The sequence below is a fragment of the Nocardia sp. NPDC005978 genome (genome assembly GCF_040614455.1).
GTDB lineage: Bacteria > Actinomycetota > Actinomycetes > Mycobacteriales > Mycobacteriaceae > Nocardia.
This window is the reverse complement of record NZ_JBEXUS010000006.1, coordinates 57672-115342: the sequence shown is the minus strand read 5'-3', so window position 1 is coordinate 115342 and position 57671 is coordinate 57672. Positions and strand designations below refer to the sequence as shown.

Annotated in this window: 50 protein-coding genes (2 of these 50 cut by a window edge); 33 read left to right on the top strand and 17 right to left on the bottom strand. The window is 66.7% G+C overall.

The window, feature by feature from the left end:
- From ABZ319_RS04460 to ABZ319_RS04420, 9 genes are all read right to left on the bottom strand, one after another.
- Positions 1 to 792: the 5' portion of an MCE family protein gene (locus ABZ319_RS04460; RefSeq protein WP_354984900.1), read on the bottom strand. It extends 348 nt beyond the left edge of the window; only the first 792 of its 1140 coding nucleotides appear in the window; the start codon lies at positions 790 to 792; the stop codon falls past the left edge of the window.
- Positions 789 to 1895 (bottom strand): MCE family protein, encoded by a 1107-nt coding sequence (locus ABZ319_RS04455; RefSeq protein ID WP_354984899.1) that lies wholly within the window; start codon positions 1893 to 1895, stop codon positions 789 to 791. The genes ABZ319_RS04460 and ABZ319_RS04455 overlap by 4 nt, the downstream gene beginning before the upstream one ends.
- Positions 1895 to 2920, bottom strand: a complete 1026-nt coding sequence (locus tag ABZ319_RS04450; protein WP_354984898.1) for an MCE family protein — start codon at positions 2918 to 2920, stop codon at positions 1895 to 1897. The genes ABZ319_RS04455 and ABZ319_RS04450 overlap by 1 nt, the downstream gene beginning before the upstream one ends.
- Entirely contained in the window at positions 2911 to 3933 is a 1023-nt protein-coding gene (locus tag ABZ319_RS04445; RefSeq protein ID WP_354984897.1) for an MlaD family protein, read from the bottom strand. The genes ABZ319_RS04450 and ABZ319_RS04445 overlap by 10 nt, the downstream gene beginning before the upstream one ends.
- 3 nt (positions 3934 to 3936) lie before the next feature.
- Complete coding sequence (locus ABZ319_RS04440; RefSeq protein ID WP_354984896.1) at positions 3937 to 5355, bottom strand: MCE family protein; 1419 nt, start codon at positions 5353 to 5355, stop codon at positions 3937 to 3939.
- Between the two features lie 7 nt (positions 5356 to 5362).
- Complete coding sequence (locus tag ABZ319_RS04435; protein ID WP_354984895.1) at positions 5363 to 6226, bottom strand: ABC transporter permease; 864 nt, start codon at positions 6224 to 6226, stop codon at positions 5363 to 5365.
- A 1-nt stretch (position 6227) separates the two neighbouring features.
- Positions 6228 to 7046, bottom strand: coding sequence for an ABC transporter permease (locus ABZ319_RS04430; protein ID WP_354984928.1), 819 nt, complete (start codon positions 7044 to 7046; stop codon positions 6228 to 6230).
- Between the two features lie 369 nt (positions 7047 to 7415).
- On the bottom strand, positions 7416 to 7604 hold the full coding sequence (locus tag ABZ319_RS04425; RefSeq protein ID WP_354984894.1) for a hypothetical protein: 189 nt from the start codon (positions 7602 to 7604) through the stop codon (positions 7416 to 7418).
- Positions 7605 to 7829 (bottom strand): hypothetical protein, encoded by a 225-nt coding sequence (locus ABZ319_RS04420; RefSeq protein ID WP_354984893.1) that lies wholly within the window; start codon positions 7827 to 7829, stop codon positions 7605 to 7607. It abuts the gene before it with no gap.
- 275 nt (positions 7830 to 8104) lie between these two features.
- On the opposite strand from ABZ319_RS04420, the gene ABZ319_RS04415 reads away from it, so the two are divergent.
- From ABZ319_RS04415 to ABZ319_RS04400, 4 genes are all read left to right on the top strand, one after another.
- Entirely contained in the window at positions 8105 to 8863 is a 759-nt protein-coding gene (locus ABZ319_RS04415) for an oxygenase MpaB family protein (RefSeq protein WP_354984892.1), read from the top strand.
- A gap of 104 nt (positions 8864 to 8967) precedes the next feature.
- Positions 8968 to 9324, top strand: coding sequence for a hypothetical protein (locus tag ABZ319_RS04410; protein ID WP_354984891.1), 357 nt, complete (start codon positions 8968 to 8970; stop codon positions 9322 to 9324).
- 99 nt (positions 9325 to 9423) lie between these two features.
- Positions 9424 to 9867, top strand: coding sequence for an SRPBCC domain-containing protein (locus ABZ319_RS04405; RefSeq protein WP_354984890.1), 444 nt, complete (start codon positions 9424 to 9426; stop codon positions 9865 to 9867).
- Positions 9868 to 10011: 144 nt separating this feature from the next.
- Positions 10012 to 10719, top strand: a complete 708-nt coding sequence (locus ABZ319_RS04400) for a VOC family protein (protein WP_354984889.1) — start codon at positions 10012 to 10014, stop codon at positions 10717 to 10719.
- A gap of 39 nt (positions 10720 to 10758) precedes the next feature.
- On the opposite strand, the gene ABZ319_RS04395 is transcribed toward ABZ319_RS04400, so the two are convergent.
- Positions 10759 to 11805: a TIGR03857 family LLM class F420-dependent oxidoreductase gene (locus ABZ319_RS04395; protein ID WP_354984888.1), complete on the bottom strand. Its 1047-nt coding sequence runs from the start codon at positions 11803 to 11805 to the stop codon at positions 10759 to 10761.
- A 288-nt stretch (positions 11806 to 12093) separates the two neighbouring features.
- Between ABZ319_RS04395 and ABZ319_RS04390 the strand changes: the two genes are divergently transcribed.
- Genes ABZ319_RS04390 through ABZ319_RS04380 form a run of 3 tightly spaced genes read left to right on the top strand, consistent with a single transcriptional unit; the run spans position 12094 to position 14655 of the window.
- Positions 12094 to 12672 carry a hypothetical protein gene (locus ABZ319_RS04390; RefSeq protein ID WP_354984887.1) on the top strand — a complete coding sequence of 193 codons (579 nt, stop codon included), beginning with the start codon at positions 12094 to 12096 and terminating at the stop codon, positions 12670 to 12672.
- Positions 12673 to 12686: 14 nt separating this feature from the next.
- Complete coding sequence (locus ABZ319_RS04385; RefSeq protein WP_354984886.1) at positions 12687 to 13766, top strand: aminoglycoside phosphotransferase family protein; 1080 nt, start codon at positions 12687 to 12689, stop codon at positions 13764 to 13766.
- 28 nt (positions 13767 to 13794) lie between these two features.
- The gene (locus ABZ319_RS04380; RefSeq protein WP_354984885.1) at positions 13795 to 14655 is read left to right on the top strand and encodes a TIGR03619 family F420-dependent LLM class oxidoreductase; all 861 of its coding nucleotides are present in this window, start codon (positions 13795 to 13797) and stop codon (positions 14653 to 14655) included.
- 17 nt (positions 14656 to 14672) lie between these two features.
- On the opposite strand, the gene ABZ319_RS04375 is transcribed toward ABZ319_RS04380, so the two are convergent.
- Positions 14673 to 14915 carry a hypothetical protein gene (locus ABZ319_RS04375; protein WP_354984884.1) on the bottom strand — a complete coding sequence of 81 codons (243 nt, stop codon included), beginning with the start codon at positions 14913 to 14915 and terminating at the stop codon, positions 14673 to 14675.
- A gap of 310 nt (positions 14916 to 15225) precedes the next feature.
- Here ABZ319_RS04375 and ABZ319_RS04370 point away from each other — a divergent pair, with 310 nt between their 5' ends.
- The 16 genes from ABZ319_RS04370 to ABZ319_RS04295 all read left to right on the top strand — a co-directional run bounded on the left by ABZ319_RS04370 (position 15226) and on the right by ABZ319_RS04295 (position 38270).
- Entirely contained in the window at positions 15226 to 15759 is a 534-nt protein-coding gene (locus tag ABZ319_RS04370; protein ID WP_354984883.1) for a MarR family winged helix-turn-helix transcriptional regulator, read from the top strand.
- 195 nt (positions 15760 to 15954) lie between these two features.
- Complete coding sequence (locus ABZ319_RS04365; RefSeq protein WP_354984882.1) at positions 15955 to 17277, top strand: lipase family protein; 1323 nt, start codon at positions 15955 to 15957, stop codon at positions 17275 to 17277.
- 201 nt (positions 17278 to 17478) lie between these two features.
- Positions 17479 to 17766 carry a hypothetical protein gene (locus tag ABZ319_RS04360; protein WP_354984881.1) on the top strand — a complete coding sequence of 96 codons (288 nt, stop codon included), beginning with the start codon at positions 17479 to 17481 and terminating at the stop codon, positions 17764 to 17766.
- Between the two features lie 105 nt (positions 17767 to 17871).
- Entirely contained in the window at positions 17872 to 18264 is a 393-nt protein-coding gene (locus ABZ319_RS04355) for a PPOX class F420-dependent oxidoreductase (RefSeq protein ID WP_354984880.1), read from the top strand.
- 468 nt (positions 18265 to 18732) lie between these two features.
- Entirely contained in the window at positions 18733 to 19170 is a 438-nt protein-coding gene (locus ABZ319_RS04350) for a nuclear transport factor 2 family protein (protein WP_354984879.1), read from the top strand.
- A gap of 99 nt (positions 19171 to 19269) precedes the next feature.
- Positions 19270 to 20562 carry a hypothetical protein gene (locus ABZ319_RS04345; RefSeq protein WP_354984878.1) on the top strand — a complete coding sequence of 431 codons (1293 nt, stop codon included), beginning with the start codon at positions 19270 to 19272 and terminating at the stop codon, positions 20560 to 20562.
- 84 nt (positions 20563 to 20646) lie between these two features.
- Entirely contained in the window at positions 20647 to 21930 is a 1284-nt protein-coding gene (locus ABZ319_RS04340; protein WP_354984877.1) for a hypothetical protein, read from the top strand.
- A complete protein-coding gene (locus ABZ319_RS04335) occupies positions 21930 to 23141 on the top strand; it encodes an MFS transporter (RefSeq protein ID WP_354984876.1) in 1212 nt (403 codons plus the stop codon). The genes ABZ319_RS04340 and ABZ319_RS04335 overlap by 1 nt, the downstream gene beginning before the upstream one ends.
- A 638-nt stretch (positions 23142 to 23779) precedes the next feature.
- The gene (locus ABZ319_RS04330; protein ID WP_354984875.1) at positions 23780 to 29908 is read left to right on the top strand and encodes an amino acid adenylation domain-containing protein; all 6129 of its coding nucleotides are present in this window, start codon (positions 23780 to 23782) and stop codon (positions 29906 to 29908) included.
- 494 nt (positions 29909 to 30402) lie between these two features.
- Positions 30403 to 32001 (top strand): NACHT domain-containing protein, encoded by a 1599-nt coding sequence (locus ABZ319_RS04325; RefSeq protein ID WP_354984874.1) that lies wholly within the window; start codon positions 30403 to 30405, stop codon positions 31999 to 32001.
- 181 nt (positions 32002 to 32182) lie between these two features.
- Positions 32183 to 33433, top strand: a complete 1251-nt coding sequence (locus tag ABZ319_RS04320) for a hypothetical protein (RefSeq protein WP_354984873.1) — start codon at positions 32183 to 32185, stop codon at positions 33431 to 33433.
- A 189-nt stretch (positions 33434 to 33622) separates the two neighbouring features.
- Positions 33623 to 34054, top strand: a complete 432-nt coding sequence (locus ABZ319_RS04315; protein WP_354984872.1) for a hypothetical protein — start codon at positions 33623 to 33625, stop codon at positions 34052 to 34054.
- Positions 34029 to 34424, top strand: coding sequence for a roadblock/LC7 domain-containing protein (locus tag ABZ319_RS04310; protein WP_354984871.1), 396 nt, complete (start codon positions 34029 to 34031; stop codon positions 34422 to 34424). Before ABZ319_RS04315 ends, ABZ319_RS04310 begins: the two co-directional genes overlap by 26 nt.
- A gap of 32 nt (positions 34425 to 34456) precedes the next feature.
- Positions 34457 to 34828 (top strand): hypothetical protein, encoded by a 372-nt coding sequence (locus ABZ319_RS04305; protein ID WP_354984870.1) that lies wholly within the window; start codon positions 34457 to 34459, stop codon positions 34826 to 34828.
- Positions 34829 to 34931: 103 nt separating this feature from the next.
- Positions 34932 to 36833: an alkyl sulfatase dimerization domain-containing protein gene (locus tag ABZ319_RS04300; protein ID WP_354984869.1), complete on the top strand. Its 1902-nt coding sequence runs from the start codon at positions 34932 to 34934 to the stop codon at positions 36831 to 36833.
- 66 nt (positions 36834 to 36899) lie between these two features.
- Positions 36900 to 38270, top strand: a complete 1371-nt coding sequence (locus tag ABZ319_RS04295) for a hypothetical protein (protein WP_354984868.1) — start codon at positions 36900 to 36902, stop codon at positions 38268 to 38270.
- Here ABZ319_RS04295 and ABZ319_RS04290 read toward each other — a convergent pair.
- Positions 38228 to 39061, bottom strand: a complete 834-nt coding sequence (locus tag ABZ319_RS04290; protein ID WP_354984867.1) for a hypothetical protein — start codon at positions 39059 to 39061, stop codon at positions 38228 to 38230. The genes ABZ319_RS04295 and ABZ319_RS04290 overlap by 43 nt on opposite strands.
- 218 nt (positions 39062 to 39279) lie before the next feature.
- Between ABZ319_RS04290 and ABZ319_RS04285 the strand changes: the two genes are divergently transcribed.
- The 3 genes from ABZ319_RS04285 to ABZ319_RS04275 are packed head-to-tail and all read left to right on the top strand — an operon-like array spanning position 39280 to position 42332.
- Positions 39280 to 39939 (top strand): GAP family protein, encoded by a 660-nt coding sequence (locus ABZ319_RS04285; RefSeq protein ID WP_354984866.1) that lies wholly within the window; start codon positions 39280 to 39282, stop codon positions 39937 to 39939.
- A 25-nt stretch (positions 39940 to 39964) separates the two neighbouring features.
- Positions 39965 to 41683, top strand: a complete 1719-nt coding sequence (locus tag ABZ319_RS04280) for a SulP family inorganic anion transporter (RefSeq protein WP_354984865.1) — start codon at positions 39965 to 39967, stop codon at positions 41681 to 41683.
- Positions 41676 to 42332 carry a GAP family protein gene (locus tag ABZ319_RS04275; RefSeq protein WP_354984864.1) on the top strand — a complete coding sequence of 219 codons (657 nt, stop codon included), beginning with the start codon at positions 41676 to 41678 and terminating at the stop codon, positions 42330 to 42332. Before ABZ319_RS04280 ends, ABZ319_RS04275 begins: the two co-directional genes overlap by 8 nt.
- Here the strand turns inward: ABZ319_RS04275 and ABZ319_RS04270 are convergent.
- A complete protein-coding gene (locus ABZ319_RS04270) occupies positions 42267 to 43433 on the bottom strand; it encodes an AI-2E family transporter (RefSeq protein WP_354984863.1) in 1167 nt (388 codons plus the stop codon). The two genes, ABZ319_RS04275 and ABZ319_RS04270, sit on opposite strands and share 66 nt — an antisense overlap.
- A gap of 246 nt (positions 43434 to 43679) precedes the next feature.
- On the opposite strand from ABZ319_RS04270, the gene ABZ319_RS04265 reads away from it, so the two are divergent.
- The 5 genes from ABZ319_RS04265 (at position 43680) to ABZ319_RS04245 (ending at position 48955) form a co-directional block, all read left to right on the top strand.
- Positions 43680 to 46310, top strand: a complete 2631-nt coding sequence (locus tag ABZ319_RS04265; RefSeq protein WP_354984862.1) for a LuxR C-terminal-related transcriptional regulator — start codon at positions 43680 to 43682, stop codon at positions 46308 to 46310.
- Positions 46311 to 46426: 116 nt separating this feature from the next.
- Positions 46427 to 46633 carry a hypothetical protein gene (locus ABZ319_RS04260; RefSeq protein WP_354984927.1) on the top strand — a complete coding sequence of 69 codons (207 nt, stop codon included), beginning with the start codon at positions 46427 to 46429 and terminating at the stop codon, positions 46631 to 46633.
- Between the two features lie 27 nt (positions 46634 to 46660).
- Positions 46661 to 46888, top strand: coding sequence for a hypothetical protein (locus ABZ319_RS04255; protein WP_354984861.1), 228 nt, complete (start codon positions 46661 to 46663; stop codon positions 46886 to 46888).
- 87 nt (positions 46889 to 46975) lie between these two features.
- Positions 46976 to 47440, top strand: a complete 465-nt coding sequence (locus tag ABZ319_RS04250; RefSeq protein ID WP_354984860.1) for a hypothetical protein — start codon at positions 46976 to 46978, stop codon at positions 47438 to 47440.
- Positions 47441 to 48034: 594 nt separating this feature from the next.
- Positions 48035 to 48955 (top strand): replication protein RepA, encoded by a 921-nt coding sequence (locus tag ABZ319_RS04245; protein WP_354984859.1) that lies wholly within the window; start codon positions 48035 to 48037, stop codon positions 48953 to 48955.
- Positions 48956 to 49043: 88 nt separating this feature from the next.
- Here ABZ319_RS04245 and ABZ319_RS04240 read toward each other — a convergent pair whose 3' ends face one another.
- Positions 49044 to 49895: an aminodeoxychorismate lyase gene (locus tag ABZ319_RS04240; protein ID WP_354984858.1), complete on the bottom strand. Its 852-nt coding sequence runs from the start codon at positions 49893 to 49895 to the stop codon at positions 49044 to 49046.
- Positions 49896 to 50202: 307 nt separating this feature from the next.
- Here ABZ319_RS04240 and ABZ319_RS04235 point away from each other — a divergent pair, with 307 nt between their 5' ends.
- A complete protein-coding gene (locus ABZ319_RS04235; protein ID WP_354984857.1) occupies positions 50203 to 52524 on the top strand; it encodes an amino acid adenylation domain-containing protein in 2322 nt (773 codons plus the stop codon).
- Positions 52525 to 52553: 29 nt separating this feature from the next.
- Here the strand turns inward: ABZ319_RS04235 and ABZ319_RS04230 are convergent, their stop codons facing one another.
- Positions 52554 to 54248, bottom strand: coding sequence for an amino acid adenylation domain-containing protein (locus ABZ319_RS04230; RefSeq protein WP_354984856.1), 1695 nt, complete (start codon positions 54246 to 54248; stop codon positions 52554 to 52556).
- A 158-nt stretch (positions 54249 to 54406) separates the two neighbouring features.
- Between ABZ319_RS04230 and ABZ319_RS04225 the strand changes: the two genes are divergently transcribed.
- Positions 54407 to 55843: a condensation domain-containing protein gene (locus ABZ319_RS04225; protein ID WP_354984855.1), complete on the top strand. Its 1437-nt coding sequence runs from the start codon at positions 54407 to 54409 to the stop codon at positions 55841 to 55843.
- 1 nt (position 55844) lies between these two features.
- Here ABZ319_RS04225 and ABZ319_RS04220 read toward each other — a convergent pair whose 3' ends face one another.
- Together ABZ319_RS04220 and ABZ319_RS04215 are read right to left on the bottom strand one after the other, a co-directional pair.
- On the bottom strand, positions 55845 to 57083 hold the full coding sequence (locus ABZ319_RS04220; protein WP_354984854.1) for an MFS transporter: 1239 nt from the start codon (positions 57081 to 57083) through the stop codon (positions 55845 to 55847).
- Between the two features lie 9 nt (positions 57084 to 57092).
- On the bottom strand, positions 57093 to 57671 hold the 3' portion of the coding sequence (locus ABZ319_RS04215) for a MupA/Atu3671 family FMN-dependent luciferase-like monooxygenase (RefSeq protein ID WP_354984853.1). The gene runs 3498 nt beyond the window's last position; the window shows 579 of its 4077 coding nt (coding positions 3499–4077); the start codon falls outside the window, past its right edge — the gene reads right to left on this strand; the stop codon is at positions 57093 to 57095.

The window sequence follows — 57671 nt, the reverse complement described above, 5'->3', positions numbered from 1 at the left end:
GCTGGTGTCGCTGAAGTCCTTCAGGGCCGCCATCGTGGTGGACACCTTGGTCAGCAGATCCACGATCCGCTGATTGTTCTCGGTGAACAGTCCGATCAGTTCCGGGAAGGTATCGGCTGCCTGCCCCAATTCGGCCTTGCGCGAAGCCAATTCGCCGGTCAGCACGTTGAGTCCGCCCAGCACGTTGTCCAGATCTCCGGTGCGCTGATTGAGGGCGGTGATGACGCTGGTCATCTCGGTGAGCAGATGCGCCAGCTGCGGGCCGCGCCCGGCGAACATGGAGTTCATCTCCGAGGTGATGCGCGCGGCCTGGTTGATGCCACCGCCGTTGATCAGCATCGAGATCGACATCATCAGCTGCTCCACCGACGCGCCCGCGGCCGTGCGGTCCGTGCCGATGGTGTCGCCCTCGCGCAGCAGCTCACCCGAGTCCTGCTTCGAGGGCAGGGCCAGTGCGACGAACATGTCGCCCAGCGGCGTGGCCTGCCGCAGTTCGACGGTCGTACCCCGCGGCAGCGGGATGTCCTCGCGGATGAGCATTTCCACGTCGGCGATGAAGTTCGTCGAGGTGATGTTGGTGACGACGCCGACGTCGGTGCCTCCGATCTTCACGTGCGCGCGATCGGGCAGGTTCAGGGCATCGCGAAAGCTCGCGTGAATGGTGTACCCGGGTGCGCCGATGCCCGGCTTGGGCATCGGCATGCTGCTCAGGGTCACCGCGCAGCCACTGGTGCCGATCATGGTCGCGGCCGTGATGCCCAGGGCCGCAGCGGTTCTGGCGAGTCTGATCATTTCTTCTCCGTGATACCGAGCAGGGCCGCGGTCAGACCGAAATCGGGGCCCATGTCGGCGACCTTGCCGGTGCGGCAGCCGTCCAGGCGCAACTGGATCCGTTCGCAGAACGTCGACAGGATCTCGCCGTCGACCACGGACTTGTCCAGCAGGCCGTGCAGGCGCAGCGCCCGGTGCTCGACGCTGGTTGCGTTGGCCAGGTTCTGGAACATCAGCGGCCCCACGTCCACGATCTCGGTGAGTCCGCGGGCATTGGCGCGCATCTGCTCGGTGATGCCCACGAATCGGGTCATCGCCCCCGCCAGCTGATCCCGGTTGTTCCCGACCAGGGCGGAGGTGTTGTTGACGAAATCGTTGAGCTGGGTCAGCACCGCCTGCAGGCCGGGGGACTGCTCGCCCAGCAGCGCCACCAGCTGGGTCAGCGTGCCGCTGAAATCGCGCACGGTCTGGTCGTTCTGGGCGATGATCTGGGTGATGTCGTTCAGCTTGACGATCGTGTTGGCGATCTGGTCCTTGTTGGCGATGGTCACCTCGAAGGCCGAGGACAACGCGTCCAGCGTCTCGTGCAACCGGTCACCGTTGCCGTTCAGCAGCGGGAACAGCACCCGGCTGGCCATCGGCCCGGTCTCGTTGTCACCCTTGAGCGCCGCGCCGAGCTGATCGAAATTCTCCAGAATGCGGTCGAGTTCGACGGGAGTTCTGGTGCGCTGCAACGGAATATGCGAGCCCGACGCGAGGGTCTCGCCGGTGCCGTTGTAGGCGGGGGCGAGCTCGACGTGCCGGTTGGTGATCAGCTGGGGGTTCACCAGGGCGGCGATCGCGTCGGCGGGAATCTTCACATCGGATTCGATGCTCATCACCACCTCGACGTAGCTGCCGCGCGGGGTCACCGATTGGACGGTGCCGACCGGCACGCCGAGCACCGCGACCTCGTTGCCGGCGTAGAGCCCGGCGACGTTCTCGAAGTCCGCGCTGATCCGCATCTGCGAACCCAGGTACTGCTTCGGAACCCCGGTGATGGTGTCCGGCAGCATGGAACAGCCCGTGGCCAGCAGCGCCGCGCAGCACAGCGTCGCCAGCTTGGCGGTAAGACGGCCTCTCATCAGTTGCACCCCTGAATCGCCTGTGCGAAGCACAGCCAGTTGTCCGGAAACAGCCACGGCGCGTACACGTTTCCGTACCGCCCGTCGCCCAGCACGTTGTTGAACTGCCGCAGGGTCACCGGCATGATCTCGTAGAGCCGGTCCAGGTTGTCGCGGTTCTTCTCGAGGCCCTCGGACATGGTGTTCAGGTCCGTGATCAGCGGGCTGATCTTGTCGTTGTTCTCGACGCCCATCTCCTGCAGCAGCTGCGAGAGGGAGGCGACATTGTCCAGCAGCCGGCGCAGCAGGTCCTGCCGCTTCTGCACCGCGCTGCCGATCGCCTGGCCCTGGGTCAGCAGCAACAGCACGCTGTTCTGGTTGTCCGAGGCCAGCTGCGAGACCGTGTCCATGCTCTTGAGCAGCGTGTCCACCGCGTCGCGCCGATCGTTGACGACCTTGGCCAGCGATCCGATGCTGTCCAGCGCCTGCACCGCAAGTTCGGGTGACTCGCCCATCTGCGCGCTCACCGCGTCCAGCGCCGCACGCAGCTTCTGCGGGTCGATGCCCTCGATGCGCTCGAAGGAGTTCGAGTATTTCGGATCCTGAACCACCTTGCTCAGGTTGTACGGGACGGTGGTGTTCTCGATGCGAATGCGATTGCCCGGCAGCCCTTTTCCATCGCCCGGGGTCAGCTCGATGTGCAACCGCCCGAGGATGGTCGACATCTTCACCGCGGCCCGGGCATCGGGTCCGAGCTTCAGGTCGTGCCGCACTCGCAGGTCGACCACGACCTTGTCGCCCTCGAGGCGCACCGCGCCGACCTGACCGACCTCGATCCCGGAGATGTCGACGGTCGCGCCCGGCCGCAGGCCGGCGGCCTGCGCGAACTCGGCCTCGACCGTGATGTCGCCCAGGCGCGCCTGCTTGATCAGGATCGAGCCGAGCAGCAGCGCGACGACCAGACCGGATGCCAGCAGTCCCGCGCGCAGGTGCCGATTGGTCAGCACACTGGAAATCAACTCGCCCACACGCGTAATCACCGGCATACCTCCGATTGCGAATCGCCGCCGACCTGGGAGAACAATCCCGGCGGTAGCAGGACGCCCCACAGCGACACGTCCAGGCGGCACAGGTAGGCGTTGCCGTAGGCGCCGTAGCTGGAGAAGCGCGCGATGGAGTTGAGCATCTCGGGCAACTGCACCGCCGCCTCGTCCAGCGCCGCGCCGTTGAGCAGCAGCAGCGTCACACCGTCGGTGGCGTCGTTCTGCGCCCGTGCCATGCCGGGTTTGACCATCGTCACGATCCGCACCAGTGAGTCGGTGGCCGTGGCGATCTGATCCACCGACCCCTTGAGCGCCTCGCCCTGGGAGTAGAGCCCCTCCATGAGCGAACGCGTCTGGGTGATCAGGGTTTCCAGCTCACCGCTGCGATTGGCCAGACCCGCCATCACGCTGCTGAGGTTCGTCAGCACGTCGCCCAGGATCTGGTCGCGCTGGCCGAAGGTGCCGGCGAGTTCGGCGGCCTGGGTGATCAGCGCGCTCAAGGACACGTTGTTGCCCTGCAACGCCTGGACCAGGGTCTCGGACAACGAGTTCACCTGATCGGGCTGGAGCACGGTGAACAGCGGCTCGAACCCCGACAGCAGCGCGGAGACGTCGAAGGACGGCTCGGTCTGCTCGATCGGGATCTGGTCGCCGGGCCGCATCGGCGATCCCGCGTCCGTACCGGGCATCAGCGCGACATAGCGCTGGCCGATCAGATTCTGATAGCGGACAAGGGCTTTGGTGGTGGTGGTCGGGTGCTGATCGGCTTCGATACGGAAGTCCACGCGGGCGCGGTACCCGTCGGTGAAGTCAATCTTGTCCACCCGGCCGACCCGGACACCGGCCATGCGGATGTCGTCACCGACGCGCAACCCCAGCACGTCGGAGAACACGGCCGAATAGCTGTGGGTGTCACCGGGAACCGAGCGGTGCAGGGTCGACCACATCGTGTAGGTCAGCACGGATGCCAGCACCGCGAACAGGCTGAATCCGATCAGTGCTCTTTTCGTTTTCATAACTCACGCACCGCCTTCCGGCGCATCGGAGATCTCGACGTACCCACCGCGCAGCACGGAACCGAGCAGCAGGGTCTGTGCCATGTTCGGCGTGCCGCCCACGATCGCCGCCACCGCGGCATCTCCGCGCAGCTCGCCCGGGTTGCCCGCGGGGACGCGCTGGGACGCCGGCGCGGTGATGCCCGGGATGGCGGGCAGCCCCGGAATCGAAGGCAGCAACTGGGTTCCGGCCGGGGCGCTGGGCAGGCTCGGCAGACCGGGCACCGTCGGCAGGGTCGCCACCGGGGCGGGACCCGCGGCCGACAGGTGCTGCGGCAGCATCTGCTGCGGGTACTCCTGCACCGGCGCGGCGTCCGGCACGGTCGACCCGCCGCAGCGCGGCCCGGCCTGATCGCCGTAGCGCGGGCAGTCCGCGGCGGTGTACTGCTGGAACGGCGTCAGCGAGACGTCCATCTTCCACACCATCTGCTTCTTCGGCCCGAAGGTGAACACCGTCTGCAATTGCGCCAGTGCGGCATTGAGATTGCTCACCGCGTACGGAATGGCCTGCGGATCCTTGGCCAGACTGCTGAACAGCTCGTTCAAGCCGGAGACCAGGAACTTGCCGGAGTCGGGGTTCGCGGCGAACAGGCCGTTCACCGTGTCGATGGCGCTGCCGCCGTTGGTCAGCAGGGCGACCATCGCCGCGCGCTGTTCGGTCAGGGTCTTGGCCGTGGTCACCGACTCCGACAGCACGCCGACCAGTTCGGGGGCGGACTGGCTCAGCGCGGTGGCGGCGCGGCCGAGATCGCCGAGCATCCCGCCGATTCCGGGCACGGCGTGCACCTCGGTCAGCCAGTTGTCGAGCCGCTCGATCGTCGAGCCCGGTACCCGGGAGCCCGGGTCCAGCGCCGCGGACAGCGTCGCAAGCACCCGGCCGAGCTTCTCGGGCTGGATGTTGTTCAGCACGTCGCGCAGCACATTGAGTGTGGTCTGCAACTGGATCGTCGCCTCGCTGGTGTCCTCGGCGATGGTCGAACCCGAACGCAGCTTGTCGGTGCCGGCGGGCGTGTTGTCCACCAGCTCGATCGCGGTCACGCCGAACAGGTTGTTCGGGATGACCCGCGCGGTGACGTTGGCCGGAATCGTCCCCGCCAGAGCGGGTTTCAGCCAGATCGAGGCCTGCTGGCGCGCGCCCTTGGCCGCGATCTCGACGTCGACCACCCGGCCGACGATGATGCCGCGGAACTTCACGTCGGCGTTGGCGGGCAGGCCGTCGCCGGTGCTGGTGAGCTCAGCGGTGACCGGGACCTTGTCCTCGAAACGCCCGTTGTACCGCATGACCAGCAGTAGCAGCGCCAGGACGAGGGCGAGCAGCATGGCCAGGCCCGCCAGGGTCAGGTCGCGGGCGCTGGGCCCGCGACCGCTGGGATCGAGAATCATGGTGCCGCTACCCCGAAATCCGGAAGCCGGGGTCGATTCCCCAGATCGCAAGTGTCAGAAAGAGATCGATGAACACCGTGACGACGATGACCATCTTGATCGCGCGTCCCGCCGCCACGCCCACGCCTTCGGGGCCGCCGGTGGCGACGAAGCCGTAGTAGCACTGGATGAACGTCGCGGTCATGACGAAGACGACGACCTTCAGCAGTGACCAGAACACGTCCGGGGCGAGCAGGAATTGGTAGAAGTAGTGGTCGTAGGTGCCGGTGGTGGTGCCGCCCAGAACCAGCACGGTGAGCTTGGTGATCAGGTAGGCCACGGCCAGCCCGACGCTGTACAGCGGGATGATGGTCAGCGTGGCCGCGATCATGCGGGTGCTGATCAGGTAGGGCAGCGGCCGGATGGCGATGGATTCGAGCGCGTCGATCTCGTCGGAGATGCGCATGGCCCCCAGCTGCGCGGTGAACCGGCATCCGGCCTGGATGGCGAAGGCCAGCGCGGCGATGATGGGCGCGAGTTCACGGGTGGTGGCGAAACCGGAGATCGCGCCGGTGAGCGGGCTCATGGTGAGCAGGTTCAGGGCGCTGTAGGACTCCATGCCGACGGTGATGCCGGCGAACGCGCACAGCGCGATCACGATGCCGATCGTGCCGCCGCCCACCACCAGTGACCCGTTGCCCCAGCCGACGTCGGCGGTCAGGCGCGCCACTTCCTTGCGATAGTGCTTGAGCACGAAGGGAATCGCGCCCATGGCCTGGAAGAAGGTCAAGACCTGGTGTCCCAGGCGCTGATTGGCCTGCACCGGAACCGCGACCGCACCGGCGATCACTTTCACCGGCCGCAGGGCCGGCGGGGTGTAGCTGCTGCTCACCTCAGATCACCTTCGTCGGCAGGATGGTGTTGTAGAGCTGGGTGATGATGATGTTCGTCGCGAAGAGCATGAGCGCCGAAGTCACCACGGCCGCGTTCACCGCGTTCGCGACGCCGCCGGGACCGCCGTGCGCGTGTAATCCGATGTCGCAGGCGATGATCGCGGTCAGCGCGCCGAATATCGCCGCTTTCACCAGCGCCACCACCAGATCGTTCGACACCGCGAAGGACGCGAACGAGGAAATGAACGAGCCCGGCGTGCCGGACTGGGCGTAGATATTGAAAATGTAGGCGGTCGCGAAACCGACGAAGACGATGAAGCCGCACAGCAGCATGCTCACCAGCACCGCGGCCAGCAATCGGGGTGCGACGAGCCTGCGCACCGGATCGACGCCCATCACCATCATGGCGTCGATTTCCTCGCGAATGGTCCGTGATCCCAGGTCGGCGCAGATCGCCGAACCCACGGCGCCGGCGATCATCAGCGAAGTCACCAGCGGCGCGCCCTGGCGGATGACGCCGAGTCCGGCCACCGAACCGATGAATGTGGTGGCGCCGACCTGATTGACCAGTGCGCCGATCTGAATCGAAACCACCACGGCGACCGGAATCGCCACCAGCACAGTCGGTATCGCCGAGACGCTGGTCATGAACGCGCACTGCTTGATGAATTCCTGATAGGGAAATCGCCTGCGCACCAATGAAACGATCAATTGCACGAACGCGTCTCGAGCCAAACTGACTTGGCGGCCCAGGGTTTCGAGTGAGCGCTGTGGATGATTGCGCCACAGCGTGGTCACGGTGGATGAAAGCTTTTCCAGCTCACCGGGTTCCGGAGGGATTGGTTCGGCGGTCGACTTCTTGTCCAAGGTGGCAGTCACGTGTCGACGATCCTTTCTTGCCGCTCATCGCCGCCACGGACCGTGAACGGCTCACCCGATGGCTCGAAGCGTGTGAAGTGTTACACACCGCGTGTCGGGTGCACAAGTAATAAGTAACTGATCATTCTTGTGTGCGAACGCTCGGTGTGGTTGCTCGGCGGACTCGATGAGACGAGAGTATCCGCAGATCAAGCGGTTATTTGCTGCACAATTGAGAGCTTGCGGTGCCCGCATCCGTGGCTTACGGGGGATGCGGGACCGGTCAAGTAACTATCTATTCTTCGCTGTAGGAAGGCAGGTTGTGCTCGTTCAGCTCTGCTCGGAGTAGTGGTGCTCCAGCAGTACGAGCAGGAACCCGACCGCGGCGAGGCCGGCGGCCAGTGCGCTCAGCACCGCCAGCCACAGGCCGTAGCGGAGTACCGGATTTACTTTCGTTCGCCCACCGAGGATCTTCACGCCGATCACGAGGATGTCGATGAGCCAGACCAGGATCATCATCTACGTCATGCACACATTCGAGAAGGTGAGGATGGGCCAGCACACGATCGAACCCAGGAACGAGACGACCAGGTCTACGCCGTGCATCTGCTTCAGGTGTGAGGTGTGGGTGAGCGTCCACACGACGCCGATGAGCCCGTAGGGGATTCCCACGATGATGAGCGTGCCGAGGAACTCCGACACCTTCATTTCATAGCTGAGTAGTCGATCCAGCCGCTTGAGCATCTGGCACAGTCCTTTCGCGTACTTGCCCGGCCTCGAGGGCACGCGCGCGATCGCCGGCTCGGCGTGGTCGCGTCGTTGCTCCTGTTGTCACCTGCCCCTCGCGCTCCCCGCGAGGCGGCATAGCAGCGTATGTTACTCACAATTCTGCGTTTGTGAAGACGCATTCCGCGACCGGGTTCCCGGGGGCTTTCCCAGCATCATCCAAGCTGGTGCCATGTTGACGACCGGGTTCTCGGGTCTTAAGTTATGAGCCATTCACATGTTGGGGAGGCAATGTGCCCGAGCCGTCGCGTGTCGGTCCGCTACTGAGCAGGCACCTGGGTGATCGAAGATTCCTGCTGATGCTGCCCAGGGCACTGGGGTTGCAGGTGCTGGATCCGGCCATCGCGGCCGCGCTGACCGAGCACGCGCCGAGTCGGTTGTGGGAGCACAAGAAGCGAACCGTCAACCAGATGATCTATATGGCGCACATGGATCGGGACATGGCGGCGGTGATTCGCAATGGGCACGAGCACGTGAAGGGCGTCGGTGACGACGGGGCCCGCTACCACGCGCTCAATCCCGAGGTTTTTCTGTTTCAGCACGCCACCTATGTCGAATCGCTACTGACCGCCGCCGCGGTATTCGGCCCTCCGATTCCGGAATCCCAACGCGTACAGTTCTATCGGGAGTGCTGCGATTGGTATCGCGGCTATGGAATCAGTGATCGGGCACTGCCTGGCTCCCTGCCGGATTTCGCGGAGTACTTCGAGTCGGCCTGCACGGAACGGTTGCGGCTCACGCCCGCGGGTGAGGTACTTGCCGCGCAGGTGCTGCGACCCGATGCCTGGCTGGCGCGCAACCTGCCGGCCGCGGCGGTGCGGGCCATGCAACACGAGCGGGTCGCGGAGCTGCTGGGTGTTCGGGTGGGCCGAGCGGACAGGGTGGCGCTGCGGACCGTCGCGGCGGGAGTGCGCCTGGGTTTCGCGGGTGCTCCCGGCCGGATCTGCCGTGTTCCGCAGGCGAGAATAGCAAGAATGTCTGGGCACTTATAGCAACGACTTATCGCCTGTAGGTGGAGATTTAATGAATCACCCTGCGGAATGTGTAGTAACATAACCTCGGTCGGTCACGGCCACTGCGCACATGGGAGGTTGGCGTGCACGACGAGATGCAGGGCAGATGCGACAACCTGTCGTGGCGCGGGATCGACGGTTCGCGGTCCGGTTCCGGCGGTACTGGGGGATCGCCGGTTCGGCCGCGACTGTACGGCGGCAACGGACCACATCTCGCGATCGCCACCGTGCCGGATCGCGGGTTCCACCTGACTCGGGGCAGCGAGCCGGACGCCCCCGCGCCCCACGAAGGTGCGGGGGCGATCTGGAAGCGGCTGAGCTCAACCCTCGGGACCGAACTGACCGTCTTCGAATTCCTGGTCGTGCTGGGCGCTTTCGGCACGGTCCTGCTCGGCGCGCGAGCGATCTGGACCGCGTTCGTCCGGCTCGTGCGCGGCTGATCGGTCGTACTGCGCACCGCGGCAAGGGAATCGGGTTGTCCGCGACGGTGTTCTCCAGGCAGGCCGGTAGTCCGCCGCGTGCAGGAAGGAAGGCGCCCCATGGGATCCCTGGTATCGAGTAGGGAAATGCCCGGCACCCCGGAGATGGTCTTCGACGCGATCATCCGGCCGTCCACCTGGGCCCAATGGTTCAGCATCCATCGCGATTTCGTTCAACCACCCCCGGACCGGCTCACCGAAGGCGCCACCCTGGTCTCGCGGGTGGCCCTGCTGGGCTTGGACGACGAACTCGAATGGGTGGTGGAGGTCCTCGACGCGCCCTATCGAATCGTGTTGCTGGGCAGCGGAAACGGCGGCGTTCGAAGCGAGTTCACCTACTGGCTCCGCCCGTCACCCGAGGGCACCACCCTCACCATCGGCGGGGTCTTCACCGGCCCCCACATCACGCCCGAGTACTCGGCGACCCTCGAGCGCCACGGTCGCGCCGAACTGGCCGACACCCTGGACCGTCTGGCCGCTGTCCTGGCGGCGGGCCGCGTATGAGGTTCGCGCGCGATCATCGGCTGCGACCCCTGCGCCACGCAGGCCCATCCCTCCGCAGATAGCTCCTTTTCACCAGTGACCAGCTATTGCCGTACTTCTCACAGCCATGTGCGCGTGCGTGATTCGAGCTCTAGCTTCGGAGAGATGGCGGAGAAAACAGTTCCCGGATTGAAAGCACGCGACGTGGGGCCGGTGGCGGAGTTCTATACCGCGCTCGGGTTCGAGATCACCTTCCAGCAGACCGCGCCGTATCAGTTCCTGAGTGTGCGCCGGGGTGGGATCGAGCTGAACTTCCACGGGCACAGGGACTTCGAGCCCGAGAACTCGGAGCACGGCTGCGTCGTGCACACCGATCGGGTCGACCACCTGTACGCCGCGTTCAGCGCGGCGCTGGAGGCGCGGTTCGGCACCGTTCCCGTCGCGGGAGTGCCGCGGGTCGGAGCCCTCAAAGACATGACCTACGGTGTGCGCCAGTTCCTGCTGGTCGATCCCGGGGGCAACACCGTGCAGATCTGCCAAGAGATCAGCGCGGACCAAACCCACCGGCCGCCGCCGGCGGACGCGTTCGCCCGTGCGGTGCACATGGGTTCGCTCTTCGCGGACTCCAAGCAGGACCTGGACCTGGCGGTCAAGGTCCTGGACCGGGCGCTGCACCGGACCGATCAGCAGCCCACGCCGATGCAGCTGGTGCAATTGCTCGTCCTGCGCGCCGACGTGGCGATTCGACAGGGGCAGCGGGACGTCGCCGCCACCCTCCTGCGCCGAATCGACGCCGTCGACCTGACGGCCGCGCAGCGACGGGACCTGGCCGACGAACTGCGCCGGGCACGCGAGCTCGCCGCCGGGCGGTGACCGTTCGGGCGGTAACCGTTCGAGCCCAGCCGAACTCGGCTATCGGACGGTTGCCGCCCCGTACTCGGCCAGGATCGGTTCGAGCTCGTCCGGGCTCGCGCCGTGCAGGATCACCCGGTCCGCGCCGTAGGAGAACTCGTCGCGAATCCGGGCCACGCATCGGTCCGGGGTGCCGGTGGCGGCCACCGACAGCCAGTCGGAGGGTAGGAGAGTGGCTATGTGCTCGAGTTGGGCGACGGTGGCCTTCGCGTCGATCGCCCCGGGGACCGACTGCACCACGGGATCGTCGCGAAAGCGTTGCAGGACAGCGGGATCCCAGTCGTTCGTGCGCAGGAGCAGCTCGCCGTAGCCCTGGAGGTAGGTGGCCAGGCGGCCGACCGTTTTGCGCAGGCGGTCGGCCTCGGGGAGGTGGTCGCCGACCGTCGCCAGGCAGGACCACACGCGTACCGCGTCGGGATCGCGGCCGGCCTGTTCGGCCGCGCGCTTCACCGTTGTCACACAGCGGGTGAGGGTTTCGGGCGAGAAGTAGGTGTGCAGGATGACATCGTCGAAGACGCGGCCGCCCAGAGCCAGGGTGCGGGGTCCGAAGGCCACCAGCGCCAGGGGGATGTCCTCGTCGAAGTCGGCGTCCAGGAACAGCACCGGATAGCTGCCCATCGGACCGTCGTGGCCGATGATCGTCTCCCCGCGCCAGAGTCGCCGGGTGACCCGCGCCCAATCCTCCATGTGCGCGGTGGTGACCTCGGGGATGCCGAAGGCCGAATAGAGCGGCGCCACACCGCGGCCGATGCCCAGGGTGAATCTGCCGCCGGACAGGCGATGCATGGTCGTCGCCCAGGACGCGGTGACCAGCGGATGGCGGGTGTTGCAGTTGGTCGCGGCGGTGGCGATCCGGATTCGCGAGGTCACCGCGCACGCGGCGCCCACGAGCGAGGACGCCTCCTTGACGTTCCAGCGCTCGGACAGGAACGCCGTGCCGAAGCCGAGTTCCTCGGCGCGCCTCGCCTCCTGGACCAGCGTCGCGGGGCCCGAGCCGCCCGCGCCCGCGAGCAGATAGCAGCCGAGTTCCTCGTGAACGGGTGCCATACCCAACTCCCTACCGAATGCCACACGGGCCGAAGGTTTCTCGACCGTGTTCCAGTGGCCGGCCGAGAGCGGGCGCCCGTGCCCGGGCGCCGAGCCGTCTACCGACAGCGACAAGATAACAGTGTTATTGCCGCTGCGGGCGCGATCGGTGAAAGGAGGTGGACCGGTGTGCCGGCTCAGTGGATTTCGCTGACCTCCGCATCACTTCCCTGGCTTTCCCCGCACGTTCTACATCGTTAACGTAACGTCGTTTCCGTCGCCGATTCCGGGAGATGAGGAGTGATCACCGTGGCGAAACCGTTGCTGAGCTCGGACACCATCTTCGACGAGGCGCTGCGCATCCTCGCCGAACAGGGCGCCGCCGGCCTCACGATCCGCACTCTCGCCACCCAGCTGCGCTGCTCGAATTCCACCCTCTACCAACAGGTCGGCTCGGTGGAGCAGCTCACGCGCGGCGTTGTAGCGCACGCCTTCTCGCGGCTCGAGATCGCCTTCGACGACGACGCGGTATGGGAGATCGCCGTCCAGTCCTGGTGCCTGGCCCTGCGTGGCGCGCTGCTGGCCCAGCCCGAGCTGTGCAAACTCATGACCGTCGCCGACCGCGGCGTGGTCATCGACTACGCCGAACGCCTGCTGGTGGTGCTGGAGCGCGACGGCTTCAGCCGCGCCCGCGCGATCGAGATCGGCGGCATCCTCGCACACGTCACCCTCAGCATGAGCCTGTCCGACATCGCGGCGCCGGGGGAGTGGGACGACCCCCGGGTCTTCGCCACCACGGTGCGCTGGCTCATCCACGGCATGGCGCTGACCCGCGCCGAAGAACTGCTCGGCGGAGCCCGGAGCGATCCGCCCGCCACCACCCGGTAAGCAAGGACACGAGCATGAACACATCCACGGCCGCCGCGCAGCCGCTGCCCTCGACGCCGGAGCACATCACCCCGGAATGGCTCGGTTCCGTTCTGGGCGAGCGGATCTCGTCGGTGCGGATCGAGCCGATCGGGACCGGCCAGACCGGCGCCACCTACCGCGTGACGCCCACCTACGAGGTTCCGGGTTCGTGCCCGGCCACGCTGGTAGCCAAGCTCCCCTCGCAGGAACCGGGGGTTCGCGAACGCGTCGCGCTGGGATATCGCGCCGAACACGCCTTCTATACCCGGGTCGCCGACACGGTCGCGGTCGCGGTCCCCGAGGTCTACCACTGCGCCATCTCCGACGACGGTTCCGAATTCGTGCTGCTGGTGGCGGATCTGACCCCCGCGGTGCAGGGCGATCAGATTCGCGGCTGCGGGGCCGAGGACGCGCTGCTCGCCGTCGAAGCCCTGGCCGGCCTGCACGGACCGCGCTGGTGCGATCCGGCGTGGCTGTCGTTCGAGGGCATCGCCATGCCCAAAGCCGACGCGGACTTCGCCCGCGGCATGGGAACCCTCGCCCGGATCGCTCTGGAGAAAACACTGTCCGGCCTCGGGGATCGCATCGGCGCCGCGGATCGAGCCGTGCTCGCCGCCGCCGCCGATCTCATCGAGCCCTGGCTCGGCCTGGACGCGGACCGCTTCTGTCTGCTGCACGGCGACTATCGACTCGACAACCTGCTGTTCCACCCCGCCGGTGACGCGGTCACCGTGGTCGATTGGCAGACCCTCACCGTCGGATTGCCCGCCCGCGACCTGGCGTACTTCCTGGCCACGAGCATGACGCCGGAGGCCCGCGAACGCAGCGAGCACGACCTGGTGGCCGCCTACCATCGGCGATTGCGCGAGCACGGGGTCCGCGACTTCGACTTCGATCGGTGCTGGACCGACTATCGGGTCGGCATGCTCCAGGTCCCGATGCTGATCACCTTCGGATACGCCTTCACCGCCGCGACCGGCCGCGGCGACGACATGATGCTCACCATGATCGAGCGCGGCTGCCACGCCATCCGCCACCTCGAAACAATTTCCCTGACAACGCAACTCGTGTAGCGGTGCGCTGACCACTGGAGAGACAACGATGCGGTTCTACATCAGCACCGGCTTCCTGGCGACCCGGGAGATCCCCGAGATCGCCCGGGCCGCCGACGCTCTCGGCTACGACGGGATGGGCCTGCCCGATCACGTGGTGAACCTCGCCGAACTGGAAACGCCCTACCCCTACACCCGCAGCGGCAAGCGCCGCTGGGATCCGTTCGCGGACTGGCCCGACCCCTGGGTGCTGATCGGCGGCCTGGCCCAGGTCACCACCCGCCTGCGCTTCGTCACGACGGTGTACATCCCCGCGATGCGTGAGCCCTACGCCGCGGCGAAATCGATCGGGACCGCCGCGGTGCTCGCGGACGGGCGCGTCGAACTGGGCGTCGGAGTCGGCTGGTGCCGCGAGGAATTCGAGCTCCTGGGGCGGCCGTTCGATCGCCGCGGCAAACGCACCGAGGAACTGATCGAACTCATGCGCCGCCTGTGGGAACCGGGCTGGACCGAATTCGAGGGCGAGTTCTTCCGCACCCCGAAACTGGCGATGAGCCCGCCCGCTCCGCAAATCCCGATTCTGGTCGGTGGGCTGACCGACATCGCCCTGGCCCGCGCGGCCCGCTACGACGGCTGGATCGGTGACCTCACCTCCACCGACAAGGCCATCGCCACCGCGGCGAAACTCCGCGAGTACCGCACGGCCGCAGGTCTGTCGATGGACGACTTCACCGTCATGGCCCCGCTGACCGACGCGCTGACCATCGACGACTACGCCCGCGCCGAAGCCGGCGGCATCACCCACATCCTGACCATGCCGTGGATGTTCTACACGGGCCCGGATGCGACGACCGCGCAGAAGATCGCCGACATGGAACGCTTCCGCCACGATCTGAAACTCGATCGATAGCCGCGCGGACCGGTCGCTCAGGCGGGCTCGTCGCGGCGCGCGTGGCGTCCACTCGTGCTGTGCGCCACCGACACCTGCGGCAGGCGGGGAGCCTCCGGCGTCCGGCTCGCCGCCGGCGCGGCAGCGTCGGACCAGCGCGGGAGTTCCTGCGTCGGCGCGTCGAGTTCCCGGCGAATGTGGCCGAGGAACTCCTCGAGTGAGTTGTAGCGATCCAGGATCTGGACCAGCAGCTGGAGTGCACTGCTGGGTGTGGTGCGCACAGCCGTCATCATCACCGCCGAAGTCAGGGAGCCCGGAGAGGCTCGAACAGAACATGGCCCCGAAGTGCTTCCGGGTACGAACGAGTACTGCCCGGTGGTAACCGGCTCGGCCGGTTGGACCGTGGGCACCGACTCCGATGGTCGGCGACGCCCGCTGACAGGCTAGATCGAACGCACGGTCGACACGGGTAAATCGGCGTGCTTGGCACGCAATGTCACCCGTGTCCGGTACCCCGCGTGTCAGATGTCTGGCAGATAGCCAGGTGCGGCGGCATTTTCGCTCGAATCGAACGGCGGTTCCGACGGTAGAGTGAGCGGGCCGGAGGTCGATCCGGTCCGCGGGCAGAGCGAGGTGACGATTCCCATCGAGGCGCTCGAATTCGAGGCGATGTTGCTCGGTCGCTACAGCCTCATCTCCCGCAAAGGCGTCGGACAGCTGGATCGCAGCGCCTACGTGCTGCTGCAGCGCCTCGGCGACGGCCCGATGTCCATCGGCCAGCTCAGTGAAGCGCTGGGCCTGGACGTTTCCACGCTCAACCGCCAGACCGCCGCGATGCTGAAAGCCGGACTGCTCGAACGCATTCCGGATCCCGACGGCGGTATTGCCCGAAAGTTCCGGGCCACCGACGCGGGCCGCGGCAGGATGGCCGCCGAGCGGGCATCGGGGATCCACCATCTCGGCGTGATTCTGTCCGATTGGCCCGAGTCCGAGATCGCCGCACTCGCGGACCACCTGCGGCGATTCAATTCCGCCATCGAGCATTACCACGGTCGGTCGTGGCCGCGCGACGGCGTGAGCGGCGATGTTTGCGGGCCGAGTGCCGTGGCTCACCTCGAGCTATAGTAACTTCGTTACCGGTAACGGAGTTACCAGCAACACACTGTGCGCGGCCCGTGCGAAACACGCGGGTTGCCGCCGAGCCCCCGTGCCACCCGCACTCCTCGGCCGCGCAGGCCTCGTCCCGGCAGCGGACACCACGAGTACCGCCTGCCGGCCTGCGCCACAGCTGTTCCGATCTTGTAGAGAAAGACGACGACGATGTCAGTCGAAACAACAGCGCGGCACCGCGCGGTCCGGCGCCTGCTGGCGATGACCGCGGCGGTGTGCATGGGAGCCGGGCTCGTGAGCGCCGCCGCCGTTCCGGCGCAGGCCGCCCCCGCCGAAGACTTCTACCTGCCGCCCGCGCAATTCGATACCGCCGCCGGAGCGGTCATCAAGACCGCCGATCTGCCGGTGTATCTGGCCCAGCCCGGCGGCGACGGGCAGTGGCCCCTCGCGGCCAAGACCGTCATGTACACCACCCGCACCCAGGACGACGTCCCGATCGCGGTGACCGGCACCTACATCGACGCCACCCAGCCCTGGCAGGGGAAGGGCCCGCGCCCGACCGTGGTCATCGCCCCCGGCACCACCGGGCAGGGCGATCAGTGCGCGCTGTCCAAGGCGTTCACCCTCGGCATGTACCTGGACATCACCCCGCCGACCCTGTCCGCGAACCAGGAAGCGCTGTCCGCGATGGCGTGGAACCACCTGGGCGCGCGGGTCTTCGTGCCCGACTACATCGGCATGGGCACCCCCGGCGTGCACACCTATGCCAATCGCATCGAAGAGGCGCACGCGGTGCTGGACGCCGCTCGCGCCGCGAACACCCTCGCCGGCAGTGGGTCGCAGACCCCGATCGCGTTCTGGGGCTACTCCCAGGGCGGCGGCGCGACCGCCGCGGCCGCGGAGATGGCGCCGAGCTACGCCCCCGAGCTGAACCTCAAGGGCACCTGGGCCGGTGCGCCGACCGCGGACCTGTCCGAGATCCTCGGCGAGATCGAGGGCGCGCTCATCGGCGGCGCGATCGGCTTCGCGCTCAACGGTTTCGTCGCCCGCTACCCGGATCTGAAGCCGATCCTGGACGCGCGCACCACCGCCGAGGGCAAGAGCCTGCTGGCGACCCTGGAGAACGAGTGCATCGCCGATGTGATCATGCGGCACCCGTTCCTGCGCACCACCGGTCTGACGGTCGATCAGCGCCCGCTCACCGAGCATCTGCGTGAGATCCCCGAGGTGACCACGATTTTGGCCCAGCAGCGCATCGGCACCCTCACCCCGCGCAGCCCGGTCCTGATCACCAGCGGCATCAACGACGACACCGTCCCCTACGCCCAGACCCGCAAGCTCGCGGACAACTGGTGCGGCGCGGGAGCGACGGTGACCTTCCGCACCAACCATCTGCCGCCGATCCTGCCGAAAGCCACGCTGCCCAACCACTTCGGCCCCGAGCTGATCGACGGTTTCGGCACGAACAACGCGATCAACTACCTGTTGGATCGCCTGAACGACGTTCCCCTGCAAGGCTGCACGATCGATTGACCCACCCGGATCACCATCGCGACGAGGGGTCGGCGGTGATCCGGCAGAGCCCTTCTCGCGCATGAAAACCGGCGGCGAACCCACCTCGGGTTCGCCGCCGGTTCGCGTGGTGTGCATCATTGCGCGACCGCGAATGCTGCGCGACGCGCTCGGTTCCGGTATGAACTGAGCTGCGAACGCACCTCTGGACAGGAGACGACCATGCAGGAGAGCCCCACCCAGGTTTCGGAACTGTCCGAGATCGACGCGAGCACGGCCATCGCCCTGGTGCGATCCAAGGCCCCGGAGACCCGGTTCGGCCGCTTCACCGCCCGCCGTCCCGACAACGGTAAGTACGTGCAGGTCAACAGAATCGACGCCAACGGCACCGTGCTGTCCGGCGGCTGGACCTTCCTCGTGGACACCGCCAAGCAGGTCGTCGTGCGCACCGCGGTGAACCCGGAGAGCTTCGACACCAGAGCCGCGGTCCGTCAGGGCACCGTCTGCTGATCGGCACACGCTGCCGGTTCGGCGGGGGCCGGATGAGCGATCCGGATATGAAGTCGAGTGCTCCGAACATCGGCCCCGCCACCGCACGCGCGTAGGTTCGGATGGATGACCGAACTTCCCGAGGATCTGCGGAACATGCTGGACGGCAAGAACTTTGCGGTCGTCGCCACCCTGAACGCGGACGGTTCACCCCACACCTCGGTGGTCTGGGTGGACCGCGACGATGACGCGCTGGTGTTCACCACCACGGCACAGCGCCGCAACGGCCGCAACCTCGCCCGCGATCCCCGGATCAGCGTGACCGTCCTCGACGCCCGGGATCCCTACCGCGCCATCGATGTCGCTGGCCTCGCCGAACTCGTCCCGGATCCGGACAAACGGCTTCCGGCTCGGCTGTCACGCAAATACGTCGGGGAGCTGCCACCGCCCGAGTCCAGGGACGTGCGGCGGCTGATCGTGCGGGTCGTTCCACAGCGGATCACCGGCTTCGGCGCTTGAGCTGAACCCGATCGGCTGGGTCTCGCGGATCTGCTGAATTCGTCACCGGCTCGGCCACCGGCGTGACCTGGTTCCGACCTTCGCCTTCGCTGCGACCTCGTCGGAAATCTTCGCGAGCAACGGGTTGATAGTCGGCCCAGGGAGACGACCGGACCCGTCACCAGCGTGAATCGCCGGACTTCCCCCGTGTGTGCGGGAGCAGTGCGGATCTCATCCGTGCGCAGGGATTTGATTGGCGCAGATCATCCAGCGCTCGCGCTGGGTCGTGTTCGTTCGGATACGAGGAGGGCAGAAGCTCGGCGCACCGGGCACCCGGGGTCGGTGTAATGCCGACGGCGTCGGACCGCACTGCCGCCGGGGCGACGGCTCTTCCCGCTCATGAGAAGTGCGAGGCTGGGGGACTGCCTAGAGTTCTCCCCGTCGAACTCGTGCGATATCGAAATCGTTGGTCCGAACTCGGCTACGCGGGTGCAGGATCTTCCAACAGGGGAGCGAATGACAACTCCTGCCCAGCAGGTCACCGACGGCTTCGAATCCACCGGGTGCAACCGGGGTGACGCCGAACGCGCCGTGCTCAGCTACTACCGCCTGGTCGATGACGAGAAGTTTGTCGACCTGATACAACTCTTCGCGCCGGCCGCAGAATACCGCCGACCCGGCTACGAGCCGTTCATTGGGCGACCGGCACTGATGGACTTCTATTACAGGCAACGGGTCATCACCAGAGGCCGGCATTCGATCTCGAGCCTGGTCGTCGACCATCGAACCGTCGCTGTTAGAGGTCGTTTCACAGGCGCAACGCGGGGTGGCGGCTCGGTGAATCTCCGGTTCGCGGACTTCTTCGTTCTGGACTCGAGTGGCTTGTTCGCCGCGCGGGAGACGTTCTTCTTCGTCCCTTCCGTCTGACCCGTGCGATCCGGGTGGATCCACCTGCACCACAACCTGATTCACAAACTCCAGTACCGCCCGTGCACGCGGGATCAGACTTCGACAGAAGGCCGGAATGTGGTAACCCTGATCGCCTCCACCCGCCCGAAACTGGTGGTGGACTATCTGAAACCGATTGATGGTCCGGTGCAGTACCTGATTCCGGCCGGAACCGAATCGATATGGCGATCCGCTGGAATCACCGCGCCCCTGCGCACCGTCGATTCCTGGACCGATTTCAACGCGCTGGTTGCCGCCGTGTCAGGTATTCCGATCACCCGGATTCTCGCCACGGACGAATCGACCATCGCGGCGGCCGGCTTCCTGCGCTCGATACTCGATGTGCCGGGACAGAAGTGGGAACAGGCCTTGGCTTTCACGGACAAGGCGGTAATGAAGCGCAGGTTGCGTGATGCGGGCATCGCGGTTGCCCGGTGGTCGGTTGTTCATACGTTTGCCGAGGCCGCTCGGGCAGGCGATGAACTCACCTGGCCTGTCGTGTTCAAGCCGCGGCGGGGCCAGAGCACGATCGGTACCACGCGGGTGGAATCGGTCGAACATTTGAGCCATCTGATAGCGACCGGAAGATTCGATGCCCACACGGTGGTAGGTGACCTCGAACTGGCACAACAGGCTTCGGGAGTCTTCGAGGCACTGACCGCAAGCGTCGACGGGTTTTTGGTCGAAGAATGCGTTGACGTTGCGGTCGAGTACACATGTGATATCGCCGTCCGATCAGAACAGTCGGTACTCGTGCTCACCACGCAGTACCTGAGCCCATTGCTGGACGCGGTGGGGCGGGGTGAAGTCGCCGAGTTCATCACGGTCCCGTCTGACAGTCCGGAGGCGGTCGCCGTGCAGCTCATCACCCGCCGTGCCATGGCAGCGCTCGAGCTGACAACTGGACAGGTGCACTGTGAGGTGTTTCGGACCAAGACCGGTGAGTATGTGCTCGGTGAAATCGGCGCGCGTGCCGGCGGTGCGGCGCTGCCGGCGCTATCCGCACTTCTTTTCGGTGCGAACACCATCGAGGTTGGATTCGATCTCGCACTCGGACGGCCGCCGGCCGCCGTGCATGAAGGAACCGCAACACCGATCGCAGCGGTCGGCGTGCCGATGAAGTGCGGACGTGTCACGCGCGTACCGACGCTGGCGCAGCTCGAGGCGCTGCCCGGTGTCATACGCGCCGAGATTCGGACACGGATCGGGCAACGGAGCGGCGGCGGGCTCGCGGCCGCCGATGCGGCCGCGTACCTGTTCGTCACCGCCGAACACGAGCCGATCGAACCTGTAATGGACCGCGCCCGAGCTGCCGCCGCCGCGTTGTTCGCCTTCGACGACTCCGAGAGGGAGCCGGCAATGGTTCGTTGATCTCGTCGGACCCTGGAGCGCGCGTACAGCGCTTCTCGCACCGGCGCCACCGTCCCAATCGCCAGCACTACACGGAAGGTCACGATGGTCACCTTGATCGTCACACCCGGCCCACGATTCGCCACGCCGTACCTGGACCGAATCGAGGGTCCTGCCTGCTGTGTTATTCCGGCGGGCACCGAGCACCTGTGGGTCGGAGTGCCGGTACCGCTGCTCACGGTGACCTCCTGGACCGATTACAGTCAGCTCGCTCAGCGCGTAGCGCCGCTGCCCACCGTCACCCGTGTCATCGGTCCGCATGAAACTACGACCGCAGCAGCGGGATTCCTGAGTTCTCTGTTGGGAGCGCGCGGTCGCGATTGGGCTCAGTCCGTGGCATTCACCGATAAAGCGGTGATGAAGCGCAGATTGCACGAGGCCGGGATCCCGGTCGCGCGCTGGGCGGTCGTGCACTCGATCGGTGACATCGCGGCGGCCGCGGACGAACTCGGCTGGCCCGTCGTGGTGAAGCCCCGCCGCGGCTGCGGGACCCTGGGCACGCATCGCATCGGCGATGCTGGACACTTACGTCAGCTCAGGACTGCGGGCGCGTTCGCCGCGCGCACCGCGCCCGAGGATGTCGATGAGACGCTGCGCGCCGCCGGGGTTTACGGCAGCCTGGACTCCACCGCCGATGGATTTCTGGTGGAGCAGTACATCGACATCCTCGCCGAATACACCTGCGATATTGTGACCTGGCCGGACCGATCGCGAATCACCCTGGTAACCGAGCATGCCAGGCCATTGCTCGACGCGGTTCAGGAGGGACAGGCCGCAGAGCACGTCACGCTCGGTGACGACAGCCCTGTCGCGGCGGACGTCATTGCCCTGACTCTCCGTGCGCTCGACATCCTGGGCGATCCACACAGCCCGGTGCACTGTGAGGTCTTCCTAACGCGCGATGGCGACTATGTGCTGGGCGAAATCGCTTGTCGCGAAGGCGGAACGGCACTGCCGGTGGTGTGTGAAATGCTGTTCGGAGTCAACACCTTCGACGCCGGGATCGACCTCGCGTTGGAGCGGGAGCTGCCCACCCCTACCGATCGGCGATACGAGGCAATTGCCACCGTAGCTCTGGTACCGGCACACGGAATTGTGCGCCGGGTCCCCGCGAGGTCCGAACTCGAGGCACTACCCGGAGTTCTCAGGGCAGAGACACGGGTGCGCGAGAACGACTATTTAGGACGTGGCCGGGGCTCTGCGGCTGCCGCCGGATATCTCTTCTTGGAACCGGATCCGAGGTGGCCGCTCGAGGCACAGCGGGCAGAGATCCGTGCGTTGGCAGAGCCGCTGTTCTCGGTTGAACCCGAGCCGATTTCAGTACCGTGATGTACGAGCCCGAGGGCGCCAGCGTTTCCGGTCGACCGGTATACGGATATCCGGCGGTCCTACTGCTCGCTTCGACCCTGGCCGCGTGCGTCGGCGGGATAATCATGCCAGTCGTCGAACTCATTCGCCACGACCTCGGCATCAGTGCGACAGCGGTTGGCATCTTGTTAGCCGCGCATGCGGGGGTCATCGTGGTGGTCAGCCCATTCGTGGGCCGCGCCACCGACCGCTGGGGAGTTCGGCATCTGCTGGGAATGGGTCTGCTTCTCTATGGTGTCGCGGGGGGAGTGGGGACTGTGACCGACTCGTATCCGATCCTGCTCACTAGCCGTGTGCTTCTCGGCGCCGGGGCCGCAGCAGTATTCAGTGTCACCACCGTGGCGCTCCTGGCGATGGGAGCCGGGCGGGACCAGGATCGGATGATCGGCTGGCGCACCACGGCGATGACAGTCGGCGCGGTGGCCTGGCCGCTGTTGGCGGGCGCGCTTGGTGCGTTCGACTGGCATGCTACGTTCGGCCTCTACCTGCTCGGTATCCCGCTGGGAATCGCGGTTCTGATATGGGCGCCGCCCGAGCAGCCGCGCCGTTCCGAAAATTGCGAGCGCCGCGGTTCCACGGTGGAATTGCTTCGGCGGCACCCAACCCTGAGCGCTTGGTACGCGATGACCGCGGCATCCGGCTTGACCACGTATGGTCTCATCGTCTTCCTACCCGGGCGACTCGCCCAGGCCGGAATCGTGAACCCCATGTTCGTGTCGCTGTTCCAAGTCGGATTGTTCGCATTCGCTGGAGTCATCGGCGCTGTGTTCGTCCACATAGCAGCGTGCGTCGGGTTCGGCGTCCTGCTGCGCATCGTGTGGGCTTGCCGGGCAGTGGCTTTCACCGTACTTGCGCTCAACACCCAACCTTTGCTCCTGTTGGCCGCGACCGCGTTGGTCGGAATCAGTAACGGGCTATCGCTGCCTGTGACGACACTTCTCATCGGGGAGACACCGGAACCGACGCGGCGCGGGCTGGCGGTGTCGCTCGCCGGGACGGCCCTGTTCGTGGGACAGGGTCTGACGCCGGTGGTTTTCGGCCCGATCATGCATGCAGCGTCTCTAACGACTGCGTTCCTGGTGGTCGCTGCGGGTTCGTGCTGCATTCTGCTACTGCTTGCACGCCGGCGGATCGCAGATCCACGGATTGCGAAAGCTGTTGCGCCCCGATGAGCTCTAGCTCGGTCTCGGACAATACGTTCCGGTCCGATGTAAGCGGCGCGTGGTGGTGGACGTTCGAACATGTCCGCGCGGCTGTCCCGCATGCCTGTCGGCGAACCGCCGCCCCCGGAAGACTCGGCGGTGCGACCCCTGATCGTTCCGGTGGTGCCGTAGCAGATCACGACCCACGGTGTCTGAGCGGTACCTCACCTCCCGCGACTCGAACCGGTCACATCGTCTGGGACGGGTGGTCACTGGTCCGGCGGCGAGCGAGCCGGCCGAGTGACGCGGGCCGAACATCCAGACCGTTCAGCTATTACAGCAGTTTGCGGCGTGGTGTCGATTGCGGTGGGGCGGTGCTGTTTTGCCTCGAACAGATCTGTGCCACCCAAAGGGTTGCGGCGGACAACGATCGATAACATGATGTCCCGACACAGTCAGAGGTGTCGATGCTGGGCCACGCCGTCGGGGGCGGGGAACCCGTGGATTCGGGCGCGAGTGTCGTGCGAATCCGCCGGGCTTCTCTCGGGTGGGAATCCACACGACCTGCGCGCTGGAAACATCGATAGCACTCTCACGACGGGATCCCCATGCGCGACAACCGCTTGCCGACGACACCTCGTGCGGAGCGGAGGCGGCGAGACGGGGAGATGCGGGGGCGCGGCGTGGTCTCCCTGCTCGGCGCGGCCGTCGCACAGCATCCCGACGGGTGTGCGCTGGTCGGGGTGGAACGGACGCTGACTTATCGCGAGCTGGACGAGGAATCCAATCGGCTCGGGCGCAGGCTGTGCGCGCTGGGCGCGGGGCCCGAGGATCGCGTCGCGATCGTGCTGCCCCGCTCGGTGGACTCGGTGTCGGCGACCTGGGCGATCGCCAAATCCGGGGCCGCGTTCGTGCCCGTGGACCCGGCCTATCCCCGCGCCCGCGTGGAGTACCTGCTCGTCGACAGCGGGTGTGCCTTCGGCGTCACGTTCGCCCGGTACCTCGAGGAGCTGCCCGGCCACATTCGGTGGCTGGTACTCGATGACCCGCGGGTCGCGGCCGAGCTGACCGCGGAGTCGCCCCGGGCGATCTCCTACGTCGACCGGCGTTCGCCGCTGCGCCCGGCGAACCTGGCCTACCTCATCTACACCTCGGGATCGACCGGCCGTCCCAAAGGCGTCGGCGTGACCCACGCCGGTGTGCCCGCGCTGACCGCGGACCTGCACACCTCCTTCGCAACCCACCGGGACGCGCGCGTACTGCATTTCGCCTCCCCGAGCTTCGACGCCTCGATCCTGGAACTGCTGCTCGCGGTCGGCGCCTGTGCCACCCTGGTGATCGCGCCGCCGACCATCCTCGGCGGCGGCGAATTGGCGGACTTCCTGCACCGGCACCGCATCACCCACGCGTTCCTGACACCCTCGGTCCTGGCGAGCCTGGACGCCCGCGAGCTCGAGACCCTGACCACGATCGCGGTCGGCGGAGAACCCTGCGCACCGGCGCTGGTGCGGCGCTGGAGTTCTCCGCGCCGCCGGTTCCACAACATCTACGGGCCCACCGAATCCACGATCGCGGCCACCCTGACCGGTCCGCTGCGGGAGGCGGACCCGGTGCCCATCGGCCGCCCGGTCGACGGGGTCGGCTATCGAATCCTGGACACGTGGCTGCGCCCGGTGGCCCCCGGCGCGGTCGGCGAGCTGTACGTGAGCGGACCGGCGGTGGCCCGCGGCTATCCCGGACACCCGGAACAGACCGCCATGCGTTTCGTCGCCGATGTCCTGGGCCCGCCCGGCGCCCGGATGTACCGCACCGGAGATCTGGTGCGGCACAACCGCGATGGCGAACTCGAATACCGCGGGCGCGGCGACCACCAGGTCAAGATTCGCGGGCACCGCATCGAACTGGGCGAGATCGACGCGACGCTCGGCCGGATGCCGGGCGTCGCGGACGCGGTGACGGTGGATCGGACCACCTCCACGGGCAGCATCGAACTCGTCGCGTTCGTCCGCACCGAGCACGCGCCGGCGCACACGTTCACCGCGGAACTGCGAGCCTGGCTGGCCGCGGAACTGCCATCCTTCATGCAGCCCAACTCGATTCGCGTACTCGAGGAGTTCCCGCTCACCCCCTCGGGCAAGGTCGACCGGGCCGCGCTCGCCGCGCACACCGCCCGGACCGCGCCGGTCGCGGGCGCGAGCGGGATCGGTGACGACCTCGTGCGGGAGGTCTTCGTCCGCGTGCTGGGCACCCGGGATCTGGACGGCGACAGCGACTTCTTCGCCGCCGGCGGAAACTCGCTGCTGGCCACCCAGGCCGCCGCCCGCCTGAGCGAGATCTGGCAGCTGCGGATCCCGCCGCAGCTGCTGTTCGAGTACCGGACCCCGGCCCTGCTGACCGCCGCGATCCGCACCAGGCACTTCGAAACCGCCCGGCCACCGCTGCTGGCCGGGGTGCGGCCCGAGCGGATACCGCTGTCCGCGAACCAACTTCGCTTCTGGCTGCGCAATCAGTTCGACACCGCGGCCGCGGTGGACAACATCGGATTCGCGCTGCGGCTGGAGGGCGTCGATGTTCCGGCGCTGACCCGCGCGCTGCTCGATGTCGTCACCCGGCACGAAGCGCTGCGCACCCGGTACCCCGCCGACGAGCACGGGCCGCACCAGCTCATCGAGGACCCGGAGGCCATCCTCGACCGTTTCGGAGTGGAGGAGGTCTCCGACGCCGGCGTGGACGCCCGCGTGCGCGACCTGCTCTGGCAGGGCTTCGACGTGACGAGCGAGGTACCGCTGCGAGTTCGGCTGCTGCACACGCCATCCGGGCACCTGCTGGTGTGCGCGCTGCACCACATCTGCGCCGACGGCTCCTCCATGGCCCCGCTGGCCCGCGACCTGGCCGACGCCTACGGCGCGAGACTGGGCGGCGTCGCGCCGACCTGGCCGGCCCTGGCGGTGCAGTACGCCGACTACGCGCTGTGGCAGCGGGAGTTGCTGGGCTCACGCGAAGACCCGGATTCGCTGCTGTCGCAACAGCTTCGGTACTGGCAGACCGAACTGGCCGGGCTCCCGGACCAACTCGACCTGCCCGCCGACCGGCGTCGACCGAACGTGGCTTCGCTGCGCGGGGCGACCCTGGACCGCACGCTGCCCGCGCAGATGCACACCGCGTTGCTCGACCTGGCGCACGCCCAGCAGGCGAGTCTGTTCATGGTCATGCGCACCGCGCTCGCGGTCCTGCTGGCCCGGCTGTCCGGCACCTCGGACATCTCGATCGGCGTGCCGATGACCGTGCGATCCGAGCCCGCGCTCGACGGGGTCGCCGGCATGTTCGTCAATACGACGGTCTCGCGGACCAGTGTGGATCTCGCCGAGAGCTTCACCGATCTGCTCGCCAGAACCCGCACCCGCGACCTGTCCAATTTCGCGCATTCGGAAGTACCGTTCGAACTCGTCGTGGACGCCGTCGACCCGGTCCGGTCACCGGGCCGACATCCGCTCTACCAGGTCGGATTCGCGTTCCAGAACTTCACCCAGGCCGCGCTGTCCATGCCCGGCATCACCACCTCGATGCTCGATGTCGCGGCCGAGACCGTGAAATCCGATCTGCACATCGGGGTGATCGACACCCACGGCGAGGACGGTGCGCCCGGCCTCATCGGCATCCGGTTCGGGTACAGCACGGACCTTTTCGACCGGGCCACCATCGAGCGCTTCCTCGACGGCTACATCCGGGTACTGGAATCGATCCTGGCGGACCCGCGGCGCCGGGTGGGCGATCTCGCGCTCGTCCGCGACGACGACCCGGAGCTGTCGAGTCACGGTGCCGTGCAAGAGATCCCGGTTCGTACCCTTGCCGGGGTAGTGGCCAGGCACGCGGAACTGAGCCCGGACGAGATCGCGGTGGTCTGCGGCGGCGAATCGATCACATACCGGCTGCTCGCCGAACGGATCGCCCGGCTCGCGCGCTGGTTGATCCAGGAGCGGGCGGTGGGACCGGAGTCGATCGTCGCGATCGCCACGCATCGCTCGATCGATCAGGTCGTCGCCATGCACGCGACCGTCGACGCCGGTGCGGCCTGGGTGCCGATCGATCCCGACCACCCCGCCGACCGCATCGGCTACGTGCTGGCCTCGGCGCAGCCGCACTGCGTATTATCCACCACCGCAGATCGTTTCGCGATGGGTGGGGTGCACCTGATCGACACCCTCGACCTGAGCGCCTACTCGGGCGAACCGGTGTCCGGCGCCGAACGGACGGGCGAACTGCGGCCCGATCACGCCGCCTACGTCATGTACACCTCCGGCTCGACCGGGCGGCCTAAGGGCGTGGTGATCACCCACGAGGCGATCGCCAATCAGGTGGAGTGGATGTGCCGGCGCTACGAGGTCGGCGCGCGGGATGTGTACCTGCACAAGACCGCGGCCACCTTCGACGTATCGTTGTGGGGCTACTTCGTGCCGCTGTGGGCCGGATCCCGGCTGATCCTGGCGCTGCCCGGCGAACACCGCGACCCCGACGCGATCTGCCGGGCCGTCGCCGCCCACGGGGTCACCCTGACCGACGTCGTGCCCGCCATGGCCGCGCTCATCGCCCAGCACCCCGAGCCCGAGGCGCTGCGAACCCTGCGCGCGCTGTTCGTCATCGGCGAGGCGCTGCCGCCGGAAACCGTGCGCACCTTCGCCGAGATCTGCTCCGCCGAGGTGCACAATCTCTACGGCCCGACCGAAGCCGCGGTCAGCATCACCGAGCGGCACGTGCGCGCGAGCGACTTGGACGAGCCCCGCCTGCCCATCGGGCTCCCCGCCTGGAACTCGCAGTGCCGGGTGCTGGACGCGCGCCTGCGCCCGGTCCCGCGCGGCGTCACCGGCGAGCTGTTCCTGTCCGGTGTCCAGCTCGCCCGCGGCTACAAGGGCTCGCCGGGGCTGACCGCGGGCCGATTCGTCGCCGATCCCTTCGGCCCGCCCGGCGCCCGCGCCTACCGCAGCGGCGACCTGGCCCGGCTGCGGTCAGACGGGGAACTCGACTTCCTCGGTCGCACCGATCTGCAGGTCAAGGTGCGCGGGCACCGCATCGAACTGGGCGAGATCGAATCGGCGCTGCTCGGCAATCCCGCGATCGCCCAGGCCGCGGTGACCGCCCAGCGCGCGGGCGGCGACGTCCGGCTGCTCGGCTACGTGGTTCCCGCACCGGGTCAGGACGTGGATTCGAAGTCGCTGCGGCGCAAGCTTTCCGACGTATTGCCGGGCTACATGCTGCCCGCGGTGATCACCGTGCTCGCGGCCTTCCCGACGAACTCCAGCGGGAAAGTGGATCGCGCGGCACTGCCGCTGCCCGCCGTCGAGGACACGGACGAGATCGGCTCCGCGGCACCCGAATCCCCGGTGGAGATCGCCATCGCGGAGGTCTTCGCCGAGGTGCTCGGCGTGGGCCGGGTCGGTGTCACCGACAGCTTCTTCGATCTGGGCGGGTCCTCGCTCGGCGTCTTCGACGTGCATCGCCGCCTCTCGGCACGCCTGGAACGGGACGTGCCGATGCGGGCGATCCTGAGCGCGCCCACGGTCGCCGGGCTCGCGGCGCACATCGCCAACCCGCCCGCGCCTGCCGTGGTGTCCTCGCACGCGGCCGACGCCGTTCTCGCACAGGAGATCTCACCGGCCGGGTGCGCGCCGGCGGCCCCGGGCGCGGCCTCGGAGATTCTGCTGACCGGCGCCACCGGATTCCTGGGCGTGCACCTGCTCGATGAGCTCCTGCGCAGCACCGACGCCCGGGTGTGGTGTCTGATTAGAGCGGACTCCGACGCCGAGGCCCGCGCCAGGATCATGGCGGCGCTCGGGCAGTTCAGGCTGCGCACCGACGGCATCGAGGATCGGGTCCGTGTCTTGTGCGGCGACCTCTCGCTCCCCGACTTCGGTTTGGCGGCAAGTGATTTTGAGCTTCTGACCGAGCGTATCGACGCGATCTACCACAACGGCGCTCGCGTCAACCACGTCGATCCCTACGAGCGCCTGCGCGCGGCCAACGTCGAGGGCACCAGAACGGTGCTGCGCCTGGCCACCACCGTCCGCGCCAAAGCCGTGCACTTCGTCTCCACCCTAGGGGCCGCGATACCGTCCGGGACCCGGCCCGACCTGGTCGCCGAATCCGACCGCCTCACCGCCGGCCAACTCCAGGACAACGGCTACCTGATCTCGAAATGGGTTGGCGAGGAACTGATTCGCCAGGCCGGCGAGCGCGGCCTGCCGGTGACGATTCTGCGGCCCGGAACCGTCAGCGCCCACACGGTGAACGCGGTCGGCAATCCCCAGGACGGATTCTGGAACATGGTCGGCGCCGCCGCGACCCTGGGCCTGGCCCCGGACGTGGGCGAGGCGACGATCTCCCTGGTCCCGGTCGACTACGTGGCACGCGCGATCGTCGCGATCGGGTCGGGCCCACACCGGGAAACCGTCTACCACCTGGTGAACCACCAGCCCACCTCGATCCCCGCGGTCCTGGACAGCCTGCGATCACACGGTGTCGAGGTGCGGGTCGAGCCCCTGGACGCGGTCCGCCGGGAACTCGAGCGCCGAGCGAGCACGGCGGCCGCCTCCGACCGCGACGTACTGGCCCGCGCCGCCCTCCTGTCGCCCACCTACGCGGGCCTGGCCGCCCACGCCCGCTGGTCCGACACCAACACCCGTGCGGCCCTTGCCGGTACGACCATCGAATGCCCGCCGATCGACCGCACGGTCCTGAGCCGCTACATGGGTGAGCTGGCGGCAGCAGCCCGCGGCGGCGAGCAGCGCTTGACCCCGGTGTAGTCGCTCGGAAAGGTCTGCCCGCTCGGTCGCCGTGCCCATCACACGCGATGGTCATGGCGACCGAGTTCAATTGCGAGCATTGTCCTTTCCCGTCACACGTGGCATTTCGTGCCAATCAGGGGACATTCTGTGCACGGTGGCGACCCCCGGGCGAATTCGTGACTCCGCGATGCTTCAATGAATTCCGCAGCGCTCGAGGTCGCGATGATGTTTCCGGCTGCCTCGGGAAAGTAGAGGGGATCGTTGCCGTTGAGCGGGATCGCATTTCGTCACTCGTACGCGAAGGCGCGGCCGGGGTGTATTCGGAGAAATATCCGGCCTACCGGAATATCCCGGTCGGTCGCCTTAGGGATGGGCAACGCGACCGTTATCTCATTGTGTCGCATGCCTGCCCGCGGAACCCGCGAGCGCGCTCTACTCTATTGCTGCGATAGCAGCGGCCGTGGGGAATCAGGCGTGCCACAGTCGGGTTCCGTCGTGCCGGGACGTACGCAATGACCTCACGACATGTCATCTCGATCGGGGCGACCATGGATCAGCAGCGGACGCGTCTCCTGGACCTCACCGCGCAGAATCCCGAATTCCGGGTATGGCTGGCCCGGGCCAGCTCGGTGGCCGCCGCTTCAGCTGCCGTTGCGACCCTGGCGGTTACCGCGGACGCCGGGCTTTCCGCACCGCTTTCGCTGGCACTGGGCGTGGTTCCCGCTGCTGTGGCCTTGGCCAAGCTCGACCGGTTCTCGCGGCAGCCGGACTCGCACCGCGTGGCCGACGCGAACAAGTCGGTCAAACGCCTGCGCAACCACTATGGCGCACTGGCGAAGTCGTACTGCGTCGATGCGCCCGATATCGCACCGCAGGTCACGATAGCGTCGCATAGCACCGTGGTCGACGGGCGCATCGATCCCGCGGGTTCGATCGAGCACTCCGAAACCGTCGGCGATGAATGCCTCGTTCCGCTGCTGTACCGCGACGACGTGCGGCGCACGGTGCTGCTCGGAAACCCGGGGTCCGGCAAGAGCGTGCTGTCCTTGAAGCTGGCGGCATTCATCGCCAACGACTACTTGCAGAAGCAGGCACACAAGGTGCCGCTCGTGCTTCCGCTACGAGACTGGAGCGCGGGACTCGCGCTGCCGGAGTGGATCATCGAGCAAGCGTCCTACCTGTACGCGATCCCGACCACGGTGACCAGGCGCTGGCTCGACGACGGCATCCTCATCCTGTTCCTGGACGGATACGACGAGGTACGGACCGACCGGCGGGGTCTCCTACTCGGCGAGATCGCACGATGGAACGCCGGCGTCGACACCCGCATGGTCATCACCTGCCGTGCCTCGGATCCGGAATTGAGCACGCTGTTGTCCGCGATCGGCGTGGACAGGATCGCCACACTGCAGGCGGTTCCCGCCGAACAGTCGATGGACTACCTGGAATCGGCGATGGGGCAGATCACCATCGCGAAAGACGCACCGCCGTACCGTCCCGACGTAGCGCGGGTGGTTCGGATCCTGCGGGATCTGATGGTCGACGACAGCATTCGTGAACAGGTGATGCTGGGTCTGGCCGCGGCCTCGCGGGCCGAGAACGTGGCTACGGTCCCCGGTTGTCTGCGTGAGCGGGACGAGCGAGACCCCGCCGCGGCGGCGCTGGCCCTGGGCAATCAGCTGTACGCGGCCGGCAATTACGGCGGCGCGAAAATCGCCTACCTGGAGGCGGGCCGAGCGAAGCATTCGAGCAAGCACTCCGTCGCCATACTGCTGTACGGCATTTGTGAAGCCTTCCTGGGAAACAAGGATGCCGCACGGAAAGCGGTGTACGACTACGTCGAGGCGAGCCTGCGGGACCCGATCACGCCGAGCGAAGCCGGTAACCGGGTCAATCTCGGAACGTCGGATGAGCGGCAGGTCCTGGCGGCGATGCGGTCGGGCATCAGCTACGACCTGTGCCAGGTCTGTAGTCGCTCGAAATTGGTGCCGAGCCGAGTAACCGCCGCATTGCAGTCACTGCGCGAAATCGGCGCGATCGATACGCCTTTCGAGCGGCTGGACGGCATCAGATATCGGCGCAGCGACGCATTCGCGATGAGTGGCGACTAGGCGGAACCTGCACTTGAACTTCCCGCTGTGGGTGCTTGCCGCTCTGATCGCGGTGCTTTCTTCGCTCATGTTGCGAGCTGTCGGAAATGAGAAGGCGCTGCGCTGGAAAGCGTGGCTTCCTTTCTCGTACGTGATTCTTTTCGACGCGATCGCAAGCACCGCGCTCCTGGCATTGAACGCTGTGGTGCAACAGTTTCGCCACGGCGAATTGGGTGAGATGGCCGGGCTCGCGCCGACTCTGCTCCCGACGGTGCTGTGTGGAATCGCGGCCCCGGCCGTATTGCGGACGCAGACTCCCGCGAGTTGGCGGGGTTTTCTCGGCGGACGCCGACTGATGGGCCCGGTGCGCAAATTGCAGCAGCAGGCCGAACGGGATGTGGAGGACATCTGCACCGCCGAGGAAACGATCTGGCTGCGTGAGGAGATCGTTCAGGTGGCATGCCTGAGCGTCGAGGATCTGGGGGACTGGGCCGAGCGGTACATGAAGCGGCGATCGTTGCCCGAGCTGTCGAGACCGCGGGCACGTCAGGCGAGCATCAAGCAGATCCGGGACATCGTCGCAGACACGGACTCCCGGGATGAGGTGCGCCGCATGACGATCGTGCAGGTGCTACTGGACAACGTCGGCCATCGCGCGGTTCGCCAGTTGTTCAGATACGGGCGAGCAAAAGCCCCGGGCGCAATCGTCAGGCACCGGGGCCGAACGCACCGGTTCCTGTGTGCGACGGTGTTTGCGGGACGCGACGAATTGTCGATGTTGCGCCGCGACATCCGTTTGCCCGCCGGGTACCAGTCCGAACTGCTGGACAACAGACTTCGGATCTGCCGCCCGGACCGAGTCATCGATGACGCCGTGCGCGAGCTGGCCCGGGTCATGGGCGGCGAGCTGGGCGGGAGGGGCTCGGTCGAGGGCATCTATCAGGGGTGGATCGTGATCCGCCCGTCGATCGGGCGACGAGCCGGGGCGACGGTCCTGCGCAACGCGCGGTGCTTCGCCCAGTTGCTGCGCGACTGCGACTCCCTGGGCAAGCTCGTGGTGCAACCCAATGGCGTTGTTCTGGATGATGTTTCGGGTCTGTTCGCGACAGCCGGGCTGCTGGCCTCTCCCATGAACTCGCCCAGAACCAGTAGTCCCTATTGCGGTGACGCCTTCGCCGGACAGGGCGCGTGGCTGGCGATCGATATCGGATTCGACTCCGACTGCGCGTACAAGCGGCACTTCTACGGCGGAGCGGGTGTGCCGCTGTATCTGCTGGTCGACATCGCCAAAGGCCAACTGACGATTCATTCGGAGCTGCACGAGGGGGCCTACCGGTGCGTCGACGAGGTCGAGTTCGGCGCGAAACTGTCCCTGCCGCATCCATTCGAGGTCATCGTGGACACCAGCGAGCTGCGCAAGCCTCGATTCGGCGGGCTGCTGCGCGGTCGGTGATCGATTGCGGCGGTGATCGACCCGGCGATTCGCTCGACGCGGGTGGCGTCTCCGGTCGTGCCGCAGGAATTCGAACGCCCAGCGCCGCAACGAGTTCGGTCCCGCGCCGATATGCGGTGGGTGGCCGTGCTGTGTACGCTGCGGCTATCAAGATCGTGAACAGGGTGGTAGGTGCAAGGAATCGACGGCTTGCTGCAGCGGGTGATGGAAATCCCGGGTGCGGTGAGCGTGAGTTTGGCGGACGGGGCCAGCGGTCTGCTGATCGCCGCGGCCGGTGCGCACCCGACGGTGGACGGGCACGCCGACGCGGCGTTGACCACCGACATTCTGCGATCGATCAGTTCGTGTCCCGCGCTGTCGGGTCCGGCGCCCGACGACCCCACCGAGATCATCGTCTGCCGTCCCGGCGCCTACCACCTGATCCACCCGATCGACGGTGACTACGCCGCCCGCCTGTTCCTGCACGCCGTGTTCGACGAACGCATCGGCAACCTCGGACTGTCCCGCCATCGAATACGCCAACTCGTCGCCGAGACGATGCCCGCGAGTTCGGGACCATCCGGAACCACCACCTCACCGACAGAAGCGAATCCGCATGCCCGCCACGCCCGACCCGACTGAAGTGGACCTGCTGCTCGCCGCCCTGCGGCGGCAGCTGCCCGACCTGATCGGCTCGGTGGTGGCCTCGAGCGACGGCTTGCTCGTCACCCATGATCTGCCCGCCCGGATCGAGCCGACCGGCATGGCCGCGCTGATCTCGACGCAGCTGGCGCTGTCGCAGCGCCTGGTCGACACCGCCCTCGGGACGGAGCTCGAGGAGCTCGTCGTGTGCGGGCCCGCCGGGCACGTCGCGGTCTACGCGGCCGGGCCCAAGGCCATCCTGGGCGTGCTGGGAACCGGAAGCGCCACGGTCGGCCGCACCCACCTCGAATCCCGGCCGATCGCCCAGCGCATCGCCGAGGTACTCGGCAGAACCACCGGCGACCGATGATTCCCACACCCCGAAGGAAGAGGACAACACGTATGAGCAGCATTGACGTCGCATTGAAGGACATGATGTCGATCGACGGCGCGATCGGCGCGGCGCTGGTCGACTACACCAGCGGCATGGCGCTCGGCACCGCCGGCGGCACGAAGAGCTTCGACCTCCAGATCGCCGCGGCCGGCAACACCGAGGTGATGCGGGCGAAGATGCGCACCATCGAACACCTCGGACTGCACGAGGAGATCGAGGACATTCTGATCACCCTGGCCGGTCAGTACCACGTGATCCGCCCGCTCTCGAGCCGTCCGAAGGCCGGGCTCTTCCTGTACCTCGCCCTCGATCGCGAGCGCGCCAACCTGGCGCTGGCCCGGCACCGGCTGCGCGCCATCGACTCCGACATCGAGGTCTGAGGCCGACGCGGGATCCGCACGGTCTGCGGGCCGTGCGCCCGATTACCGCCGTTCACCCGGTTCGGGTGAACCGCCGCCGCGCTGCGGGCGACACACTCGCCCGATGGCTGCGACTCCGAAACCTGCAACCGAGTCCATCGTCCGCCGGAACAAGGAGCTGCTGGACCGGTTACCGTTCTCCGACACCCAGGACTTCGAGGACGCCACCCGGGGACTGATCGGACGGCGCGAACCCAACGCCGTCACCGCCGATGACGGAACAGTGCTGTGGGACAACGACACCTACGCATTCGTCGAAGGCGACGCGCCGGACACGGTGAATCCGAGCCTGTGGCGGCAATCCAGGCTCGTGTCGATCGACGGCCTGTTCGAGGTGGTACCCGGCGTCTATCAGGTGCGCGGACTCGACCTGTCCAACACCTCGTTCATCGAGGGCGACGAGGGCGTCGTTGTGATCGACACCCTGCTCTCCGCCGAGACCGGGGCCGCGGCGCTCGAGCTGTACCGGCAGCATCGCGGCGATCGCCCGGTCAAAGCGATCATCTACACCCACTCCCACGTCGATCACTTCGGCGGCGTGAAGGGCTTCGTGTCCCAGCAGGAGGTCGACGACGGGGCGGTGCGGATCTTCGCGCCCGAGGGATTCACCGAGCACGCGGTATCGGAGAACGTGTACGCGGGCACGGCGATGGGCCGGCGCGCGGGGTACTCCTACGGCGCGGCGCTCGCCCGCGGTCCGCAGGGCCAGGTCGGCGCGGGCCTGGGGCAGACGACCTCGACCGGCACGGTCACCCTCATCGCGCCCACGGACTTCATCACCACCACCGGCCACGAGGAAACCGTCGACGGGGTGCGCATGATCTTCCAAATGGCGCCGGACACCGAAGCGCCCTCGGAAATGCTGGTCTACCTGCCCGACTTCAACGCCCTGTGCGCGGCCGAGGACGCCACCCACACCTTCCACAATCTGCTGACCCTGCGCGGTGCGGTGGTGCGCGACCCGCACGGATGGGCCGGCTACATCACCGAGACCATCGACCTGTTCGGCGGTGACGCGGAAGTTGTTTTCGCGTCCCATCATTGGCCGGTCTGGGACAACGAGCGGGTCCAGCAGTTCCTGACCACCCAGCGCGATCTGTACGCGTACGTCCACGATCAGACGCTGCGGTTGATGAACAAGGGACTCACCGGGCCCGAAATCGCCGAGGCCATCGAGCTGCCGCCCTCGCTCGAGAACGCCTGGAGCGCGCGCGGATACTACGGCTCGCTCAGCCACAACGTCAAAGCCGTCTACCAGCGCTACCTGGGCTGGTTCGACGGCAACCCGGCCAGCCTGTGGGAGCACACCCCCGTCGAACAATCCATCCGCTACCTGCGGTTCATGGGCGGCGCGGACGAGGTGGTCGACAAGGCGCGAAAGTCGTTCGAGGAAGGCGACTTCCGCTGGGTCGCCCAGGTGCTGAACCATGTGATCTTCGCCGAACCCGGCCACGCCGCGGCACGGGAACTGCTGGCCGACACCTACGAACAGCTCGGCTACGGTTCGGAGAACGGAACCTGGCGCAACTTCTACCTTTCCGGAGCGACCGAGCTGCGGGACGGCCAGTTCGGCACCCCGACCCAGACCAACGCACCCGATATCCTGAACCACCTCTCGCCGGAAATGTTGTTCGACGCCATCGCGATTCAGGTCGACGGCCCCAGGGCTTGGGACGAGACCTTGTCGATCGACATCGTGCTCACCGACACCGATCAGGCCTATCGCATCCGCCTGGCGAACGGTGTTCTCACGTACAGCAAGCATCCGCAGCCCGACCCCGCGGAAGCTACCGTGACCACTTCCACCAAGGACCTCCCGAGACTGGTACTCGGTGGTCTGTCCGCGGAAGGAATCGCCACCGCCGGCGGAAATCTCACCGGAGACGACTCCGTGCTGCGGCGGTTGGTCGCCGTGCTCGACCCCGGTGACAAGAACTTCGCGATCGTCACCCCCGACGCGCACTAGCTGTAACCGCGACCTCGGCACGTCCGCGCGCGCCGACCCGAACGCCGAACGAACGGGGCTGATGTCATGGACGACGAGCGGCCCGCGGGCCCGTTGGACGAGACCGAACGCGCCGAGCTCACGCGCCTGCGCCGGGAAGCGGCCGCTCGCCGCGGCTCGGTCGACGGTCCGCGCTCGGGGCGGTCCTGGATTCGCTGGACGGCCACGGTCATCCTGCTGATTTTCGTTGTCGTGCTGGGTATCTCGGCCGTCCTGGCCCGCTTCGTGCGCGGGGAGCTGCTGGACACGGATCGATACGTGCAGACCGTGACACCGCTGAGCTCGGACCCGGTGATCCAGGACGGGCTCGCCGACCGGGTCACCGCCGCGATCATGGATCGGATCGACGTCCAGGCGGTCACCGCGCAGGCGCTGACCGCGATCACCGACAGCGCGCCCCGGGTCCCGGCGGCCGTGATCGGCTTGGCGCCCGTGGTCGAGGAACAGGCCGAGCACTTCGTCCACGAGACGGCCGAATCGGTCCTGGCCTCGGACGCGTTCGACACGCTCTGGATCCAGGCGAACCGGCAGGCGCATCAGAAGTTCGTCACCGTCATGCGCGGCGACGGTCCCGCTGCCATCGCCATGGACGAGGACGGCTTCGTGCGGATCGAGCTCGGCCCGATCGTCGACCGGGTGCGAGTAGCCCTGGTGGACAAGGGCTTTGCCTTCGCCGACCGGGTGCCCGAGATCAACGGGTCGTACGTGCTGTTCCAATCCGAGGAGCTGGTCACCGCCCAGCGCTACGTGTCGATGCTCGATCGCGCCGCGGGCATCCTGCCGTGGGCGACCGTGCTCGCGGCCGCCTGCGCGATCTGGGCCGCGCCCAGGGGCGCGCGCCGCCGGGTGTTCACGTGGGTGGGAGCGGCGCTGGTCGCGGCCATGGCACTGCTCGCCGTCGCGCTCGGAATCGGGCGATCGGCCTATCTGGACGCCGTACCCGCAAACGTCCTCTCCGGACCGGCGGCTGCGACACTGATCGACGCGGTCCTCGAACCCCTGCGCACCACTCTGCGCGCGGTGCTCGTGCTCGGCGTGGTCATCGCCGCCGCCGGATTCCTCACCGGGTCCTCCCGCACCGCCGTCGCGATCCGCGGCGGCTACGGGCGCGCCCTGGCCGCCGCGCGATCGCGGCGCGCCGACCGCGATCCCCGGTCGATCGAAGCGTTCGCCGCTCGTTTCCGCACCCCGCTACGGGTGGCGATCATCGCCGCCGCGGTGCTGACGCTCGCACTGTGGTCGTACCCGAGCGGGCTGGTGGTGATCGTGACGGTGCTCATCGCGGTTGTGGCGTTGCTCGTGGTGGAACTGGTGGGCCGGGCGATCCCCGCGGAGGCAGTCACCGCCGATACCGCTCACGGCTCGGTGCCGGGTGCTCCGCCCGATCCCCGCAGATAGCGGCCGACGGGAGTGTCATCGGAGGCGAATGCCTCGATGATCGCGGCCGCGCCCACGATCACCATCGACATGACGAAAAGCCAACTGACCGAAGTGAATGCCAGCCCGAGCGGGCCGAAATGCTGCTGCGCGTTGGCCGTTATCCGCGGCAGCAGGATCCGGCCCGCCACATGCACCGCGGTCAGGCCGACGGCGGTCAAAAGCCCTGTGGCCCAAAGCAACCGACCCGACAGCGCGCCCTTGGTCAGCAGATAGGGCGCGAACGCCCACACCAGCGTCCAGACCGCGACCTCCCCGAGCAGGGCCAGGGGACGGCCCGCGTAGTCGAGCCGGGACAGCCCGCGGGTCTGCGCGACCAGGCTCACCGACAGCGCGACCGCCACCAGCGCGGCGAGCCACCGCCACGCGTCGCGCGGCCCCATGGACGGCACCGACCAGACCGCGCCGTAGACGCGGCCCAGCGCCCGGGCGAACGAGGTGCCGCTGAGCAGCACCATCACCAGGCCCAGCACGCCGAACGCGGCGAACGACGGATCGCTGGTCTCGGCTTCGGCGACACCCAGTCGTCCTACGTCGAAACCGAACTGATCGCTCAGGGTGTCCGCGGCGGTGTGCCAGCCGCTGAACACCGACGCCGCGATGACCACCGGCAGGACCGAGATGAAGATCTGCGCGGCCAGCGCCAAAGACCGGTCCACCCATTGGATTTCGATGAGCCCGGACACCACCCGCCACGCGGTTCGCCCGGCCGGCGTGCGGCGCAACCGGTCCACCACGGCGCGTGCGGTCATACCGCCGATGGTGTCGTCCCACGGGGTTCGCCCACCTCACCCGAATCGGATGAAGCACATCGCGACCCGGATCACCATCATCGGGCAGCACCCGGGCGAATCGGAGACATCGGCATTCGCCCGGGCCCAGCATCCGCCCGCGCGAGCGGGGCCGGGCGTCGCCGATTTCACCCGAATCGTGCGAGCAGTCCCGCTCGCGGCGCTCCTACGGTGAGCCCATGGGCAGTGTCCTGGGCGATCTTCTTCCCCTCGCGGTGGGTGTCGCGATCTCACCGATCCCGATCGTCGCGGCGATCCTGATGATTCTCTCGCGCAACGCCTCCGGCACCGGCACCGGTTTCGCACTGGGCTGGGTGGCGGGCATCGCGGTGGTGACCACGGTGATCGTGGCGCTCTCGGGGGTGCTGGGCGGATCGCAGGACCGCGAGCCCTCCACCGCCGAATCTTGGATCAAGATCGCGTTGGGTGTGGCCCTGGTGGCTCTGGCCGCCGCTCAGTGGCGCAGGCGCACCGACCGGGAACCCCCGGGCTGGATGACCGCCATCGACGAATTCACCGTCGTCAAGGCCGCGGGGCTCGGCGTGCTGCTGTCCGCGGTCAACCCCAAGAACCTGCTGCTGTGCGTCTCGGCGGGGGTGACGATCGGCTCGGCGGACCTGAGCGCGGGGGAGCGGGTGCTCACGGTCGCGGTGTTCACGGTGCTCGCCGCGGCGAGTGTGCTCGCGGTCGTGCTCGGGTACCGGGTCGCCGCGGATCGACTGCGCCCGACCCTGGATTCCACTCGCCGCTGGTTGCAAGCGAACAACCACGCGGTGATGGCGATCGTGCTGCTGGTGATGGGCGCCGTGGTGATCGGCAAGGGAATCGGCGGACTGTGACGCCCCGGCGGAAGGGATGGGACTTGTGACCGGCTGGCCCGTATTCCAATCCCTGCAGGGTTACCAGACCCGTTGGCTGCGGCCCGATCTCATCGCGGGCCTGACGGTGTGGGCGGTCATGGTCCCCGAGGCGCTGGCCTACGCCTCGATCGCCGGGGTCCCGCCGGTGATCGGCCTGTACGCGGCCCTGCCGGCCCTGGTGCTGTACGCACTCGCGGGCAGCTCCCGGCATCTGATCGTCGGGCCGATGTCGGCGACCGCGGCCCTGTCCGCGGCGATCATCACCCCGCTCGCTGCCGGGGAAACCGACCGCTACATCGCCCTGACCACCGCGCTGGCCATCGCGACCGGGCTGGTCGGATTGCTGGCCGGGCTCATTCGCCTGGGCTTCGTGGCATCGTTCATCTCCGAACCGGTCCTCAAGGGATTCATCGTCGGCCTGGCGCTCACCATCATCATCGGGCAGGTCCCGAAACTGCTGGGCATCCACAAGCACGAAGGCAATTTCTTCCGGCAGGCGTGGGGAGTGCTGACCCACCTGGGCGAAACCAATTGGCGCGCAGCCCTCGTCGGACTGCTCTCCTTAACGGTGGTGCTGGGCCTGCGACGCTGGCTGCCGCTGGTGCCGGGCTCACTGCTGGCGGTGCTGCTGGGCATCCTCGCGGTCCGGGTGCTGCACCTGGACGAGCACGGCGTGGCCATCGTGGGGCACATCGACTCGGGTCTGCCCAGTGTGGGTTTGCCCGGCGGCCTCGAGCTGCACGACTACCTCGATCTGCTCGGCCCCGCGGTCGGCGTGGTGCTGATCGGTTTCGCCGAAGGTCTCGGCGCGGCGAAAACGTATGCGGCCAAGGCGGGTTACACCGTGGACGCGAACAGGGAGCTCTTCGGGCTCGGCGCGGCCAATCTCGGCGCCGGACTCGCCTCGGGCATGGTGGTCAACGGCAGCCTGTCCAAGACCGCCGTCAACGGCTCCGCGGGCGCCAAGACCCAGCTCAGCGGCCTGACCGTCGCCGTGCTCACCGTGGTCACCCTGCTCTTTCTCACCGGTTTGTTCGAGAAGCTGCCCGAGGCGACCCTGGCCGGTGTCGTGATCGCGGCCGTGATCGAACTGGTCGACATCGCGGCGCTGCGCGGGCTGTACCGGGTGTGGACCGAACGCCTGGGCAGCATCTACGGCCGCGCGGCGCGCGCGGACTTCCTCGGCGCCATCGGCGCCATGGCGGGCGTGCTGCTGTTCGACACGCTGCCCGGCCTGCTGATCGGGATCGGCATCTCCATGCTGCTGCTGGTCTATCGCGCCTCCCAGCCCCACGTGGCGCAGCTGGCCCAGCAGGGCACGCTGTGGCTCGATGTCGAACGCCACCCGGACCTGCCGCTGCGCGCTGACGTGCTGGTCGTGCGGGTGGAATCGGGCCTGTTCTTCGCCAACGCCGACTACGTGCGCGAGCGCATCGAGCACCTGTGCACCGACCGCACCCGCCTGGTGGTGCTGGACGCGGAAACCTCGCCGTCGGTCGACGTCACCGCCGCCGCGATGCTGAACGCGCTGCGGGACAGTCTCGCTCACCGCCGCATCGACTTCCGTATCGCGCGTTCGATCGGGCAGTTCAGCGACGAGCTGACCTCGGCCCGCACCAGCACGGACGGCGTCCCCGTCTATCCGACGATCAGCGCCGCGACCGCCGATCTGCCCGCCCCGATCACCGAATCCGAACCGCGAAAGGCAGATCCGCGTGGGTGAGCTGCTGCTGCAACTGCTGCCCGAACTGATCGGGCTGCTGATCACCCCGGGCGCGGTGATCGGCTGCATCCTGCTCCTGCACTCGCGCAGGCCGATTCCCAACGCCGCCGCGTTCGGCGCGGCCTTCGTCCTGGTCTACGCCATGATCGCGATCTCGGCGCTGCTGGGCGGCGCGTCCGATCCCGGCGCGACGCCCGAGGAGGTGTCGCACGGCGCCGGGCTGGTGGTCGGTCTGCTGTTCCTGGCGGTCGGCTGCTGGACCGCCACGCGCAAGCCACCGCCGGTCGGGTCCCGACCCCGCCTGCTCGCGGAACTCGAATCCGCCGGGCCGCGCAAGGCTTTCGTCATCGGCATCGCGCTCGCGGTGATCAATCCGAACCTGTTCATCATGATGGCGGCCATGAGCTCGATCTCGAGCTCGGGATCCGGCGCCGGGGCGGCGCTCGTCGCGACCCTGGCCCTGCTGGTGGCCGCCTCGCTGGACTTCCTCATCCCGATGGGTGTGTTCGTCATCCTCGGTGAACGCGCCCGCACCGCCCTCGATCGCGCCGAAACGTGGATGCTGGCCCACAGTCGGGCGTTGTCACTGGGGGTGCTGTTCGGGTTCGGTGCGTTGTTCACCGTGCGCGGGGTGATCGATCTGCTCTGACCGCACGGTGATCGGGACCTGTGCCTCGAGTTCCGGCGGTGAACTGCCGATCAGCGCGCTCACCCAGCGGGTGGTGGGGTCGATGTCGAGCAGCAGCGCGCGCACGAGCAGGGTCAGCGGAATGGCCAGCAGCGCCCCGAGCGCCCCCAGCACCCACGTCCAGAAGATCAGCGACAGGAAGGTGACCGTGACGCTCAACCCGACCGCGTCCCCGACGAACTTGGGCTGAATCACCGACTGGATCACGAAATTGATCACGCAGTACACCACGATCACCCACAGCATCAGCCGCGGGCCGCCCTCGAGCAGCGCCATCAGCGCGGGCGGAATCACCCCGACCACGAATCCGATGTTCGGGATGAAGTTCGTGATGAACGACAGCACCGCCCACAGCAGCGGCAGCGGCACACCCATCCACCACAGCGCCGCGCCGTCCAGTACCGCGACGATGAGCCCGAAAACCGTTGACACCAGCAGATACTGGCGAGTGCCCGAGGCGAACGTGCGCAGGGCGTACGCGATATCGGGGCGCACCCGCTCGACGGCGGTGACCCGGCTGCGGAACGACATGCCGTCGAACGACATGAACAACAGCAGCGCCAGCACGAACACCAGGTTCGAGAGCACCCCGGCCATCGAGCGCAGCGCCGATTCGAGCAGGGCGATCAACTGCCCGAAGTCGAGTCCGCTGAGCAGGTCCTGAATCTGGTCCTTGCCCACGCCCCACCCGGACAGCAGTGAGCGGACGCCGTCGAGCAGGTCGTCGAAACGCCCCGAGTAGTCCGGTAATTGGGTCGCCAGCTGGGCCGCGGACACGACCAGCACCGCCAGCAATCCGAGCACGATCGCGTACGAGGCCAGCAGGGCCAGCACCATACCGAGCCACGCGGGCAGCCCGCGCCTGCGCGCCCAGTTCTGGATCGGCTGCACGGTGATGGCCAGCATCAGCGCCAGGAACACCGGCCCGACGATCGAGGCGAACACCTTGATGCCGGCCACCGCGATCACCGCGCTGGCCGCCGCCAGCAGCACGATCAGGCCCCGGGGAATCGACCAGGGCGCTCGGACGCCGGGAAGCTGTGCGTCGTCGGGGTTCGACACCGTCGTCCACCTCCCGCTCGTCGACCGCGCGATGCTGTGCCCGATTACCGACGCCGCGAACACCGTGCGAGTCGAGGTCGTGCAGACAAGAAGCCAGACATTAGCCAATCACGCAAAAATGCCCTTCACCTGTTCCGGGTGAAGCTTCGGACACACTCTGCCTTAATGTCCGAAATGGGCAGGTCATTCCGATAGCGTCGCCCGGGTGGAACACGTGTCGCCCAGACCATGCCCGCGGGAGAATTAATGACGAAACCTGGTACTACGGGCTCGTCGGCGCATCGTGGAACAGCCACCGGCGGTCGCGACGGCATTCCGTCCTTCGCCTTCACCCCGCTCGCGCGGACCGCGCATCTGAAGGCCCTGAATCGGGACGCGCTCGACTCCGACGCGAACGTGCTGCTTATTTGCTCTCCGGTCGGGACGGGGAAGACCGTGCTGCTGTCGCAGTGGACGGCCCGCCAATCCGCCCGGAAATTCCCCGGTGGCGTCGCGTGGCTGACCCTGTCCGGCGCACCGCACGTCACCCCGAATCTGTGGCAGCGCCTGCGCACGATGTGGGACCTGCCCGGCCCCGCGCGCGGCCCGCTGACCACGCCGATGAGCGAAGCCGCGGACCTGGCCGACGCGCTGGCCGCCCGCGCGCAACCGGCGCTGCTGATCATCGACGACGCCCACCTGGCCACCGACCCGGTGACACTGGCCGGCCTGGAACACTTCCTGCTGCACGCGCCGGCCTGCGTGCGCACGATCGTGGCCGCCCGATTCGAGCCCCCGATCCGCTGGCACCTGCTCGACCTGAGCTCCCAACTACGCCGCTGGACCGGCGCGGACCTGGCCTTCTCGGCCGCGGAGACCGAGCAGATCTGCCGCCAGCACGGCTGCGAACTCGACGACTCGGGCATCGGCCTGCTCACCGACCTGACCCGCGGCTGGGCCGCGCTGGTCCGGATCGCCGCGATCTTCCTCGCCGCGCGCGAGGAAGAGCCCGCCACCGCCCTGGCCGCGCTCGCGGTCCCGCCGACCTCGATCTCGGACCTGCTCGCGGGCGAGCTCATCAGCACCCTCTCACCCGGCCTGCGGCTGTTCCTCACCTACACCAGCGTCCCGGCCGAATTCACCGGGCAACTCGCCGATGACCTGGTCGGCGGGGGAGCGGCACAGTGGATGCACGAGCTCACCCGCCAGAACTATCCGATCACCAGCGTCACGCGCGGCGGCACGACCTGGTTCGCGTATCACCCGCTGCTGCGCGCCTACTTCCAAGCCGAACTCAACCGGTTGGGACCCGGGGTCGCGGAGGAACTGCATCTGCGCACCGCCCTGTACCTGCGCGCGGCCGGTGAACCCGCGCTCGCGCTGGCGCATCTGCTGAAGGTGCCGCACCGCGCACCGCTGCTGGACTTTCTGCGCGAGCAGGCGCTGGCCATGATTCTCGACGGGCAGGGGGAGTCGCTGTTCGACGGACTGGCCGGGCTGGACGCGCGATTGCTCGCCGACCCGTTCGTGCGGTTGCTGCACGTGGTCGACGCACTGGCCCGCACCGATATCGCCGCCGCCCGCGCCTACCGTGAAGCGCTGGAACATCGTGGAGCACAAGCCGATTCACTGGTCGATCAGGACACCATCACCGCGCTGCGCGACGCGGTCGACATCGAACTGGCCCTGGCGACCGGCACCCTCGCCGACCTCGGCGGCGGTGAAATCCGCGCCGCGACAGGACAACCCGACGTGGACTGCTACCTCGCCGTCGAATCGGCGACCGCGCGGTTCGCGCACGGCGATCTCCCCGAAGCAGAACAGCGCCTGCGCGCCGCGATAGCGGTCGCGGACGTGCGCGCCCACCCGCGCCTGCGCCTGCGGGCATCGACCCGCCTGGCCATGGCCGCGGGACTGGCCGGATCGCTGACCCTCATGCGCCAACGGGCCGACAGCGCAGTGCACTTCGCGCGCGAACACGACCTGGGTCATACCGCCGAGGCGGCGAACGCGGCGGCGCTGGCCGCGTTGGGCGGCTACCTGCAGGGCGCGATCCGCGAATCCGATGGTCCCACTCCGGCTCTCGCCGAGCAGCAGCTGCTCGACGGCTCCACCGGACCCGCCGGCGGCTGGCCGACCTATCTGGTCGCGACCCTCGCCGCCTCGGACAACACCGATGACCACAGCCGCGACGCCGAACTGCTGCGGCACGGGTTCTCGCGGCTGCTCGACACCCACCCGACCATGATGAGCGGGGGCCTGATCCCCTTCATCGTGTGGCGGCTGCTGGCGGTGCGCGAAACCTACGAGGCGCAATTGCTGGTCGATCAAGCCCGTGCCGTCCTGGGCGAATCACCCGACATCGCGGTCTCCCAGGCGGCGCTGGAATCGGCGGCACACAGATCCAGGGTGGTCCTGGACCTGGTCCAGCCGCTGCTGGCCGATCCGGCCACGCATACCGTCCTCGCGGTCACCGCCTGGCTGCTGCACGCCCGCGCGCACGACGAACTCGGCGGCAAGGTCCAGGCCCGGCAGAGTCTGGCGAACGCGCTGCGCACCGGCGCACCCGAACAGATCGTGCGACCGTTCCTGGACGTCCCCGGCGCGCTGACGCTGCTGGACGCCTTCGCCGAGAGCTTCGGCCAGCACAACGCCTTCGCCTCGACGATCCGCCGGCATCCCCTGGTGAACAGGCTCTCCCGGCACCCCACCCTCACCGACACCGAACTCAAGGTGCTGCGCCAGCTGCCCTCCGCGCGCACGACCCAGCAGATCGCCGAGGATCTCGGTGTCTCGATCAACACCGTCAAAACCCATCTGCGCGGGATCTACGCCAAACTCGGCACCAATTCCCGCATGCAGGTCATGGTCGTGGCCCGTCGCAGCGGACTGCTCTGACCCAGCCGCCGAATTCACCCGCGCCGGATGAAGGCGCACCCGCACCCGGCGCGCACACTGCAGAACGCTGAACTGCGCAAACCCAGGAATCGGGCCGGAAAGGCAGGTCATCGGTGATGTCGACGAGATACCAGTTCGTTGTCGACGGTGAGCTGTCCGATCGTGCCCTGGCCGCGTTCCCCGATCTGTCCTCGACCCCGCCTCAGCACGGCACGACGGTGTTGTTCGGCGCTGTTCCGGACCCCACCGCGATGCGCGGGGTCCTGGCCCGCCTGGACAACCTCGGCCTCACGCTGCTCGAAATGCGGCAACTACCCGACTAGTGATGTTCCGACCAAGGAGTGCACGACATGTTCGCAGGAAGAACACGCGCGGCTGCGGTCGCCGCGCTGACGGTCCCGCTCATCACCCTCGCGGCCCCCGCGGCGTTCGCCGACCAGCCCACCACCGAACAGGCCACGGTCTCGGACGCGGTCCAGCCCCTGCGCCACAACGCGGACGCTCCCTACATCTGGATCAACATCTGCGTCCACATTCCCACCCCCGGCTCGGCAACGCTCGATTGGTGCTGGCCGTAACCGTCACCGCCACAACTGATCCGGCGAAGCAACGGCCCGGCCCTCGAATGAGCTCGGACCGCATCCGAGCTGGGAATGGGGTAACACATGAGAAATTCCACCTGCGTCGCCGCCGTCGCCGCACTCGCGCTGGGATCGCTCCTGTCCACCGCCGTCGGCCACGCCGACCCCACCGACCCGTCGCCGCATTGCGCGGTCCCGGACCGGGTGGCGGGCAAGTTCCTGGTTCTGCGCGGCACCACTCGTTCGGTCCCCGCGGCCCCCTCGGGCGATTCGACGGTCGTGGTCCGCTTCCACACCGCCGACACCCTGCGCTACCTGGTGGTCGGCACCGGTGGCTGGCACGAGGGCGCCTATCGGTATTCGGTCCCGGAACCCGGCAGGGCGGTCATCGACAGCACACAGACCGATACCCGGGAGCCGGTGACCTACGCGTTGACGCTGCGATGCCATGACGACGTGTCCGGTGACTTCACCTATGCGGCAGGCGGATCGACCAAGCAGGCGCCGGACAACGTCGCCGTCTACCGTTTCCAGGACGAGGCCCCCTGAATCGCTGTCCGGAAGTGTGAACGGCCCGCGAGCGACTCGAGCCGGGCCGATTCCTGAGTACGCGAAACCGGATCCGGTGTGGCTGAGGACCGGCGGTGCGCCCGTATCGGCGACGAGCTCGAGTAGGCAAATACCCTTGACAACATACGGTTTCATTGCGGCGAACGATTTCCATCGTTCAGCAGATGGTCGTAGAAGACCTCTGTCGTCCCAGCCGGAGACAAGACAGCCGAGAGTGGTGTGGAGATAGGAATCGGCGACGGCGACAGCTAAATGAGCACAGGTCTTGCGCTCGTCTACCAATCAACATGTGCGGCAATGTAGTTCCCATCTCTGGGAATATCGAACTCCGGCCTTCTCTGTAGATCGGTGAGAATTCCCGTATGAGGACCTGGTCTTTGATGTCCGGACATCTCCCCTCCATGTGCGGGGTCGACGGATGAGCAATGTATGCGAAAAGCTCATGGGCAGTAGATGTACGTTTTGGCCGTACTCCGATCACTCGGTTCGTGTCCGCGAGATATGCGCGGCGCCAGGAGGTGTCGATTCCCCCGGCCGTCCTCGGCGGTGCGCCACCTCTGTGCGCTGCTAGCCATGCCGCGTCCCAAGAGAACCTCCTTGGACCTCGCGGGAGTAGCTGCCGAGGTGTGGGCTGCTGATCAAGACATCGGTTTCGGTCCGCGACTGCTGGCCCAAGCGTCCTTGCCCTACCGGGATCCGGGCCCGGACAAGAAAGTCTGGGGCCGACGCAACGGCGACTTACTGTTGACGATCACCCCCGGCATGACCATCGATGAGGAAGGCTCACAGATATCGATCGGATTCCCCTACGGAACGATGCCGCGGCTGATAATGACGCTGCTCGCGACCGAGGCGGTCCGTACACAGTCTCCGGAGATCGAGTTCGGATCGCTGTCCCAATTCATGGAGGCGATGGGTCTAGATTCGACCGGCGGGAAGAACGGCTCACTGACTCGAATGCGTAATCAGGGTCATCGGCTGTTCAAGGCAAGCATCAACGTGGAATACCAGGGAGCTCCCAATCGTCGAGTGGGCGCGAATCTGTCTGTCGCGTCGGCGTACAACCTATGGTGTGGCTCCGAGCCACAGGGCGAGCAGGAGTCGCTTTTCACCTCGATGGTGCGGCTGTCCCCTGAGTTCTTCAAGGAGGTTACCGAGCATCCGGTGCCCATCGATCTCAACGCCATCAAGGCGCTCGGCGGTTCGGCCCTCCGGCTCGACGCGTACGCCTGGTTGACGTACCGCATGTTCACGGTGTCTCGGCCGACACGCATCCCATGGAACGCTCTGATGATTCAGTTCGGATCAAATGCTGACCCGACCGCCAGGCGTCGGCGCCACCAATTTCGGAGGAATTTCACAGATGCCCTCAAGGAAGTTGTCGCCGTGTACCCACAGGCGAAGGTCGAGGTGACCGACTTCGGGGTCGAGCTCCGCCCGAGTCTGACCCATGTTCCGCTGTCGCCGGGGTTGCGGGCGCTGGCGCGGACCTAGATACACTCCAGCGTGTGAGTGCGTTCTCGTACAATGGCGGTCGCTCGATCTTGATTCTGACAAACCCGGCATGTGGCGCACCAGGTCGTCAGGGATCGACGTCGCTGATCGAGCGTGCCTCGAAGATGCGCATCGCGTTCGCGGTCAGTGGGCCGACAGGCAGTTGCCTTCCATCCAGGAGTGTGACGGCTTGGACGTCACGCACCGTGGAAGTGAGAAAAACCTCGTCGGCAACGGCCAGCGCGCTGAAGGGGAGGTCGAGTTCGACAGCGCCGACCCACTCCAGGACCAACGCTCGGGTTATGCCGGCCAGACAGCCGGAACTCAGGGGCGGTGTGAACAATTGACCGTTCATGGCAAGAAATACGTTCGCGCCGGTGCCCTCACACAGGCGACCCATCGTATTCGCCATCAGCGCCTCTGTGGCACCAAAGGATGTTGCGGTAGCCAGCGCCACTACGTTCTCGCCATAGGACGTAGACTTCAGACCTGCGGTGGCGCTGCGTTCATTGCGTGTCCATTCGACCGTGACAGCGGTAGTAGTCCTCGACCGCACCGGATTCGGATCGACAGCGATGACGACGGTCGGACCCTGTGTGCCGCGCTCGGATCCCAGGGGTGCGGGGCCGCCGGTCACTGTGATTCGGAGCCTGCCATTGTCGATAGGGTCGTTCGCTGACAGCACCGCTCTGCAACCGTCCCGGAGATTCCCCGGCTCCACCGCGGGCAATCCCATGCCCTTCGCCGAGCGGGCCAGACGATCCAGATGCCGGGTGAGCGCAAATGGAACCCCGTCGAGTGTCTTGATCGTCTCGAAGACTCCATCTCCCGCGGTCAGACCATGATCGAGCGCCGAAACCACCGAGTTCGAGCCGGTTGTCAGCGCACCGTTCACCCATACCGCCATCCGACTTCGGTCACCACCGCCGTATTTGTCCACGCGCCTACCTGACATGTCGAGACGATTTGCGGCGCAAAGAGTACCGGCAAACACCTGCCGAATCTCGGCCCCTCCCCACCACGAGGAACTGGCTCGAAGGTGCCACCTGCGAATACCTATGGGGTGCTGTAAATGTCGGCGTCTCGGACGCGGTCTGCGGTCTGCGCAGTCACCTTCCCTGACGTGAGAGCAGGGCCGTTCGCGCCAGTGAGAAGTGCGAAACAATCAGAGCAGCAGCCGTAAAGCGTTGTCACGCAACTCCTCCGACGCCACCTTCGGCTGGAGGACTGCCGTCGGAGGGTGGACATTGGCCTTGGATGATCACGATGCGCTCGATCCTCACAGTGCAGTCTCCGGCTACTGGCGACGAATGCTCTCAGCCCTGCCGGATCAGCTGAACCTCCCTTTCGATCGTCCTCGTCCGGTCGACCCGAGCCATCGAATCGATTGGGTGGCAATCAGCGTCCCCGCTGACACGCACCGTCTGATGAGTTCATGGGCATTGGCTGGAGAGGTAAGCCTGTTCACGTTCGTCCGGACAGCGCTGGCAGCGCTGCTCGCGCGCTTGTCCGACAGTGTCGACATACCGATGGGGGCACGAGCATGCGGCTCAGGGCAGCAAGCAATGAGCTTGTACCGCACGGATGTCGCTGCAGCGGAGCCGTTCTCCGCGCTACTCGTGCGCGAAGGCCGTCACGAAATGGATGTGCTCACACATGCCGGAGCTTCGTTCGAATGGCTTGTCGATCTTCACGGGGCCAGCGGGCCTCACGACCGGCATCCGCTTTTTCAAATCGGTCTGACATTCGGGCCCGCTGTCGCCGCGAGCACCTCGGATCAGATGTATCCGCCGTTGGATCTGCACTTCATCTTCGAGCAAGGACCGGACAGCGGGTCGAGGACCCCGATTCCGCTGCACGGTCGCCTCGAGTACTCCGTCGATTTGTTCGATACCGTGACCGCCGACACGATTGCCCGGCGCGTGGTGCATCTGCTCGCCGTCATCGTAGCCGACCCCGAGACGCCGGTGGGAGAGTTGGACGTTCTACTTCCTGCCGAACACGACGAACTGATCGTTCGTCGAAACGCGACGGCTCGAGACTTCGAGGTCGATCCGACACTGGCCGAACTGCTGGACGCGGCGTGCGCCCTGGACCCCGGCGCGATAGCACTGATCGCCGACGCGGCGGGAGCAGGCCGCATCGAAATGTCCTATCGCGCACTCGGAGCGGCGGTGAACCGGCTCGCACGGTTCCTGATCGCACAAGGGATAGGGCCTGAAACGCTGTGCGCCGTCGCATTCGTTCGGTCGATCGACCTCGTCGTCGCACAGTACGCAATTGTCGTGGCGGGGGGAACCTACGTCCCCATCGATCCGGACGCGCCGCGCTCACACACGGAAGAGGTTCTATCCTGTGCGCAGCCCCGCTGCGTGCTGACCAACACAGAAACCGGATTCTACACCGATCGAGCTCCGACCATCCGCATCGATGATCTCTCGCTGAGTCATCTCGCCATCGGCAGTGTGGACGACACCGAGCGAATCACCACCCTGCGCCCATCCAACAGCGTGTACGCCGTATTCACCTCGGGTTCGACCGGCCGCCCAAAAGGAGTCCTTGTCAGCCACGCGGCTGTAGTGAACCATCTGCGTTGGAAGACAGCGGAATTCGGAATCGACGCGGACGACACCATTATCAGTAAAGCAGCGGCGACCTTCGATCTGTCCGTGTGGGAGTTCTGGGCGGTCACCATCAGCGGCGGTTGCCTGGTGTTGTGCGCGCCGCGTGGGCAACGCGATCCTCAGTACCTCGACGCGCTCATCGCCGACTATCGCGTCAGTTTGCTGCATGTCGTTCCCTCGCTACTCGACGCACTGTTGTCGGCCGGCTTCACACATGCTCCAGCCCGCGTTTTCACCGTCGGCGAGGCCTTGACCAGCAGTCTTGCGCAACGATTCTTGGAGCAATGTCCTGACAGCGAGTTCTTCAACGTGTACGGGCCGACCGAAACGACGGTGATCGTCACGCTGCATCGCGTGCGGGGCTCGGAACGGTCGGTTGTATCGATAGGTGCGCCGACTTGGAACTGCTACGTCTACGTGCTGGACAGTCGGATGCACCCCGCGCCGGTTGGAGTAACCGGTGAGTTGTACATCGCGGGGACACAACTCGCACGTGGCTACCTGCGACGGCCTGACCTGACTTGCGAACGGTTCGTGGCAAATCCGTTCAGCCCGGGCGCTCGCATGTATCGCACGGGCGACCTGGCAGCGTGGAATGCGGACGGTGAGCTCGATTTTCGCGGGCGCGCGGACTTCCAGGTCAAAATACGCGGATTTCGTGTCGAACCCGCGGAGGTCGAGGCTGCCCTCACCGCGCTCCCCGCGGTCACCGGCGCAGTGGTGATTGCAACCTCGAACACGCACGCACCCAGGCTGATCGCCTACGTCACCCTCGACCCGCTTGCAGGAGCGACGGGCCGCAGCGTCCGGACATCGCTCTCGGGGATCGTGCCGGCCTATATGGTGCCGGCTCGTTTCGTCATCCTGGAAGCGCTGCCACTCAACGCCAACGGCAAGATCGACAGAAGCGCGTTGCCCGATGCCGAACGCGCCACCGACCCTTAGGAATCGATCGATCGGCGCGGGCAATCCGTTCAGCTGTCCCAGCGCGCGGGACCCAAAATGTCAGGCCAGATGTGTTCCACGGCGGCCCTGCATTCCACCCTCGATCCTTCGTAGCCGGTGGAAGACCAGCCGACAGGCACAGTGTGGCCGGTGGGCCACAGTGCACACTGACCCGCCCCGTTGACTACGACCGAGTACATCGCGTCCGGTGTCTGTGCGCCCGTGGTCGATACCCGGCGGGCCCCCTCCACCTTGCCGTGCGCGGTGAGCCGTGAGGTCGATCGAAGAACATACGTCTGGGGACGCAGGTGGTCCGGGACCACCGCGGCCATGTGAGCACGCAAGGTCGATTCATCGACAGAACTGTTGGAGCCCAGCGTGATATGAGCAACCAGGTAGGTCCCACGCGTCGCGGTCTGCTCCGCGCTCACGCGCACGGCAACCACACCCGGATGGTCGAGTAGCGCTCGCTCGACCTCGACCGGTTCGACGCGCTTTCCGCGGATCTTGACCTGATCATCGATCCGTCCGATGAACTCGATCGAACCGTTCTCTCGCATGCGCACTCGGTCCCCGCTGCGATACAGGCGCTGTCCCGGCTCGTTTGCGAACGGGTTCGGCACGAACCGTTCAGCGGTCTCCGCGGGCGCTCCGAGGTACCCGACAGCCAGCGCTGCACCGGCAATGCACAATTCACCAGGAACTCCGGGGGCGACCGCCCGCAAGTCCGGTCCGAGCACGTAGGTCTGGACATGCCGGAGAGGAAACCCGATCACCGCGCCCGCACCGTCGGCGTGGCAACCCTGATGCGTCGCGATGAACGTCGTGGCCTCGGTAGGCCCGTACGCGGCCACCAGACGCGTCCCAGGTAGAAGTCGGCCGGCATCGGCGAGTAGGTTGGGAAACACCGCCTCACCGCCGAAGACCAGCTGTTGCAGGCCGCGTAGCGCGTTCGGCTGCTCGTCAAGGATGACCCGTAGCATCGCCGTGGTCACAAAAACCGACGTGACCCTGTGGTCGTTGATGATGTGCGCCAGGTCGCCGATGGAAAGTGGCCCATCGGGGGCCACCACGAGTCGACCGCCCGTGAGCAACGAGCCCCAGATCTCGAACGTCGAGGCGTCGAAGGTGATCGGCGAATGCAACAGCTGACACTGGCCGGGTCCGGATACTCCGTAGTTCTGGCCGGTAACGAGATTCGCGACCCCCCGCTGGGAAACCGCAACTGCTTTCGGGACACCGGTGGTGCCCGAAGTGAACATGACATAGGCGATCCGGTGCGATTCTGAAACGGTTGTGGCCGAGTCCCATTCGGCACCGACGGTGTTCTCGACGACGATCGTCTCGATGTCCGTGCTCGCGAACACCTGAGAATGTGCACGATCTGTCAGGACGACCGTTGCCGCGCTCGCGAGCAGTCGATCACGGTTCCATCTGACAGGTGACCCGGGATCCAATGGGACGTAAGCAGCGCCGGCAGCCACGACACCGATGATCGATACAACCAGGTCGACTCCGCGGGGGAGGCATACACCGACGCGCGTGTCGTCCTCGAACAACCATGGCCGCAACGACTTCGCTACACCCGCTGCGCGCTCTGCCAGGGCCGCGTAGGTGAGCCGTGCACCACACGATTCCACCGCCACGCAGTCGGGAGTCTGCGCAACCCAGCGCTCGAACAGCCGGATCAAGAATGGGCCACCGTCTGGCTCGTCGGATCCCATGATGTCCTCGCAGATCGATGCCGGTTGCCGCCGACGATCCCGCATCCGGTCGGCTCGGTCAATCCAATGTTGCTGCCACACATGGGAGTAAGTCGCACTGGCACGCCAGAAGCGAACCTGTTGGACTGGCGCATCCGAATCTCGGCGAGGAGCACACCATGAGCCAGCAGCACCAGACGGGCAGCGGCGCCCCGGACGTGAACTCAGACTTGGCCGAGACGATCGCGCACACCTGGGCGAGACTCCTGGGAGTAGCGAAGGTCAGCGTCGACGACAACTTCTTCGCACTCGGAGGAGACTCACTCACCGCTGCCCACGCCGCGATCGAACTGAGCAGAACGTCGGGTCTGCGGTTCACCGCCGAACTCATCATGGGCAACCCGACGATCAACGAACTCATGGTCCACCAACCGGTAAAACCGCACGCGGACAACATCATTCGTCGCAGTGGAGCCAGATTTCCACTCACTCTGCGTCAGCGGGGACTACGCGCACTGCCGGGCAACGAACGAATCTTGACCCGAATCCTGGTGTTGAGCGGCACGGTAGACCACTCTGCCTTACGCGCCGCGACAGCAGCACTGATGCGCCGTCATTCGATCCTGCGTGCGGTGGTGGAGGAGTCGAATGGTCGGTCGCCCGCGCATAGGGTGCGACATCGCTTCCCCGCACCGCTGTCCATCGTGACGATGGACGGATCCAACGCCGACGCCGCGGTCGAGCACTGGCAAACCGCGGCCTTCGACCCTGAACGCACTCCGCTGCTCATCACCCTCACACAGCTCGATCAGACGGCACATGTCCTTGTGCTGCAATCAGATCGGCTGGTCGCCGACGAAGTTTCGATGGACATTCTCGTTCGCGAACTCGGCGATTGCTACACGAATGCCGTACACGGCGTCCCCGCCGACCTGAGCTGCCTCGATGCCGCTTATCCCGTGCTGTCTCAGTCGGAAAGCTCCTCGCACGAAGACATATTCGCAGCACAGTCCTATTGGGCATACACAACCAGAGGGTTGTCCGAAACGCCCGCGGACGCGGTGCCGTCCTGTGCCCCGGTTCGCATCGCGGAGCCCACACTCATTCGACTGCGCGCCGCCGCCGAAGCCTCCGACCTCGAGGTGCACGATGTCCTGCACGCCTGCCTCGCGATCGCGCTGAACACATTCGACGGCACCGATCACGTGGTGGCAGTGTCTTCGCGTCTGTTCAGAGACAAAGAACGCACCACCGACCGCGATGTCGGTCCCTTCACGCCGCTCCGCGCAGCGGTGTTCGAATCCGCGCGAACAGCATCGTTACAGGATGCCCTGATTTACGCGAAAACCCAGGCAACTGAGCTTGCGCACCATCTACGGGTCCCTTTGGAGTACCTCCGCGGCGAACGCACAGTGCCAACAGCGCTGCTAGCCAATCACCTCGAGTTGCACGAACACGCGCCAACGCGCCTGGATTTGCCCGGGCTGCACACTCATGTGTCCGATGCCGAAACCGTTCCGCGCGTCTACGGGCGGCTCCATTGTGCGCAACTCGACGCCTCCGAGCTGATTGAGGTTCTGGATGCTGTTCTCATCGGACTCGAGGAAGAGTGCTGATTCACCGTCGGCCGGGCCCGCCCCGAGGGCTCCCGAATTCCCGCAATCCCGCGAACCAGGCGCCACCGACGGCCAGTAACGCGAGCAAACCACCGGCCATGAAAGCCGGGCGGGCGTCGCCGCCGGCTGCGGTTGTCAGCGCCCCCAGCACCACCACCCCCAGCGGGTCCACCGAGCGAAAGAGCAACCGGGCAAACCCGGTCGTCCGGCCCAACATGTCAGGGCGGGTGAGCTCTTGGCGCAGAGCACGGTTGACCACACTCGCCAGTACGACTGCCCAAACGAACATCACGTTGGCGATCCACAGCATGTGGAACGAGTTCGCGAAGCTCATAGCGATGGTGGCTATCGCGGCGGCCACCACACCCCCCGCGACGGTCGTGATCGAGCCGAACCGTCGTGCGGACCCGATCGCGGTCACGACGCCCAGCATTCCCCCCAGGCCACCCCCCGATACCACAAGCCCTATCTGCGCAGGGCTCGAGTGCAGACTGTGACTTGCGTAGAACACGAGAAGTCGTTCGACAGCGAGCCCGAAGTTCACCACCATTTGCAGGGCAGTCAGCAGGACCAAGGGGCGAATCGACAACAGGTAGCGCGCAGCCTGCTTCAAATCGGCAATCGCGTGGGACCACGTGGACCGCGCCGTCGATCGTGCCACTCCTATGATCTCGCGCGCGCTCACCAAGGTCGCCAACGACACAAGGAATGTCAGTGTGTTGGCCAACAGCACGACATGAAGTCCACCAGCCGCAGTGAGTACCGCAGCGGTTCCAGGTCCCAGAACAAACGCTGATTGGGCCGCGAATTCCACCGCTGCGTTGGCGCGAACGAGATCCTTGTCCGGCACCATGTTCCGTACGACGACCGTCAATGCGGTCTCGAAACCCGCCTGCGCGGCACCGGCGGCGACTGTGAACGTCACAAGCCACGCGGCGGTCAACAACCCGGCGACCGCCAAACCGAACAGTGCACCGAAAACAAGAGTCCGCAAGACATCGGCGACGATCAGGACCCGCCACGGGTCGACACGATCGACGATCAGCCCTGCCGGAATCGCGACGATCAGCGAACCGATCGTTGCCGACGCCGTCGCCAATCCCGTGACGATCGCACTGTCTGTCAGCCCCAACGCGAGCAGCGGTACAGCAACCACAGCCAAACCGTCACCGAACAATGAGACAGCCTGCCCGCCGAGTACGAGCCGAACGCGCCCGGGCCAAGGGCCGAGAAGGCGCACGGTCCGTGCCTATCGAGCCGAAGCCAGCGTCGCGGCGTTCGCGATGCGCTTCAGGCCCGCCACAATCGTCGAGGAGTCCAGTCCGAAGTCGACCAGACACGCTATTTCATCGACCCCGATGTCGCGCAGTTGCTGTGTTCGCGCCGAGAAGCTCGCCTCGGTCCCGACCAGCGAACGTGATCCGTAGTACCGGTCGAATGCGAAGTCGATCAGGGTGTCGCGGTCATCAGTACTCAACTCGTCGAGATCGATGTCACCGATCAGATACCTTGCCGCAGAATCGATCACTTCCTTCTGGGACCACAGGTATGCCCGCAGCGGCTGCTCCACGACCGCACGCACGGCATCGTCGTCGCCCTCGCCGAGGTAGGCGTGCAGCATGACCGTCACCACGCCCGTTGTGGGATCGAGTCCGACTTCCGCCCGTGCAGCCCGGTAGGTCGCGATCCGGTCTCGCAACTTGTCCATGTCGAGGTGAATCAGCGCGGTCAGGACGTTGGTCCCGGACCGACCGGCCAGCGCGAACGTTTCGGGGTTCGCCGACGCGGTCATCCATATCGGCAGTTCCGGCTGGATCGGGCGTGGGTA

Bases quoted from the DNA above. Each gene is read 5' to 3' on its own strand.
- ABZ319_RS04455 (WP_354984899.1), bottom strand. From the start codon at position 1,895: ATGAGAGGCCGTCTTACCGCCAAGCTGGCGACGCTGTGCTGCGCGGCG.
- ABZ319_RS04450 (WP_354984898.1), bottom strand. From the start codon at position 2,920: ATGCCGGTGATTACGCGTGTGGGCGAGTTGATTTCCAGTGTGCTGACC.
- ABZ319_RS04445 (WP_354984897.1), bottom strand. From the start codon at position 3,933: ATGAAAACGAAAAGAGCACTGATCGGATTCAGCCTGTTCGCGGTGCTG.
- ABZ319_RS04440 (WP_354984896.1), bottom strand. From the start codon at position 5,355: ATGATTCTCGATCCCAGCGGTCGCGGGCCCAGCGCCCGCGACCTGACC.
- ABZ319_RS04425 (WP_354984894.1), bottom strand. From the start codon at position 7,604: ATGATGATCCTGGTCTGGCTCATCGACATCCTCGTGATCGGCGTGAAG.
- ABZ319_RS04420 (WP_354984893.1), bottom strand. From the start codon at position 7,829: ATGCTCAAGCGGCTGGATCGACTACTCAGCTATGAAATGAAGGTGTCG.
- ABZ319_RS04405 (WP_354984890.1), top strand. From the start codon at position 9,424: ATGGGATCCCTGGTATCGAGTAGGGAAATGCCCGGCACCCCGGAGATG.
- ABZ319_RS04400 (WP_354984889.1), top strand. From the start codon at position 10,012: ATGGCGGAGAAAACAGTTCCCGGATTGAAAGCACGCGACGTGGGGCCG.
- ABZ319_RS04395 (WP_354984888.1), bottom strand. From the start codon at position 11,805: ATGGCACCCGTTCACGAGGAACTCGGCTGCTATCTGCTCGCGGGCGCG.
- ABZ319_RS04385 (WP_354984886.1), top strand. From the start codon at position 12,687: ATGAACACATCCACGGCCGCCGCGCAGCCGCTGCCCTCGACGCCGGAG.
- ABZ319_RS04380 (WP_354984885.1), top strand. From the start codon at position 13,795: ATGCGGTTCTACATCAGCACCGGCTTCCTGGCGACCCGGGAGATCCCC.
- ABZ319_RS04365 (WP_354984882.1), top strand. From the start codon at position 15,955: ATGTCAGTCGAAACAACAGCGCGGCACCGCGCGGTCCGGCGCCTGCTG.
- ABZ319_RS04360 (WP_354984881.1), top strand. From the start codon at position 17,479: ATGCAGGAGAGCCCCACCCAGGTTTCGGAACTGTCCGAGATCGACGCG.
- ABZ319_RS04355 (WP_354984880.1), top strand. From the start codon at position 17,872: ATGACCGAACTTCCCGAGGATCTGCGGAACATGCTGGACGGCAAGAAC.
- ABZ319_RS04340 (WP_354984877.1), top strand. From the start codon at position 20,647: ATGGTCACCTTGATCGTCACACCCGGCCCACGATTCGCCACGCCGTAC.
- ABZ319_RS04335 (WP_354984876.1), top strand. From the start codon at position 21,930: ATGTACGAGCCCGAGGGCGCCAGCGTTTCCGGTCGACCGGTATACGGA.
- ABZ319_RS04330 (WP_354984875.1), top strand. From the start codon at position 23,780: ATGCGGGGGCGCGGCGTGGTCTCCCTGCTCGGCGCGGCCGTCGCACAG.
- ABZ319_RS04325 (WP_354984874.1), top strand. From the start codon at position 30,403: ATGACCTCACGACATGTCATCTCGATCGGGGCGACCATGGATCAGCAG.
- ABZ319_RS04310 (WP_354984871.1), top strand. From the start codon at position 34,029: ATGCCCGCCACGCCCGACCCGACTGAAGTGGACCTGCTGCTCGCCGCC.
- ABZ319_RS04305 (WP_354984870.1), top strand. From the start codon at position 34,457: ATGAGCAGCATTGACGTCGCATTGAAGGACATGATGTCGATCGACGGC.
- ABZ319_RS04300 (WP_354984869.1), top strand. From the start codon at position 34,932: ATGGCTGCGACTCCGAAACCTGCAACCGAGTCCATCGTCCGCCGGAAC.
- ABZ319_RS04295 (WP_354984868.1), top strand. From the start codon at position 36,900: ATGGACGACGAGCGGCCCGCGGGCCCGTTGGACGAGACCGAACGCGCC.
- ABZ319_RS04290 (WP_354984867.1), bottom strand. From the start codon at position 39,061: ATGACCGCACGCGCCGTGGTGGACCGGTTGCGCCGCACGCCGGCCGGG.
- ABZ319_RS04285 (WP_354984866.1), top strand. From the start codon at position 39,280: ATGGGCAGTGTCCTGGGCGATCTTCTTCCCCTCGCGGTGGGTGTCGCG.
- ABZ319_RS04265 (WP_354984862.1), top strand. From the start codon at position 43,680: ATGACGAAACCTGGTACTACGGGCTCGTCGGCGCATCGTGGAACAGCC.
- ABZ319_RS04260 (WP_354984927.1), top strand. From the start codon at position 46,427: ATGTCGACGAGATACCAGTTCGTTGTCGACGGTGAGCTGTCCGATCGT.
- ABZ319_RS04255 (WP_354984861.1), top strand. From the start codon at position 46,661: ATGTTCGCAGGAAGAACACGCGCGGCTGCGGTCGCCGCGCTGACGGTC.
- ABZ319_RS04250 (WP_354984860.1), top strand. From the start codon at position 46,976: ATGAGAAATTCCACCTGCGTCGCCGCCGTCGCCGCACTCGCGCTGGGA.
- ABZ319_RS04245 (WP_354984859.1), top strand. From the start codon at position 48,035: ATGCCGCGTCCCAAGAGAACCTCCTTGGACCTCGCGGGAGTAGCTGCC.
- ABZ319_RS04230 (WP_354984856.1), bottom strand. From the start codon at position 54,248: ATGGGATCCGACGAGCCAGACGGTGGCCCATTCTTGATCCGGCTGTTC.
- ABZ319_RS04225 (WP_354984855.1), top strand. From the start codon at position 54,407: ATGAGCCAGCAGCACCAGACGGGCAGCGGCGCCCCGGACGTGAACTCA.